Source organism: Erythrobacter longus, from assembly GCF_000715015.1.
Lineage (GTDB): Bacteria > Pseudomonadota > Alphaproteobacteria > Sphingomonadales > Sphingomonadaceae > Erythrobacter > Erythrobacter longus.
Map to the genome: position 1 here is coordinate 1 of NZ_JMIW01000002.1, position 56,928 is coordinate 56,928.

At 58.3% G+C, this 56,928-nt stretch carries 52 protein-coding genes, 4 tRNA genes and 1 other RNA gene (1 of these 57 only partly in view); 26 read left to right on the plus strand and 31 right to left on the minus strand.

The annotated features are described in order from the left end of the window. Positions 1-82: 82 nt before the first annotated feature. From EH31_RS05905 to EH31_RS05915, 3 genes are all read left to right on the plus strand, one after another. On the plus strand, positions 83-949 hold the full coding sequence (locus EH31_RS05905; RefSeq protein ID WP_199797003.1) for a M48 family metalloprotease: 867 nt from the start codon (positions 83-85) through the stop codon (positions 947-949). Positions 950-1,080: 131 nt separating this feature from the next. Further along, positions 1,081-1,314, plus strand: coding sequence for a hypothetical protein (locus EH31_RS17945; RefSeq protein WP_034959140.1), 234 nt, complete (start codon positions 1,081-1,083; stop codon positions 1,312-1,314). Then, positions 1,311-1,583, plus strand: a complete 273-nt coding sequence (locus EH31_RS05915) for an usg protein (RefSeq protein WP_034959142.1) — start codon at positions 1,311-1,313, stop codon at positions 1,581-1,583. The genes EH31_RS17945 and EH31_RS05915 overlap by 4 nt, the downstream gene beginning before the upstream one ends. A 115-nt stretch (positions 1,584-1,698) precedes the next feature. On the opposite strand, the gene EH31_RS05920 is transcribed toward EH31_RS05915, so the two are convergent. Together EH31_RS05920 and EH31_RS05925 are read right to left on the minus strand one after the other, a co-directional pair. Continuing rightward, on the minus strand, positions 1,699-1,926 hold the full coding sequence (locus EH31_RS05920) for a conjugal transfer protein TraD (protein WP_034959144.1): 228 nt from the start codon (positions 1,924-1,926) through the stop codon (positions 1,699-1,701). 22 nt (positions 1,927-1,948) lie between these two features. Beyond that, positions 1,949-2,254, minus strand: a complete 306-nt coding sequence (locus EH31_RS05925; protein WP_034959145.1) for a conjugal transfer protein TraD — start codon at positions 2,252-2,254, stop codon at positions 1,949-1,951. Positions 2,255-2,427: 173 nt separating this feature from the next. Here EH31_RS05925 and traA point away from each other — a divergent pair, with 173 nt between their 5' ends. Next, a complete protein-coding gene (traA, locus tag EH31_RS05930; RefSeq protein ID WP_034959147.1) occupies positions 2,428-5,313 on the plus strand; it encodes a Ti-type conjugative transfer relaxase TraA in 2,886 nt (961 codons plus the stop codon). 10 nt (positions 5,314-5,323) lie between these two features. Continuing rightward, positions 5,324-6,088, plus strand: coding sequence for a DUF6118 family protein (locus EH31_RS05935; RefSeq protein WP_241765848.1), 765 nt, complete (start codon positions 5,324-5,326; stop codon positions 6,086-6,088). A 145-nt stretch (positions 6,089-6,233) separates the two neighbouring features. Here EH31_RS05935 and EH31_RS05940 read toward each other — a convergent pair whose 3' ends face one another. The 3 genes from EH31_RS05940 to EH31_RS05950 all read right to left on the minus strand — a co-directional run bounded on the left by EH31_RS05940 (position 6,234) and on the right by EH31_RS05950 (position 10,331). Next, positions 6,234-8,711: a hypothetical protein gene (locus tag EH31_RS05940; protein WP_152553482.1), complete on the minus strand. Its 2,478-nt coding sequence runs from the start codon at positions 8,709-8,711 to the stop codon at positions 6,234-6,236. Positions 8,712-8,854: 143 nt separating this feature from the next. Continuing rightward, on the minus strand, positions 8,855-10,048 hold the full coding sequence (locus tag EH31_RS05945) for a tyrosine-type recombinase/integrase (protein ID WP_034959154.1): 1,194 nt from the start codon (positions 10,046-10,048) through the stop codon (positions 8,855-8,857). Positions 10,049-10,245: 197 nt separating this feature from the next. Next, positions 10,246-10,331 (minus strand) — tRNA-Tyr (locus EH31_RS05950). A 159-nt stretch (positions 10,332-10,490) separates the two neighbouring features. On the opposite strand from EH31_RS05950, the gene rlmB reads away from it, so the two are divergent. Together rlmB and EH31_RS05960 are read left to right on the plus strand one after the other, a co-directional pair. Continuing rightward, positions 10,491-11,288 (plus strand): 23S rRNA (guanosine(2251)-2'-O)-methyltransferase RlmB, encoded by a 798-nt coding sequence (gene rlmB / locus EH31_RS05955; RefSeq protein WP_034959155.1) that lies wholly within the window; start codon positions 10,491-10,493, stop codon positions 11,286-11,288. A gap of 27 nt (positions 11,289-11,315) precedes the next feature. Further along, complete coding sequence (locus tag EH31_RS05960; protein WP_034959158.1) at positions 11,316-12,194, plus strand: hypothetical protein; 879 nt, start codon at positions 11,316-11,318, stop codon at positions 12,192-12,194. 97 nt (positions 12,195-12,291) lie between these two features. On the opposite strand, the gene EH31_RS05965 is transcribed toward EH31_RS05960, so the two are convergent. The 9 genes from EH31_RS05965 to EH31_RS06000 form a co-directional block, all read right to left on the minus strand. Further along, the gene (locus tag EH31_RS05965) at positions 12,292-12,564 is read right to left on the minus strand and encodes an HU family DNA-binding protein (RefSeq protein ID WP_034959160.1); all 273 of its coding nucleotides are present in this window, start codon (positions 12,562-12,564) and stop codon (positions 12,292-12,294) included. Between the two features lie 244 nt (positions 12,565-12,808). Then, positions 12,809-15,205, minus strand: coding sequence for an endopeptidase La (gene lon, locus EH31_RS05970; RefSeq protein WP_034959162.1), 2,397 nt, complete (start codon positions 15,203-15,205; stop codon positions 12,809-12,811). A 106-nt stretch (positions 15,206-15,311) separates the two neighbouring features. Then, positions 15,312-15,665 carry a hypothetical protein gene (locus EH31_RS05975; RefSeq protein ID WP_206742013.1) on the minus strand — a complete coding sequence of 118 codons (354 nt, stop codon included), beginning with the start codon at positions 15,663-15,665 and terminating at the stop codon, positions 15,312-15,314. 126 nt (positions 15,666-15,791) lie between these two features. Beyond that, positions 15,792-16,133, minus strand: a complete 342-nt coding sequence (locus EH31_RS05980; RefSeq protein ID WP_034959166.1) for a YbaB/EbfC family nucleoid-associated protein — start codon at positions 16,131-16,133, stop codon at positions 15,792-15,794. A gap of 19 nt (positions 16,134-16,152) precedes the next feature. Beyond that, a complete protein-coding gene (locus tag EH31_RS05985) occupies positions 16,153-17,997 on the minus strand; it encodes a DNA polymerase III subunit gamma/tau (RefSeq protein ID WP_034959168.1) in 1,845 nt (614 codons plus the stop codon). A gap of 88 nt (positions 17,998-18,085) precedes the next feature. After that, positions 18,086-18,180: signal recognition particle sRNA small type (ffs, locus tag EH31_RS17195), an RNA gene on the minus strand. Positions 18,181-18,231: 51 nt separating this feature from the next. Continuing rightward, positions 18,232-18,510 (minus strand): ETC complex I subunit, encoded by a 279-nt coding sequence (locus EH31_RS05990; RefSeq protein WP_034959170.1) that lies wholly within the window; start codon positions 18,508-18,510, stop codon positions 18,232-18,234. Between the two features lie 38 nt (positions 18,511-18,548). Beyond that, the gene (gene hrpB / locus EH31_RS05995; RefSeq protein WP_277813503.1) at positions 18,549-21,029 is read right to left on the minus strand and encodes an ATP-dependent helicase HrpB; all 2,481 of its coding nucleotides are present in this window, start codon (positions 21,027-21,029) and stop codon (positions 18,549-18,551) included. Positions 21,030-21,048: 19 nt separating this feature from the next. After that, on the minus strand, positions 21,049-22,059 hold the full coding sequence (locus tag EH31_RS06000) for a polyprenyl synthetase family protein (protein WP_034959173.1): 1,011 nt from the start codon (positions 22,057-22,059) through the stop codon (positions 21,049-21,051). A gap of 66 nt (positions 22,060-22,125) precedes the next feature. Between EH31_RS06000 and EH31_RS06005 the strand changes: the two genes are divergently transcribed. After that, entirely contained in the window at positions 22,126-22,410 is a 285-nt protein-coding gene (locus tag EH31_RS06005; RefSeq protein WP_034959175.1) for a chorismate mutase, read from the plus strand. 178 nt (positions 22,411-22,588) lie between these two features. On the opposite strand, the gene EH31_RS06010 is transcribed toward EH31_RS06005, so the two are convergent. The 7 genes from EH31_RS06010 to EH31_RS06040 form a co-directional block, all read right to left on the minus strand. Further along, entirely contained in the window at positions 22,589-23,113 is a 525-nt protein-coding gene (locus tag EH31_RS06010) for a hypothetical protein (protein ID WP_034959178.1), read from the minus strand. Between the two features lie 157 nt (positions 23,114-23,270). Next, entirely contained in the window at positions 23,271-24,167 is an 897-nt protein-coding gene (locus EH31_RS06015; RefSeq protein WP_034959181.1) for a hypothetical protein, read from the minus strand. Then, a complete protein-coding gene (locus EH31_RS06020) occupies positions 24,164-24,784 on the minus strand; it encodes a sigma-70 family RNA polymerase sigma factor (RefSeq protein ID WP_051699014.1) in 621 nt (206 codons plus the stop codon). Before EH31_RS06020 ends, EH31_RS06015 begins: the two co-directional genes overlap by 4 nt. Positions 24,785-24,859: 75 nt before the next feature. Continuing rightward, complete coding sequence (locus tag EH31_RS06025) at positions 24,860-26,197, minus strand: sensor histidine kinase (RefSeq protein ID WP_081853280.1); 1,338 nt, start codon at positions 26,195-26,197, stop codon at positions 24,860-24,862. Positions 26,198-26,327: 130 nt separating this feature from the next. Continuing rightward, entirely contained in the window at positions 26,328-27,005 is a 678-nt protein-coding gene (locus EH31_RS06030) for a response regulator transcription factor (protein ID WP_034959185.1), read from the minus strand. Positions 27,006-27,144: 139 nt separating this feature from the next. Continuing rightward, on the minus strand, positions 27,145-27,492 hold the full coding sequence (locus EH31_RS06035) for a PepSY domain-containing protein (protein ID WP_051699015.1): 348 nt from the start codon (positions 27,490-27,492) through the stop codon (positions 27,145-27,147). 77 nt (positions 27,493-27,569) lie between these two features. Beyond that, the gene (locus tag EH31_RS06040; RefSeq protein ID WP_034959187.1) at positions 27,570-28,304 is read right to left on the minus strand and encodes an SIMPL domain-containing protein; all 735 of its coding nucleotides are present in this window, start codon (positions 28,302-28,304) and stop codon (positions 27,570-27,572) included. Positions 28,305-28,405: 101 nt separating this feature from the next. Between EH31_RS06040 and EH31_RS06045 the strand changes: the two genes are divergently transcribed. Next, complete coding sequence (locus EH31_RS06045; protein WP_034959189.1) at positions 28,406-30,235, plus strand: ABC-F family ATP-binding cassette domain-containing protein; 1,830 nt, start codon at positions 28,406-28,408, stop codon at positions 30,233-30,235. Between the two features lie 17 nt (positions 30,236-30,252). After that, the gene (locus EH31_RS06050; RefSeq protein WP_034959445.1) at positions 30,253-30,831 is read left to right on the plus strand and encodes a uracil-DNA glycosylase family protein; all 579 of its coding nucleotides are present in this window, start codon (positions 30,253-30,255) and stop codon (positions 30,829-30,831) included. An 89-nt stretch (positions 30,832-30,920) separates the two neighbouring features. Here the strand turns inward: EH31_RS06050 and EH31_RS06055 are convergent, their stop codons facing one another. After that, complete coding sequence (locus tag EH31_RS06055; protein WP_034959190.1) at positions 30,921-31,403, minus strand: DUF6456 domain-containing protein; 483 nt, start codon at positions 31,401-31,403, stop codon at positions 30,921-30,923. 109 nt (positions 31,404-31,512) lie between these two features. Between EH31_RS06055 and EH31_RS06060 the strand changes: the two genes are divergently transcribed. Further along, the gene (locus tag EH31_RS06060; protein ID WP_034959446.1) at positions 31,513-32,109 is read left to right on the plus strand and encodes a helix-turn-helix domain-containing protein; all 597 of its coding nucleotides are present in this window, start codon (positions 31,513-31,515) and stop codon (positions 32,107-32,109) included. A gap of 75 nt (positions 32,110-32,184) precedes the next feature. Further along, positions 32,185-33,381, plus strand: coding sequence for a glycosyltransferase (locus EH31_RS06065; protein WP_034959192.1), 1,197 nt, complete (start codon positions 32,185-32,187; stop codon positions 33,379-33,381). Positions 33,382-33,494: 113 nt separating this feature from the next. Here EH31_RS06065 and secF read toward each other — a convergent pair whose 3' ends face one another. The 3 genes from secF to yajC all read right to left on the minus strand — a co-directional run bounded on the left by secF (position 33,495) and on the right by yajC (position 36,503). After that, a complete protein-coding gene (secF, locus tag EH31_RS06070) occupies positions 33,495-34,472 on the minus strand; it encodes a protein translocase subunit SecF (protein ID WP_034959193.1) in 978 nt (325 codons plus the stop codon). A gap of 17 nt (positions 34,473-34,489) precedes the next feature. After that, positions 34,490-36,088 carry a protein translocase subunit SecD gene (gene secD / locus EH31_RS06075; protein ID WP_034959194.1) on the minus strand — a complete coding sequence of 533 codons (1,599 nt, stop codon included), beginning with the start codon at positions 36,086-36,088 and terminating at the stop codon, positions 34,490-34,492. Positions 36,089-36,173: 85 nt separating this feature from the next. Next, positions 36,174-36,503 carry a preprotein translocase subunit YajC gene (yajC, locus tag EH31_RS06080; protein ID WP_034959195.1) on the minus strand — a complete coding sequence of 110 codons (330 nt, stop codon included), beginning with the start codon at positions 36,501-36,503 and terminating at the stop codon, positions 36,174-36,176. A gap of 298 nt (positions 36,504-36,801) precedes the next feature. On the opposite strand from yajC, the gene EH31_RS06085 reads away from it, so the two are divergent. From EH31_RS06085 to EH31_RS06125, 9 genes are all read left to right on the plus strand, one after another. Further along, positions 36,802-36,878: transfer RNA gene (locus tag EH31_RS06085), tRNA-Pro, on the plus strand. Positions 36,879-36,982: 104 nt separating this feature from the next. Further along, positions 36,983-39,109 carry a TonB-dependent receptor plug domain-containing protein gene (locus tag EH31_RS06090; RefSeq protein ID WP_081853259.1) on the plus strand — a complete coding sequence of 709 codons (2,127 nt, stop codon included), beginning with the start codon at positions 36,983-36,985 and terminating at the stop codon, positions 39,107-39,109. A 36-nt stretch (positions 39,110-39,145) separates the two neighbouring features. Then, the gene (locus EH31_RS06095; protein ID WP_034959196.1) at positions 39,146-40,027 is read left to right on the plus strand and encodes an HpcH/HpaI aldolase/citrate lyase family protein; all 882 of its coding nucleotides are present in this window, start codon (positions 39,146-39,148) and stop codon (positions 40,025-40,027) included. Between the two features lie 80 nt (positions 40,028-40,107). Then, positions 40,108-40,521 (plus strand): holin family protein, encoded by a 414-nt coding sequence (locus EH31_RS06100; RefSeq protein WP_034959197.1) that lies wholly within the window; start codon positions 40,108-40,110, stop codon positions 40,519-40,521. A gap of 66 nt (positions 40,522-40,587) precedes the next feature. Next, on the plus strand, positions 40,588-40,980 hold the full coding sequence (locus EH31_RS06105; RefSeq protein ID WP_051699017.1) for a BLUF domain-containing protein: 393 nt from the start codon (positions 40,588-40,590) through the stop codon (positions 40,978-40,980). A gap of 48 nt (positions 40,981-41,028) precedes the next feature. Then, positions 41,029-41,469, plus strand: coding sequence for a type II 3-dehydroquinate dehydratase (gene aroQ / locus EH31_RS06110; protein ID WP_034959199.1), 441 nt, complete (start codon positions 41,029-41,031; stop codon positions 41,467-41,469). A gap of 107 nt (positions 41,470-41,576) precedes the next feature. Then, positions 41,577-42,059, plus strand: a complete 483-nt coding sequence (gene accB, locus EH31_RS06115) for an acetyl-CoA carboxylase biotin carboxyl carrier protein (RefSeq protein ID WP_034959200.1) — start codon at positions 41,577-41,579, stop codon at positions 42,057-42,059. Positions 42,060-42,075: 16 nt separating this feature from the next. Next, on the plus strand, positions 42,076-43,425 hold the full coding sequence (accC, locus tag EH31_RS06120; protein ID WP_034959201.1) for an acetyl-CoA carboxylase biotin carboxylase subunit: 1,350 nt from the start codon (positions 42,076-42,078) through the stop codon (positions 43,423-43,425). Between the two features lie 178 nt (positions 43,426-43,603). Then, positions 43,604-44,989, plus strand: coding sequence for an NAD(P)/FAD-dependent oxidoreductase (locus EH31_RS06125; RefSeq protein WP_081853260.1), 1,386 nt, complete (start codon positions 43,604-43,606; stop codon positions 44,987-44,989). Here the strand turns inward: EH31_RS06125 and EH31_RS06130 are convergent. From EH31_RS06130 to EH31_RS06140, 3 genes are read right to left on the minus strand one after another with little or no spacing between them, the layout of a single operon-like run. Then, positions 44,952-45,455 (minus strand): hypothetical protein, encoded by a 504-nt coding sequence (locus tag EH31_RS06130; RefSeq protein WP_152553484.1) that lies wholly within the window; start codon positions 45,453-45,455, stop codon positions 44,952-44,954. The genes EH31_RS06125 and EH31_RS06130 overlap by 38 nt on opposite strands. After that, entirely contained in the window at positions 45,448-45,897 is a 450-nt protein-coding gene (locus tag EH31_RS06135; protein WP_034959204.1) for a GFA family protein, read from the minus strand. The genes EH31_RS06130 and EH31_RS06135 overlap by 8 nt, the downstream gene beginning before the upstream one ends. Before the next feature lie 24 nt (positions 45,898-45,921). Further along, on the minus strand, positions 45,922-46,383 hold the full coding sequence (locus EH31_RS06140) for an Lrp/AsnC family transcriptional regulator (RefSeq protein ID WP_034959206.1): 462 nt from the start codon (positions 46,381-46,383) through the stop codon (positions 45,922-45,924). A gap of 393 nt (positions 46,384-46,776) precedes the next feature. On the opposite strand from EH31_RS06140, the gene EH31_RS06145 reads away from it, so the two are divergent. From EH31_RS06145 to EH31_RS06160, 4 genes are all read left to right on the plus strand, one after another. Then, positions 46,777-48,906 carry a histidine kinase dimerization/phospho-acceptor domain-containing protein gene (locus EH31_RS06145; protein ID WP_051699018.1) on the plus strand — a complete coding sequence of 710 codons (2,130 nt, stop codon included), beginning with the start codon at positions 46,777-46,779 and terminating at the stop codon, positions 48,904-48,906. A gap of 63 nt (positions 48,907-48,969) precedes the next feature. Next, complete coding sequence (locus EH31_RS06150; protein ID WP_338390473.1) at positions 48,970-50,043, plus strand: polysaccharide deacetylase family protein; 1,074 nt, start codon at positions 48,970-48,972, stop codon at positions 50,041-50,043. Between the two features lie 131 nt (positions 50,044-50,174). Continuing rightward, positions 50,175-50,250 (plus strand) — tRNA-Ile (locus EH31_RS06155). 78 nt (positions 50,251-50,328) lie between these two features. Beyond that, positions 50,329-50,405, plus strand: a tRNA-Pro gene (locus EH31_RS06160). Positions 50,406-50,453: 48 nt separating this feature from the next. On the opposite strand, the gene EH31_RS06165 is transcribed toward EH31_RS06160, so the two are convergent. Further along, positions 50,454-52,745 (minus strand): EAL domain-containing protein, encoded by a 2,292-nt coding sequence (locus tag EH31_RS06165; RefSeq protein WP_051699019.1) that lies wholly within the window; start codon positions 52,743-52,745, stop codon positions 50,454-50,456. Positions 52,746-52,808: 63 nt separating this feature from the next. Beyond that, a complete protein-coding gene (locus EH31_RS16815) occupies positions 52,809-54,395 on the minus strand; it encodes a FecR domain-containing protein (protein WP_161782132.1) in 1,587 nt (528 codons plus the stop codon). A 222-nt stretch (positions 54,396-54,617) separates the two neighbouring features. Here EH31_RS16815 and EH31_RS06180 point away from each other — a divergent pair, with 222 nt between their 5' ends. Continuing rightward, the gene (locus EH31_RS06180) at positions 54,618-56,237 is read left to right on the plus strand and encodes a ShlB/FhaC/HecB family hemolysin secretion/activation protein (RefSeq protein ID WP_034959207.1); all 1,620 of its coding nucleotides are present in this window, start codon (positions 54,618-54,620) and stop codon (positions 56,235-56,237) included. 11 nt (positions 56,238-56,248) lie between these two features. Here the strand turns inward: EH31_RS06180 and EH31_RS06185 are convergent, their stop codons facing one another. Beyond that, positions 56,249-56,928, minus strand: the 3' portion of a protein-coding gene (locus EH31_RS06185; RefSeq protein ID WP_034959209.1) for a chemotaxis protein CheB. 367 nt of this gene lie beyond the right edge of the window; only the last 680 of its 1,047 coding nucleotides appear in the window; its start codon lies off the right edge, out of view; its stop codon occupies positions 56,249-56,251.

Here is a 56,928-nt window from a genome sequence, read left to right on the forward strand (position 1 = left end):
CTTCGAGAGCTTCCTCAACCTCGCCGCAGCGCGCCTATGGCTGAAGGCTTTTGTCAACACGGCTTAGGTTGGAGGATTGACAGTGAACATTATGAGAACTTTCATTCTGCTCGCTGCCCTGACCGCGCTGTTCATGGGCACAGGCTACATGATCGGCGGGACCGGCGGCGCTCTCATTGCGCTCATGATCGCGGGCGCGATGAATTTCGTTACCTATTGGAAGGCCGACAGGATCGTGCTGTCCATGCACAAGGCGCGCGAGGTGAACGCGAGGACCTCGCCCGACTTCTACAGCATCGTAGCGATCCTCGCTCAACGCGCTGGTCTTCCCATGCCCAAAGTCTATGTGATCGACAGTCCACATCCCAACGCCTTCGCGACAGGCCGCAATCCTGAAAACGCTGCGGTTGCTGCAACGACGGGCTTGCTGGATATGCTCTCGCGCGATGAAGTCGCAGCGGTGATGGCGCACGAACTGGGCCATATCCGCAACCGCGACACGCTCATCATGACCATGGTGGCGACCATAGCGGGTGCGATTTCCATGCTGGCGAACTTCGGCATGATCTTTTCGAGCGACAATCGCAGCAATCCGCTTGCACTCGCAGGAGCCGTTCTGCTTGCACCGTTTGCCGCCATGATTGTTCAAATGGCGATCAGTCGGACGCGCGAATTCGGTGCTGACAGAGCGGGAGCCGAAATCTGCGGCGATCCCGACGCACTGGCCTCGGCGCTGCGCAAGATTTCCGACGCGGCTCGCCAGGTGCCCAATCCGGTGAGCGAGCGGAACCCTGCAGCAGCCCAGCTTTACATCGTTCCCACGCAAGTGGGTGAGCTGTTCTCGACCCATCCGGCGACCGAGCGTCGGATATCAGCATTGCGCGAGTTGAAGCGTGGCACGCTGAAGAAGCACGGCTTCCCAGCAACCCGGACGCCGTTGCCGGGCTAATGCACGGCCGAGCGCTACTCCGGGGCATGACCGCAAGGCTGCCTCGGAGTTCGCTCCGGTTCAGCGACCGCCCTTCAATTTTTTGAAGCGTAAAATGGCAAAACGCGACACAAAGCAAAGGAGGATCGATCATGTCGCAACCTGTCTCTCGGTACTTGCATCCTTTCGACGTTGCCCATCACCCCTCGCTTGAACCCGAGGTAAGACGGGCGATCCTTGCCTCCTGGGCATCCGACCGCAACGCGGTCGAGAGCCAGCCCGGAATGCGAAAGCCACCCGAATTGAGAAAGCCCGTGGGGATTGATGATATCTTAGATGCCATGAAGTCACTCGACGACGAAAACCGCCCTACGAGGTCACAATGACGGATCGGGCCTTTCTCGTTCAGCTTGATGGCTACGGGCTGACGACGGCAGAGATATGCTACTTCATGCCCGACCACCCCTTGATCGTGCAGACTTTCGCGTGGCAAGAATACGACGCAGCACCGGACTTTCCGGTGCTGTTCGACTTTCTCGACTACTGGAGACGCGAGATCGAGGCTGACATCCAGTCAGTGCGTATCGCCCACGACAAACTTATGCGGCCCGCCAACTGGCGCTCGGCGGATGGGGTCATCTCGTGGGAAGACTGATAGGTCCGCTTTCGGGGTTGCTCTTTCCTGGCCTGTACGTCCGACTTTGGGGCGCAAAGCTGACGCAAGCAATCGACTCCAATTTGCAGAGATTGGAGCCGCTCTCCTCTGCCGATCAGCCTGATTGCTCCGCCTCAAACGCCCGCTTTCCCTTGCGCCGAAAGAGCACCAGCGCCTGCGCCCCATCCGGCCCGCGCAACTTGGCTGCGACCGTGAGGAACGCGCCGTAGAGCGCGGCGCGATCATCATCGGTCAGTTCGACCAGATCGGCCTTCGCGACCAGGCCGCCCAGCTCGATCAGTTGCCGGGTTCGTTCGCGTCGTTTGACCTGCCATTCGCGCATGTCGGTTCGTGCCCTTGCCGCCTCAAGCCGATGCTGCGCCGCCGTCGAGCGCGAGAGTGCCTTCCTGCTGCTGGCGAGGTCCTTTCGCAGTGTCGCGTGACTTGCCCTGAAAGAAGGCCGCGCCGCGCTTGCGCCAGCCCTCCCCAGTTCCCTTGTCGGTGTTAGCCGCAGCGTCGAGCAAAGCGCCCGCCAAGACATCGACATCAAGCGCGTCGGCTCCGGTTGCCGTGACCAGCGCGCCGAGGTCGCGCACGCGACGTTCCTTCAACTGCTTTGCCTTCTCGGCAAGCGCCTTCAGTTCCGAATCAAAATCGCGGGGTTTGCGCATGGGACATCTCCATCGTTGGTGTGATGGAGCCATGATAATCGGGGAGCTTTCCCAATGCAGTAAGGTCGCCGGGAAAGTGTGATACCGCCTAGTCCCGATCAGGATTTTATCATGCGAGGGCGCGCTTATACGTCGTGCCGACGTTGCGTTTGCGGTGTAACTGGATTGCCGACATGGCAATCTTTCACTTCAGCGCAAAGGTCATCGGAAGGTCGAGCGGACGAAGTGCCGTTGCGGCGGCGGCCTATCGTGCGGGCGAGAGATTGCACGACGAGCGGATCGACAGAACCCATGATTTCACCAACAAGGCAGGTGTCCTTCAATCCGAAGTGATGCTGCCCAAAGGCGCGCCCAAAGCGTTCGCCGACCGCGCCACGCTGTGGAATGCAGTTGAGGCCGCCGAGAAGCGCAAGGATGCCCAGCTATCCCGCGAAGTAGAGTTCGCCCTGCCACGCGAGCTGTCGAAGAAAGACAACATCAAGCTTGCGCGCGAGTTCGTCAAAGCCGATTTCGTCGAGAAGGGCATGATTGCCGATCTCAATGTCCATTGGGATATTGGCGAAGACGGCAAAGCCAAACCGCACGCGCATGTCATGCTGACGATGCGGGAGGTCACCAAGGACGGTTTTGGTGCAAAGGTCCGCGACTGGAACAAGACCGCGCTGATCGAGCAATGGCGCGAGCGCTGGGCCGACCATGTCAACCGCGCGCTGGCTGAGCGCGACATCGATGCGCGGATCGATCACCGCAGCCTCGAAGCGCAAGGCATTGCTCTGGAGCCGCAGGACAAGATTGGCCCCGCCGCATCGCGCATCGGCGGTCGCGGGCTGGAAGCCGAACGGATCGAAGAGCATCGCGCCATCGCCCAGCGCAATGGCGCACGCATCATTGCCAATCCCGCGTTGGCGCTGGACGCGATCACGCACCAGCAAGCGACGTTTACCCCGCGCGATCTTGCGGCGTTCGTTCACCGGCACAGCGACGGGAAGGAGCAGTTCGACGCAGCCTACAATACCGTGCGCGCATCGCACGATCTGATCGCTCTGGGCAAGGACGGACGCGGGCAGGACCGCTTCACTTCGCGAGCAATGCTCGAGACCGAACAGCGCCTGCATCGCGCCGCCGACGCAATGGCGCAGCGCGCCAAGCATGGCGTCGAAGACGAGCAGCGAAATGCCGCCTTCGCCAGTGCTGCAAAGCGCGGCCTGGTCCTGTCCGGCGAACAGAAATCCGCCTTCGAGCATGTCACCAACAGCAAGGGTCTTGCCGTCGTCGTTGGCTATGCCGGGACCGGCAAAAGCGCCATGCTGGGCGTGGCGCGCGAGGCATGGGAAAGCGCGGGCTACAATGTGCGTGGCGCAGCCCTGTCAGGCATTGCCGCCGAAGGACTGGAGAACGGTTCCGGCATCGTATCTCGCACTATCGCCAGCCTTGAGCATCAATGGGGCAAAGGACGCGAACAGCTCACGTCCTGCGACGTGCTCGTGATCGATGAAGCGGGCATGGTCGGCACCCGCCAGACGGAGCGCGTGCTTTCCCATGCCGCGAAGGCTGATGCGAAAGTTGTCCTGGTCGGTGACCAGCAGCAGCTTCAGGCCATCGAGGCAGGCGCAGCGTTCCGGGCGATCCACGAGCGCCATGGCGGCGTCGAAATCAGCGAAGTTCGCCGCCAGCTTTCGGCATGGCAGCAAGATGCGACCACGCAGCTCGCCACGGGCCGAACCGGCGATGCGATCCGCACTTACGAAGAGCGCGGCATGGTCCATGCCGCCGACACACGCGAGGCTGCGCGCGCCGCCCTGATCGAGCGGTGGGAGCAGGAGCGGCGGGGAAGCTTTGGCGACAGTCAGATCATCCTCACCCACACCAATGACGAAGTCCGCGAGCTGAACAAGATGGCGCGCGAGAAGATGCGCGACGCTGGCGCGCTGGGTGCCGATACCACGATCAGATCGGCACGCGGCGAGCGGCAGTTTGCGTCAGGCGACCGGATTATCTTTCTGCGCAACGAACGCGAGCTTGCGGTGAAGAACGGCACCCTCGGCACGGTCGCAATAGCCAGTGCAATGAGCATGGCGGTGCGCACAGACGATGGCCGCGAAGTTGCCTTCGAGACCAAGGACTACGCCCATATCTATCACGGTTACGCCGCCACGATCCACAAGGCGCAGGGCATGACGGTGGACCGCACCCATGTGCTCGCCACTCCCGGTATGGACAGTCATTCCGCCTATGTCGCCCTGTCACGTCACCGCGACGGACTGGCGCTGCATTATGGGCGCGATGACTTTGCCGATCAGTCCAAGCTTGTCCGCACGCTGGGCCGTGAGCGGGGCAAGGATATGGCGGGCGACTACAAGCCCGAGCTAGCCTTCGCCGAATTGCGAGGGATCAGCTTCCGCGAGCGGGTCTTGGAGATGGTGCGACAGGTGCCGGAAAAGGCGAAGTCGATCTTCAGAAACTTCCGTCCGCAGGCCCGACAGCTTGAACCAATCCCGGCGCAGGCGAACACGCAGAACGAGCAACGCCGCGCGGTCGAACGCTACGCCCGTGCGCTTGGTGATATCGGCAAGATGCAGGCCCAGGGCTTGCCCGTGCTTCCGCACCAGAAGGACGCGCTGAAGAAGGCTGGAAAGGCGCTCGAAGCGATCCGGCACCATGCCGCCACCGATCTCGCCAAGGCGCTGGAGCGGCATCCTGAGCTGATTGCAGAGGCCGCAGACGGGCGCAGCCAGGAGGCCATGCGCGCCATGAGCCAAGAGGCCGCTGTGCGCACCGATCCGGCGCTGCGATCCGAGCGCTTTGTGAAAGACTGGCAAGTACTGAGCGCCGCGCGCAAGGAGCTTGAGCAGCAAGGCGACCGTGCCGGTGTTGCCAAGGTGTCGGCCAAGCTGACCGCGCTGGCGAAGGGGCTTGAGCGCGATCCGCAGGTTGAAGACCTGCTGCGCGGCAAGACCCGCGAACTGGGCATCGATCCGAAGCCCGAACGCAGCATCGCAAACGAACTCACCGCAAACATCGCCCGCGAGCGCAGGCTCGATCTCGGAATGGGCATTTAGGAGTTGAATGATGGAAGACGATCAAATCGAAGAAGTGCAGTTGGACCTTGAAGTGGAAGAACCACACGCCCTGGAGTCAGAACCGGAAATTGAAACGGTGGAAGAAGCCGATCCGGCAACGGAAGCGTTTGCCCGCCTCGAAGGCGAAATGGCAATGGTACGGCATACCGTCCAGAACATGGCCAGGGAACGAGCCGACATCGTAATCCCGGACTACACGGCTACACTCGGCCAGATGGCCGATCAGTTGGCAAAAGTCTCCAAGACGTTGAGCACGATCGGCAACAAGCCTGCCATCGAAATGACGCCGGAAGACATCGCAGTTCAGATCAAGCACGCCTCGCTCGACATGCTGCGCGATGCCAGCGACCTGTTCCGACACGGACGCAAAGACCTCGACATTGAAACCGGTCGGCTCGCTGCGATTGTCGGGCGTGTCCGAACGGAGGACGAGCAGAAGCGCCGAACCTGGCGCTTTGCAGGTATGGGGTTGGCTGCCGGTATCCTCCTATGGTCGATCCTTCCCGGTACCATTGCCCGCGCCATGCCCGAAAGCTGGCATTGGCCCGAAAGTATGGCTCGCAAGGCGGTTGGCGAGCCGACTATCGTGGATGCAGGGATTCGGTTGATCCGATCTCAGAATCCAGATGCATGGGAGGAGTTGATGGTGACGCACAGCACATTGAACGCGAACCGTGACGCGCTCGATCGGTGCCAGCAAAAGGCACAGGAGGCGGAACATTCAGTCAGTTGCACGATCCAAGCTGCTCCGTGAGCTACAACCGTTTCCAGCGAGAGATGCCCGGCATATTCCTAACAACTATGCTCCGACCCACATTCAGACGTTGGGAGCGGCAGACAAAGACATTGCCGGTGCACTTGATGCGAGAAGAGAAGCGAGGCGGCACGCGACGGACAAATCATTGACCCGCACGCTCAGGGGCTCTCCGCGCCTCTACTTCATCCATCAGCGCAACTGCCATAGCCTTTTCTGCTGCTTGCCCCTTGTTCAACTCGTCAGAAATTGCAGCGAGAACACCTGCAACACCTTCACTTGACGCCCAAGTGAAATGCGGCGCTTGCGCCTCAGTTTGATCAACAATAACTTTGCAAATGTCAGGAACAAGCTGAGGATTGCGATGTAAGACATCGCGTACCAAAGGAAGCCGATAGAGCGCAAAGATGTTCGGATCCATGTTGCCAGTGCAAATGTCCTGAATCGCCAGTCTGATCTGCAAAGTCACGAGATCAGCGGACAGCAATCGCTTATCGCTCAGTCCCATTTCCTCGAACGCTTGATAGGTCCACATATCGTGATCCATATCGCGCCTGGCATAGAAGCGCGTAATCGATGCGGGAAGCGGGTTTGTCATCTTTATCAGCGCGACGGTCACCGGGCCCATGGTTGGTTTCAGATCATCGGGGTGCCAGATGTTCTCGTGATCGCCCTCGGTGGCATCCAGAAATGCCGTCAGAAGATTGTCGAGCGCTCTGATACCGGCTTCACTTGGATCGGCGACGAGGATGTCACAGAACTCATCTTCAATAATGGGTTTGCCACGGTAGTAGAGCGCTGGAGCCCAACGATGATCGACAACGATTTCCGGCAGGTGCGCGCGCACTTCGCGTGACAATTCTTCCAGACCGGAAACGATGTCGTTCGTATCACGTCCGCTTACCTTGACGTAGCCGCGACGGATTTTGGCTGTCATGCGATCGACCTTCTTGCGCAGCCGTTCGTTTTCTTTGAGGTCCTTTTTGTTGACCCTCAACGCTTTGACTTGCTGAACGCTCTCGGCAGACTCCATTGGTGACAAATTGCTCGTGGGCCAATCAATCTCCCAATGGTCACCATGCACGCGCAGCTCAAAATCCGCGCTGGCACCTCGCTGGATATCAACTGTCGTGTCGTATCCGCTCCAGTATTTCCATTCACTCCCGTCAGGATGGGAGAGCTGATACACAGAGCCAAGATCGCCGCCCGTAGAGATGATCCGACCTCTGCCGCCGCGCGACAAGGTCAAGAACTTATCGTTTGTGAGCCACAAAAGGGTATCTGTGCCATGCTCACAGTGTTTGGACCATGAGCCCAGGACGCCTGCGAACAGTTCGCATTGTCGGGGCTCGCACTTTTCCCAAGGGAAGGAGGAGAATGGCTGCGGGTCCAGGCTCATCAGACGCTTCACCGTCGCTGCGAACAAGATTGGTTGAGCTACTCGATTGTAGGCAGGATTGTTGTACGCCGGGGCTTGTTCCAAAGGCTCGAAATGTTGGTCCTCAGCCTTTCGTGCAGAGCTAGACCGCCAATCATCCAACCGGTCAAGATATGCGGCATCAATGCCCTTGAAAATCAGATCAATTTCACGCTCACCTTGTGCGAGTTCCGCTTTATTGAAACGCTGCGTATCTGTCCGCAGCAGATTCTCACCCGTTATCACGCGATAGGGTATGGTGCGCTGAAGGGTTGGCTGGTCACCAATGTCCCAAATCTCAAGAGCCATGGCGTAATCGCCAGCGTTCTTGCGTCCGAACACTTTCTGAAACAGTCCGCTTGTTTCTGGAGCCTTGGGGGACAGCTTGACGGGTTCAAGTGCTGGTACAACCGCAGTCATTCCATCGGGACTGAACGAACGCACAGGTAGATTGGAGTATGCCATGCCCTGCAAGTGGGTCCGCAACACATCAAAGCGGGCCGTTTGCGCGTCCAGATCGAGAACGGCGAGGCCGTCGCTGACCTCTATCATTCTATGGATGCTCGGATTCTTCGGTTTTGGATCACTGACCCATGAAGGCCCCGTATATTTGAAGAACCCAAATGGCAGTACCACTTTACCATCCGCTCTGAATACTGCCCTAGCGGCGCGTGGAAATAGCATTCGACGCAGACCACTTGGTGTATCTGAGGCGTAGCGCAGGAACGGCGAATCATCGCGCGTTTCCTGCTTCAAAGAACCATCGGATGTCGGAATGGAATCCCACGGTATCCCTTCCGCTTTGAGTGCTTCGTTGTCCTTATTCAGCAAATCGAACTGGCCATCATCGCGCAGCTTGATGAGATTGTATCGCGCCGTGATGTGAAAGCTCTTGAGGTCAATCACCTGCACAAGGCCGGGATTGCAGTGATAGGCTATAGCGCGGCTATGGTCGACAGAGACTGCCAAACGATCATAGCGGCGCGACTGCTTGAGCCGTTTTTCAACCTGCAAAGTAGCCAAATCAACGAGTGCCACTTCGCCCTTATAGGACAGAGCGAGACAATGATGATCGCCGAGCAGGACAAAATCCCGGCACGACGCATCCGCAAAGATCGCCAGCAGCTGCTCGTCATTGCCCCCCTTGCGAACCGCTAGAGCAGAGCCCCCTGCATCCCCATTGATCGACCTCACCAAGTATTGCACGGCTACATTCTCCATAGATGCCAACGCATTATGCCGAATATACTTAATTATTGGTTGTGGTAATGATGGGAGCTGACTGCGCGCATTTAGACAATGCTTCAATTGGATTTGGGTTTGGCGACTTGTGTTCTGCGAGGGTGCCCTCAATCTTCCGAAATTGGCTTCCCTGAACAGTACCTACCCCAAGCGTCCATGAGTTTGATGCGCACGCCGGGGTTTTCCGGCGTGCCGAGATAGGTTGTACGACGATATGCAGCCTGCACGGCATCGGGCGTCTTATGCGCCAGCGCGGCTTCGACAACCGCATTGGGGAAGCCTTCGTTCGCCGCCCAATCGGTAAAGCTGGAGCGGAAACCGTGGACGTGGAACGGCTCCTGCATGTCGCGCATGACCTTGAGTAGCGTCATATTGGACATCGCCTTGCCGGTCATGCCGGGGAAGACCACTTCGGCTCCCTCAAGCCGCATTGCATCGGCCTTCACGAGCACCGCCAGAGCCGCCTCTGACAGCGGCACGATGTGCGCCCTGCTGCGCTTCATGTGCTCGGCTGGAATTGTCCAAAGGCGCTGGTCCAGATCGAATTCGTCCCATTTAGCAAGCCGCACTTCCTGCGAGCGAACGCCCGTCAAAATGAGAAGGTCGAGCGCGAGACGCGAATAGGATGGCTTGCGACGCAGCGCGGTCAGGAATGGTGGGACGGCCACGTATGGCATAGCCTTGCGGTTCGCCGGTTTCTTGATCTGTCGCGGCAGCCCTCGGCCCGCTTTCAGGCTGCTGTTGCCCGATGGAGCCTCCGTGGAGCGCCAGCCCCTTGCATGGGAGTAATCAAGCACCGCGCAAATCCGGTTGCGGACTTGCCGGGCCGTTTCCGGAATTTCCTGCCAGATCGGCGTGAGCACCCCGATGATGTCGGCAGCGGTGATCCCGCCGCTCGTCATATCGCCCAGTTTCGGGAACGCGTAGTTTTCCAGACTCGCGAGCCATTGGCGACCATAGACATCGCTTTTCCAGCCTGCCTCGTTCTCCGAATGATATTGGGTAGCGGCTTCGCGGAAGGTGACTTTAGCTGCTTCCTGGTCCTTGCGCTCGGTCAGCACATCGCGCTTCTCGACCTTTACCGCCTTGCGGAGTTCGGCGGCCTTCGCCCGCGCCTCGGCCAGCGTCACCAGCTTTGCGCTGCCCACTCCGATATCCCGTCGCTTGCCGTCCTGTTGGAGTCGCAAATTCCAGTAGGCACCCCCACGTTTGTCCACTTTCAGGAATAATCCGTCACCGTCCTGATAGGTGCCCGGATTCGCCAAGGCTGCCTTGACCGCTACCGCTGTGAGTTTGCCCATTGCTTTACCCCCACACTCTTCGGGACCGAGTTGCGAAACCAAAGTGTGGGGGTAAGCCACTTTACCCCCACACTACCCCCACACTTGGTTCCGGTTGCAGGCAAATTGCAGCGGTCAAATGCGGACAGTAAGGGCGATAATACCCTTGGTTTTCTGGGATTTCTAGGGCTTTTCAGGGATGACGCGAGAAAGGGCGGTGGTGGACAGGGCTGGATTCGAACCAGCGTACGCTTGCGCGGGCAGATTTACAGTCTGCTGCCTTTAACCACTCGGCCACCTGTCCACACATGGGCCTTGAATTGAACGCCGTTCCGGGCGTCTGCTCAATGAAGTGAGGCCTGAGGCCTCGCTGCCGAGAGGCGCCCCTTTGGCGAAGCTGTGCTTGCCTGTCAATGGGGGTACTGGCAAAGGCGCTTAGAACTTGCATGCAAAGTAGGAATTTATGGCAAAAGGTGATCGCAAACGGGCTTTACGGGGCCGTGCTGGCCGGATGAAGGGCGGACGCGGTTCTGGAAAGGGTACGGCTGGCTATGTGCGGCTGTGGGGCCGTCACCCGGTCGAGGCCGCTCTCAAGAACCCGGCGCGCGAACATCGCAAGCTGTGGGCAACAAGGGAAGGCATCGAAAGTCTTGATGGCGAACTTCCAGCAGACTTTCCGGTGGAATACGCAGACGTCAGTGATCTGGCACGGCTTGTCGCGAAGGATGCGCCTCACCAAGGGCTGGTGCTGGAATGCGAACCGCTTCCCGATGTGTTTATCGACGAGGTTGCAACAGGTGACCCTGCACGCCCCGTGGTGATCCTTGACCAGGTCACCGACCCCCACAACGTCGGCGCGATCCTGCGATCAGCCGCTGCATTCGGGGCAGCGTGTGTCGTGACACAAGACCGCCATGCCCCGCCCGAAGGAGGCGTGCTGGCCAAGTCCGCATCAGGCGCATTGGAGACCGTTCCATGGGTGCGCGTGGTCAATCTGGCCCGCGCTATGGAAGAATTGGCAGAGGCGGGCTATTGGCGCATCGGACTTGCAGGAGAAGCCGAAGCGACCCTTTCTGAAAGCCTTTCAACGGGGCCACTTGCAATCGTTCTTGGCGCAGAAGGCGAAGGCATGCGGCACAATATCGCAGGCCATTGCGACACTTTGGCGCGCCTGCCAATTTCGTCAGATATCGAAAGTCTTAACGTTTCGAATGCAGCAGCAATTGCATTATATGCAGTAGCAACCCGTTCGGCAGGCTGATCGGGAGTTTCCGAGGGGGAAGACCAAATGACAATCGCAACACCAAAGCGTAACTTTGCGGCCGCTCTTGTGGCAGGGCTTTGCCTGCTATTGACCGGCTGTTTTATCACACCGGGCAAGTTCACCTCTGAGCTTGTGCTGATGGAAGGGAATGATTTCACCTACACTTACGATGGCGAGATTTTCTTCCTGGGGCTTTCGAGCCTTGCGAAAATGGGTGCCGCAGGTGACGAGTTTGAACCCGACGAATGCTACGATGAAGAAACCTACGCCGACCGCGAATGCACAGAGGCTGAGCTGGCGGAGCAACGTCAAGTTTGGGAAATGAACGCTCCCATCCGCGCCGCCCAAGCGCAAGAGCAGGCCCAGCAAATGGGCACGATTATGGGCGGCATTGATCCCAGCGATCCGCAAGCGTCTGCTGAACTGGTCGAATTGCTGTCACGCCAAAAAGGTTGGGAGCGGGTCATCGACAAGGGCGACGGCGTGTTCGATGTGCGCTATTCGATTAGCGGCAATCTGAGCCATGATTTCATGTTCCCGGTGCTTGAAGGTTTTCCAACCACCAATCCTTTTGTTCAGATCATCCTTCGCAAGGACAATGTGGTGCGGGTGAATGCGCCCGGATTTGCCGCTCAAAACGATTCGAACCCAATGGGCGGGATGATGGCTGGTATGGCCGGGCTCGGCAGCATGGCGGCGCTCGCAAATGATGCACCAAACGGCGGCGAGATGCCCAACCTTCCAACTATGGAAGGCACCTTCACCATCATCACGAATGGTGAGATCAAGGCCAATAACACAGATGAAGGCGCGGTTTCCGACGCAAGCGGTCAGCGGCTTGTCTGGAACATCTCACCGCGCACCAAAGCGGCGCCTACCGCTCTAATCGATCTTTCGCGCTAACACGCAAAGACACCAAGGCACTAAAAAGGCCCCGCCAGCATTGCGCTGACGGGTCCTTTTTTGAAACTCGCCTAACCTATTTGCGCAAAGGCAGCGCTTAGTTGACGGCGTCTTTCAAGCCCTTGCCCGCTTTGAACTTGGGCTGATTAGACGCTTTGATTGGCATTGGTTCGCCTGTGCGCGGATTGCGTCCCATCGACGCTTTACGCTTTGCAACGGCAAAGGTGCCAAACCCGACCAGGCGCACTTCGTCGCCGCCAGCAAGAGCTTTCTGAATTGCGTCAAAAACACCTTCCACAGCGTTCGCCGCATCGCTTTTCGAAAGTCCGCTAGTTTCAGCAACCGCACCGATCAGATCATTTTTGTTCATATTTGCTACCCCTCAATCTTCTTAAGACTTGGTTCGAGTGAATCACCCCTGATAGCGGGGGAATTGAGCCGTTTTTTGGTGGGCTGTCAAAGGCAAATCAGGCAATTTTACAATGAGACAGCGCTAAAATCCCTCATTCACGACGAACTGAGCCCCACTTCAATAATACTGTGGGCCCAAGGACTTTGAAATCCTTGCGCTTTTTGCAAGTCCAGTCCTTTCAGGCTCGCTTTTCGCCTGATTATCAATGCGCGGTGGGAGTATCTGTCCCTGCTGATACTTGAGCGCCCGGCTGCGTCGCAAGATCATCAGCTTCGGTCCATTCAATAGGCGTTGGCCGTTCTATCAGCGCGTGTTCGAGCACTTGGTCAACATGGGCCACAGGCACAATCTCAAGCCCTTCTTTCACGTTGTCAGGCAGCTCGGCCAAGTCTTTCACATTCTCTTCAGGGATGAGCACCTTGGTGATGCCGCCGCGCAAAGCTGCAAGCAGCTTTTCCTTAAGCCCACCAATCGCCAGAACGCGGCCGCGAAGGGTAACTTCGCCGGTCATGGCCACATCCGGGTTCACTGCGATCCCAGTGAGGGTTGAGACAATCGAGGTCACCATGCCCACGCCAGCACTTGGCCCATCTTTGGGCACCGCGCCTTCGGGCAGGTGGATGTGGATGTTCTTGCGTTGGAAAAGCGATGGCTTGATCCCGTATTGCGGGCTGCGCGCTTTCACGAAGGAAAAGGCCGCCGCAACGCTTTCCTGCATCACATCGCCAAGCTTACCGGTGGTCTTGATCTCACCCTTGCCCGGCGTCGTAACACTCTCAATCGTGAGCAATTCGCCGCCGACACTGGTCCAGGCAAGGCCTGTGACAGCGCCAACCTGAGGCTCATCATCGCTCATGCCGTGCTTGAATTTGCGCACCCCGGCAAAGTCGCCAAGGTTTTCCGGCGTGATGACAACAGAGGCGGCCTCTTTCTCAAGGATTTTCCGCAAGGATTTGCGAGCAAGACGCGCGATTTCACGCTCAAGCGTGCGAACGCCGGCTTCACGCGTGTAATAGCGGATAAGATCGCGAAGCCCCTCTTCGGTAAGCTCAAACTCGCCTTTCTTGAGCCCGTGCGCCTTCACCTGCTTGTCGATCAGGTGGCGCTTTGCAATCTCGACTTTCTCGTCCTCGGTATAGCCTTCAAGCCGGATGATCTCCATCCGATCCAGCAGCGGTTGAGGCAGATCGAGGCTGTTTGCGGTGGTCACAAACATGATGTCCGACAGGTTGAGGTCAAGCTCAAGATAATGGTCCTGAAACTTGTCGTTCTGTTCTGGATCAAGCACCTCAAGCAGCGCCGATGCCGGATCGCCGCGGAAATCCTGACCCAGCTTGTCGATCTCATCGAGCAGGAACAGCGGATTGCTCGTGCCCGCCTTCTTCAGATTGTTGACGATCTTACCCGGCATGGAGCCAATGTAAGTGCGCCTGTGACCGCGAATTTCCGCCTCATCACGCACCCCGCCAAGCGATTGGCGCACGAATTCGCGGCCCGTGGCTTTAGCAATGGACTTGCCCAGCGAGGTTTTACCAACACCAGGAGGGCCAACAAGGCAAAGGATCGGACCTTTGAGCTTGTTGGTGCGCGCCTGCACGGCGAGATATTCGATGATCCGGTCCTTGACCTTCTCAAGACCATAGTGGTCGGCATCCAAAATCTCTTGCGCCTTACCGATGTCTTTTTTGACCCGGCTTTTCTTGCCCCAAGGGAGCCCTAAGAGAATATCGAGATAGTTGCGAACAACCGTCGCCTCAGCGCTCATCGGCTGCATGCCTTTGAGCTTTTTAAGCTCGGCCTTCGCCTTGGCCTTTGCTTCTTTTGAAAGCTTGGTTTTCTCAATCTTTTCAGTCAGCTCGGCGATCTCGTCGCCCTCACCATCGTCCGAACCGCCAAGCTCGGACTGGATCGCTTTCAATTGTTCATTGAGATAGTATTCGCGCTGCGTCTTTTCCATCTGGCGCTTTACGCGGCCACGGATTTTGCGCTCCACCTGAAGGACGGAAAGCTCGCCTTCCATAAAGGCCATGACCAGTTCCAGCCGCTTGAACGGGCTTCCCTCTGTCAGGAGCGATTGCTTGTCTGAAACCTTTGCACTGAGCGCGGCGGCGATGGTGTCAGCAAGCTGTCCCGCGTCATCAATATCGGACAGGTCGACATTGTTCTCTTCGCCCATCTTCTTGTTAAGCTTGGTATATTCGCCAAACTGTTCGGTCACTTGCCGCATTAGTGCGGTGACTTCAGTGCCCGCGACCGTCTCCGGTTCGAGCAGTTCCACCTCTGCGATCACATGGCCGGCGTCTTCGTGCAAATCGGCAAGCTTCGCGCGCTCTTTGCCTTCAACAAGGACGCGAACCGTGCCGTCGGGCAGTTTGAGCATCTGGAGCACTTCGGCAACAACGCCCACGTCATAAAGGTCAATGCGCTCTGGATCGTCGCAGGCCGGGTCAAGCTGTGCAAGAAGGAAGATATCCTTTGACGCCTCCATCGCAACTTCGAGCGCAGCAACGGATTTATCGCGGCCAACAAACAGAGGCACGACCATACCGGGAAACACGACAATGTCGCGAAGGGGGAGAAGAGGGAATTGTGTAGTCATATTATGCGATCCGTGACGACCATTAGGGCGCGCCGTTTCATGGAATATGGGTAGCAGGGTTAAAGCCTGCAATGGTGGATTGCACCAAGCTGTGGACTACAGAGCCCTAAAGGCAGGTACCCCATCGAGGGGGGCCGGGTATCGCCAGAACACTATCGGTGATTTCCATTATCGTCTCAGGGTTTTCTTGAGCGAGAGCGAGCAGAAACTTACCGGTATCGTTTTGCTCGTCAAATTTGCACAGCTCCTGTGTCGAAGCATCAGCTGAACCTTGTTGGGCACGAAACCGATCAAGCCCGTCTTGCTCCCACCCGTTTGCGAGCAATCGATCGGCAAGCGCACTGCGCGCGTCGGCATAAGCGCTCAGCGTTTCCTTGCTAGCCGCTTGCTCGCCCAGATCGCACCGCGACGCGACCTGATAAGCAATCTCTACGATGGCTGCCCAACAGATAACCCCCATATCTGATGGGGGCGGTACGCTTTCTTCGCTACTCCGCCCCTCTTGAGCGTTCACAAAAGCGGCGCTCGCCATCAACCCGGCAGCCAGAAGCAGGCTAGGAAAAGCTCTTTTGTTTGATCTCACAGATCAACCCATCCCCGGCAGATTAAACCCCGGTGGCAAGCCCATACCGCCTTGCATTTCTTTCATCTGCTCTTCTGACACGCGGTCCGCCTTGTCGCGCGCATCGTTGAATGCAGCGGTTACGAGGTCTTCGACAATGTTCTTTTCTTCGACCTTCATCAGGCTGTCATCGATGCTGACGCCCAGAATGCGGCCCTTGGCTGATGCGCGCACTTTGACAAGGCCGCCGCCTGCCTGACCCTCGACTTCGATCGAGTCGAGTTTGACCTGCATATCGCCCATCTGTTTTTGGATGGTCTCTGCTGCCTGTTGTGCAGCTTGCAACATTTCTTCCATGCTTTTCATGGGGATACTCGTCCTTTTGTTAGTTCCAGTTGCGCCCGCCACTTGCGCTGCGGGCTACTTTGTCATCGGGGTCAATCAATTCGCCTTCGGGGAAAGCTTCCAGAGTTGCTTGTACCAGCGGATGGGCCCGAATGCGATCCTGTGTTGCCTTGGCTTCGGCTTCCTCAGCCTCTCGCAGGCTGGGCTGTGCACCTTCTGCGTCGGGTCCGCTGGCCCGCTCAATCTGCCAGCGTTTGCCTGTCAGCTTGAAAAAGGCATCGCGAATATCGGGAATCGGATCATCGTTGTAATCGTCAGCCAGCTCGAAAATCAGCCGTTCGGGGGCAAGTTCAATCACGCGAATACGGTCGCGCATCATTTGCGCAACGCGCAGCTGGCCGCTGTTATCAATCTGGTCGACAATCTCGCCCCAATTGAGAGATGATGCGCGTGATGCGCGTGATGCGCTCGCGACAGGTGCAGCGCCCCCATCTGCTGCAGGAGCCGCGCTTTGAGTCGCGGGTGCCACGCCATTGGCGGCGATTTCTTCGATACGTTTGGCAAGCTTGCCCGGATCAGGAAGCTCGCTCGCGTGGAGCACCCGCAAAAGCGCCATTTGCAAAGCCACCAGAGGATCGGGCGCCTGGCGCACTTCGTCATGGCCTTTGAGCATCAATTGCCAGAGCCGGTGCAGTTCCCCTGCGCCAAGTTTCGATGCAAACTCTGCCAGAGCCGCGCGTTCGTCTTCGCTTGGTGCATCGGGCTCACCGCCGGAAACCTGCGCAACCGTAATGCGATGCACGAGGTCCATGAGCGTGCGCATCAGGGCGAGTGGTTCGACGCCGAGCGCATATTGCTCATCAATCCCGACGAGCAGCGCCTTTGCATCGCCCGACAGCAGATGCGACAGGATACGCCGCTGCGCGCCCTTGTCCGCAAGGCCCAGCATATCGCGAACGCGGCTTGCGTTCACCCCGCCGCCAGACCCCATGCTGGCGTCCATATCGGCATGAGCGATGGCCTGATCGAGGATTGAGAGCCCGTCGCGCACCGATCCTTCGGCCGCTGCAGCAATAATCGCCAAGGCTTCCGCCTCAGCTTCGACGCCTTCGAGCGAGCAGATCTTGCCAAAGTGCTGTGCCAAAAGGTCTGCCGGGATGCGGCGAAGGTCAAACCGCTGCGTCCGGCTGAGCACTGTAACGGGCAGCTTCTCAACTTCGGTGGTCGCAAACAGGAATTTGACGTGCGCAGGTGGTTCTTCAAGTGTCTTGAGCAAGGCGTTGAAAGCATTGCGCGAAAGCATGTGCACTTCGTCGATGATGTATATTTTGTAGCGCGCCGAAACCGCCGCATAGCGGACCTGTTCGATGATATCGCGCACATCATCAACGCCCGTATGCGAGGCCGCATCCATCTCGATCACGTCGATATGGCGGCCTTCGGCAATGGCGGTGCAATATTCGCATTTCCCACAAGGGTCGATGGTCGGACCGCCCTGCCCGTCCTCGCCCACGCAATTGAGCGCCTTGGCAATGAGGCGCGCGGTCGATGTCTTTCCGACTCCGCGCACCCCGGTCATGAGGAATGCATGCGCCAGCCGGTCCCGCTCAATCGCATTGCCAAGCGTGCGCACCATAGGCTCTTGCCCGATCAGCTCGGAGAATGTCTGAGGCCGGTATTTGCGCGCAAGCACGCGGTAGGGTTGGTTTGTTTCAGTGGGTGCTGGAGCAGTCACCGGATCGGGCGCTGGAGTCGGTGCAGGCGCAGGAGCGGCTTCCCCCATATCCCCACTGCCAAACATCGAATTTTGCCCCGCCGCCTCAAGCTCAGCAGCGCTCGGCCCCTTTTCCTCGGGACTATCGCCCTCTTGGGCATCCTTTTGCATTTCGGGCAGGTCTGGGTCTGAATCGGTCACGCAAACACGCTACGCGCTCCAACGCCGTTTGTCATCGCGCTGCGCAATCGAATTGTGTGAAAAAGGAGCCGAGCGACCCGTCGCAATCCACCTGGGCTGCTTCCTTCCGGACCTGACCCGGTGAGCGAACGCAAACGTCCACCCGACTCCCAAAGCGCATATGGCGTGAACCGGGCCGCGATTCAAGTCACTGTTTGGCGATACTTAGCGGAAATTGTCGGCGTAGGCTTGAAGCTTGAGCCTCTTGGGTGGGGTCGCATGGATGCGAACGACCAAGCCTTGCTTTTCCGCATATTCCTTCGCGGCCTCTTTGCTGGGGAACTTGAGCTTTACCTGTGCCTGCGTATCACCGCTTCCGGTCCACCCCATTAGCGGGTCAGCACGGCGCGCCTCGCTTTGTTCAAACTCTAGAATCCAGGTGTCGACCTTGGCTTTGCCAGATTGCATGGCGCTTTTGGGTTGCTGGTAAATAATCGCAGTCATTGTGGTATCCCTTTACGCAGCGAGCCCTTAATCCAATATCATCTGCGATTGAAGGCGTTTTTGGTCCGAAGGCCGGGGATTTCCCCCCATGGTTCTTCCGGCCAGCGGTGTTTTGGGTATCTCCCCTTCATATCCTTTGCGACATCCGCCCATGATCCGCGCCAAAAGCCGGGCAGATCGCGTGTGGATTGGATGGGCCTTCCTGCGGGACTAGTAAGCTTTAAAAGCAAGGGCGTGCGCCCGATCATCGGATGCGTATCAAGCCCGAACAAAGCCTGCACCCGCACCTCGACACTGGGTGCGTCATCGCCAGCGTAATCGACTGCGTGGCTTGTACCGGCGGGCGATGTGAATTTGAGCGGGGCCTGCGCGTCGAGTTTCTGGCGCTCGTTCCAATCGATCACTCCCAATGCTGCATCGGCAACGCGCGCTGGAGATACATCCAGATCGCGGCGACCTTCGAGAAGCGGCACCAGCCACAGCGCGCTCTGAGCTTTGAGATGCTCGACACCAAGCCCCTCCACCCCGGCAAATTCAGCGCGCGCAAGAAAGCCCTTGGGCAAAATTGCCCCCAGGTCATCCAGAGCCTTCTCCACAAGGATATCCACAAAGGCTTGGGGGTCCGGATCAGGATCAGGACCGCTTGAAAGGACGATTGCACCAAGGCGCTTTTCTCGGCGTGCCTCGGCGCGTTTTTTCTCAGAATTCCAGCGAGCTACCGTGCGTTCCTGAAGCTCATTGGCAAAGATCGCCTCCACCCGCGCCTGTGTCAATTCCGCAGCCGCCGTGATCCTTGCCCCCTTGGCTTGGCCCTGCGCATCACCGATAACAATCCAATCGGCCCGGGCAAGCGGAGAGGCCGCATCAAGCTGAAATCCGCGTCCGCCAGCGCTGAGCCAGTTCTCCCCCTTCGCATCGCGCCTGCGCGCCACAAAATCGGGCCGCGCAAGGGCCAGGCACTCGGCAGCGTCGCAGTCGAATTGAGCGCCCTCATTGGTGTGCTTGCTGGCAGATTTGCTTGCGGTTTTGGCCCAGCCCGACGCAATGCGGCCAGCGCTTTGGGCTCTCCTCGCCCTGTCTCCGCGCCAACGCGACAGGCGCTGCATCAGGTCCTCGTTGCGCCCGCCAAGCCCGCGTTCTTGCAAGAGCATGACCAGCCGGGCTGCTTCCTCACCGCAACCGGAACTCGCTCCGCTCAGCACACAGGCGGCATGATCCGGCGCCATCGGCATTGCTGCAATCGCTTCGCCCCATGGGGTAATGCGGCCTTCTGGATCCAGCGCGCCCAGCTTGTTCAATGCCGCCTTGGCAGCAGCCACGGAGGCAGCAGGCGGCGCATCAATCCATCGCAGTTCAGCCGGGTAACTCGACCCCCATTTCGCAAGCTTGAGCACCAATCCGGTGAGATCAGCGGTCTCAATTTCGGGGAGCGCAAATTCAGGACGGCCCAGATGTCCGCCCTCTTCCCACAATCGATAGGCGACACCCGGCCCCTGCCTTGCAGCGCGCCCTGCCCTTTGCGCCGAAGCTGCTTGGGAGGCGCGGCGGGTGACGAGATGTGTTGTGCCAGCCGCGCGGTCATATTCGGCCATGCGCGCAAGGCCACTATCCACGACCATGCTAACCCCGTCGAGGGTGAGCGAGGTTTCGGCGATGGCGGTTGCCAGCACGATGCGCCTGCGTCCCTTGGCATCGCGGGCGATTGCCTCGCGCTGCGCCGCCGGTTCAACCTGACCATGCAGAGGCAAAATGGGGGTGTCAGGCAATTTGGCTTCGAGCCGTTCACGCGTACGTTCAATTTCTCCTACGCCGGGAAGAAAGGCGAGGATATCGCCGCCCTGCACCCCAGCTCCTGCCCCAGCCCCAGCCCCAGCCCCAGCCCCATCGCGCCATGCCTGCATCACTCCGTTGGCAACCTGATCCTCAATTCGTGCATTGGGATCGCTCCCCAGCCATTTGATCTCCAACGGAAAACTGCGTCCTTCGCTCTCGATCACCGGAGCATGGTCGCCAAGCAACCCTGCAAAGCGTGTCCCATCAATCGTAGCCGACATGACGAGGACGCGCAGATCATCGCGCAGCACTTCGCGCGTCTCCAACGCAAGCGCGAGGCCAAGGTCGCTGTCCAAATGCCGCTCATGCGCTTCATCGAACAAAACCGCAGACACGCCAGCAAGCTCAGGGTCTTCGATCAGACGGTTCACAAGGATCGCCTCTGTCACGACAAGAATGCGGGTTTTGGCTGAGGTTTTGCTGTCGAGGCGGGTCATGTAACCCACCGTCTCACCCGGTTTCTCGCCCAACATCTGCGCCATGCGTTCGGCCGCAGCGCGCGCTGCGACCCGGCGCGGCGATGTCAGGATAATCTGTCCTGTGCACCAATCCTGCCCCAACAAGTCGGGTGCCACAGCCGTGGTCTTGCCCGCACCCGGCGGCGCGATCAGAACCGCTGCACTTTGGCGCGACAACGCTTCCCGCAAATCGGGCAGCATATCGTAAATGGGAAGATCAGGCGTCACGCCCGGCTAGTTAGCGCGATCAGTACCCGCGCGCGACCGCAAATTGCGCGGCTTCTGCCATTGCTGCACGCGCCTTGCTGTCGGGGAAGATGGAGATCGCATCAATCGCCCGCTGCGCAAAATGGCGGGCTTTTTCGCGCGTGTCTTCAAGAGCATTGTGCTTGTCAATCAGGCGGATAGCTTCGGCAAGGTCTGCGTCAGAGGAACGGTGCCCAAGGATTGCGTCTTTCCAGAATTTGCGCTCGTCCGTGTCGCCGCGAGCGTGGGCGAGAATGACGGGCAAGGTCATTTTGCCTTCGCGAAAATCGTCGCCCTGATCTTTGCCCATTTCAGCGGCATCCGAATCGTAATCAATCGCATCATCGATAAGCTGGAACGCCACGCCCAGATTGCGGCCATAATCTTCCAGAGCGCGCTCTTCTTCCTCGCTGCATTCTGCAACGACGGCGCTGATCTGGCTGGCTGCTGCGAACAGAGCAGCGGTCTTTGCACCGATGATGTGAAGGTAACGCTCTTCGCTCGTCTCAATCTGGCGCTGCGCGGTCAGCTGCGAGACTTCGCCCTCTGCGATCACGGCGCTGGCGTTGCTGAGGATTTTGAGAACCCTGAGCGATCCGTCTTCGGTCATCAACTCAAACGCGCGGCTGAACAGAAAATCGCCAACCAAAACCGTCGCCGGGTTGCCGAAAATGATATTGGCCGCAGCTTTACCGCGCCGCAGTTCGCTACCGTCGACAACATCGTCGTGGAGAAGGGTCGCGGTGTGAATAAACTCCACCGCTGCTGCCAGCTTGTGATGGCGTGTCCCCTGATAGCCGACCAGCTCAGCCCCTGCGAGCGTCAGCATCGGGCGCAAACGCTTTCCCCCGCCAGAAATCAGGTGCCCTGCGAGACGCGGGATGAGCGGGATTTCGCTGTGCATCCGCTCCAGAATCACGGTGTTCACCGAGTTCATGCCATTCGCGGTCAGCGACAGCATGGGCTCAAGCGTCGGGCTTTTGCGCGGCATAGGGATGACGTCTGCGGTCATGCCTTGCGCCTTAGGGGGAGCGCACATCGCTTGGCAAGCGCTGAATTGTTGCTACGTTTGCATCATATGACCGACGACCCACAACTCGCAAAGTTTCGCAAAAGTATCGACAATATCGATGCAGCTATCATCCATATGCTGGCGGAGCGCTTTCGTATCACGCAGGCTGTGGGGGAGTATAAGGCAAAAGTGACGCTTCCCCCTGCCGATCCTGCGCGTGAAGAACGCCAGATCGCGCGGCTGCGCAAGCTTTCCGAAGAGGCTGACCTTGACCCGGAGTTTAGCGAGAAATTCCTGCGCTTCATCATCGACGAAGTGATCCGGCACCATCAAAAAGCACGCGGGGAATAAAAAACGCTCAGGCGGTGTTCTCATACAAAAAGGGCGCGGAGAGGGTTGTTACTCCGCGCCCTTCTTCAAGGCAGCCCGCGGGTCGGTTAGACCGCCCTGTTCAGCGCCTTGGGGAACACTTCCAGCCAGCCACGAGGGCGTTTATGACCGGTGGATGCGCAGCGCCAAAATTGGTTTTCTACCTTGGCCGACGTTGACGCGCACCTGTTGGACGGCTGCGCGAAGTGCTGCGGGTGACTGTCCCCTCGCTACGTGTTCTGCTTGTCGAGCGCGAACCAACCGTTTTGCCGGCTGAATTGGTTACGGTCTGAGAGGCAGAACGGTTGCCGCGCCCATCACGGGTGCGCTCGCCGGAAACGTCATAGGTGTTGCCTCTGCGGCCCGTGGCGGTGCCTTCAAAGGTTGAGCCATTTTCGCCGCGTACACGCTCGCCGGAAAGAGACCGACTGTTGCCGCGCGGGCCGGTTTGGACAACGTCCACTGTCGCACCTGTATCTGTGCGCTGACGCACTGCACTGCTGGTGGCGGTGTTGCCATTGTTGAGGTTGGTTGCACTGCGTTCACGCGTCGCAGTGCCAGTCTCGGGATTGACCGTGGTTGTGGTGGCCGAACTAACGTTGGGGCCGTCAAAGGTCCGTGTACGGGTCTGCTCCTGAGCCACTGCGCCAGAAGCGGCAAGAGCAGCGATAGCAACAAATGTCATTGGGGTTTTCATATCGGGTAATCCTCATCTCTATGTGTCGGGTCCGTTTGTTTGCCAGCCATTGCATGGTCCACCATCCGTGCGGGGCTGATACTTCTAAAGACGAACCAGTCTCAGAAACCCTTCGCGGCGCTTCAAAAAAACTTGCGGGCTAAATTCATGGGTCCGGAAAGGGAGGGTCATCTTGTGCCTCTGCCTCGGCAGGGTCTGTCTGGGGTTGCGCCTCTTCGATGGGCTCCTGCGAAAGTGGAGCCACACCGCCCCCGCTGCGCCGTTCGCGAAACTGGCGAATTCTTTCCCGCCGCTCTTCAGGGGACATATCGCGGAAACGCCGGAGCCGGTCTGCGCCAGGGCCCTCGGGGATATCCCTGCGAATGATCTCGTCGCGCGACACTTGCCCCTCTTCCTCGAGAGTATTGCGCAAGGCATCGCGGCGTTCCTGCGTGCGCTCTTCTCGCCGCGTGTCTGCACGGTCGCGAAAACGCTCGATCCCTTCACGCAATCTCTGCTCTTGTTGAGGCGTCGGCGTGGGCAGTCCCTGCGCGCCGCGTCGTTCAATCACTCTGTCGATGCGCTGGTCCACCCTGTCGCGGCGATCCTCGCGGCGAATGTTGCGTTTGTCATCAACACGGCGGAAAACCTCTTCGAGCTCTTCGGAGGTATCAATTGGCCCTTCGATCCGGGTGGGACCCTCGCTTGACGGCGCAAGCGTTTCAACTGGACCTGAACCCGACGCAGAAGCTTGCGACTTTTCCTCAAACGTGATGGCCGACCAAACTTCATCAGCAGTGGGCACCTCGATACCCAGCTCATCCAGAACGCCAGTGGCGGCAGCGGCGGACGCAATGGCACCGGCAGTGACAATGCCGACAATGACCCGCCGGCTGCGCTGCCAACGGGGTTTTCGGGTAGGACGCAAGCGTGGGAGCGCTGACGCACGGCCCCGCGTTCCTGCAACAACCCGATCTGCAAAGTCTGAGGACAGCTCTGGCACCGCGAAGTCGTCGAGGGTTTGCTTCATCGTCTCATCCAAGGGGAATGGCTCTGTGCTCATCGTGCATCCCCTTGTTCGTGTGCCTCATAGGCATTTCGCAGGGCTGTTCTGGCCCGGTAAAGCAGCGACTCAAACGCTTTGATGTTCAAATCCATCGCCTCAGCCGCCTCAGAATTGGGCATTTCCTCGTAATATGTGAGAACAATCGCAGCGCGCTGGTTTTCAGGCAGCTGCGTTATCATTGCACGGGCAAGGCTAACCTGCTCGCTCTCGACAATCCTTGCATCGCTCAATGGCGCACCGTCTTCCTGCTCTGGCACTTCATTGCCCGCAATCCGTTTCGCAAGGCGTATCCGATCAAGCGCCAGATTGACCGTCACCCGCTTTAGCCAAGCCCCCAGATTGATCGAGCCTTGCGCATTCTGCGACAGTTTCGGAGCGTTATCCCACAATCTGAGCATGGCCTCTTGCACAATATCTTCAGCCTCCTGTGCCTCGCCAATCATGCGATAGGCGATGCGGTGTAGAATGGGTGAATGCTCTACGATCACCTCTCGAAACGCCGCTTCCTCGCGCTTCGCAATCTGCGCTACGAGCCCAGCATCACGCGCAGCACTTTGGGTGGCAGAGTGTCTGCCGGAAGGTTCGCAGTCTGGGCTGGTCTGTTCGCCAGTCATCACGTTTTCGTCATCTCTGCTCTCTATAACGGAGCACGACGAGAAACCCTTCGCGCGTCACTGACACAAAGGCGATTAAGCGCGTGGCAGGCTGAGCTCGACAAGCAATCCGCCCAGATCTTCGCTCTCGTCAAGCGTGACCGAACCGCCGTAAATTTCGGCGACATCGCGCACAATCGCAAGGCCAAGTCCTGTGCCAGGTTTGCCCGTATCCAGCCGCGCACCGCGATCAAAGATGCGGTCCCGCTCTTCTTGCGGAATGCCCATGCCGTCGTCCTCGACCCAGATTTGGCACTGTTCTGAATCAGGCTCCACATCGAGGGTGACAAAAACACTGCCACCGCCATATTTGGCCGCGTTTTCAATGAGGTTGCCAAGGATTTCGTCCAAATCCTGACGCTCTATCGCGACAAGCGCATCTTTCGTCCCGGCAATATCCAGTCGGCCATTGGGGTAAAGCCGCTCGACCGCGCGGCGCACGGCCTCTGCGCTTGCCCGTACATTGCTGCGCGCTTGGCCAACGGCGCGCCTTCCGACCGCCCTTGCCCGCGCCAAATGGTGATCGACATGGCGTTGCATTGTGCGGGTTTCGCGGAACACCGCTTCGTTGAGATTGGGATCGCGCGCGGTCGCTGCATTGGTGAGCACCGTTAGCGGCGTTTTTAACGCATGCGCCAAGTTGCCAGCATGCATACGCGCCTCTTCGGCCTGCCGCTCGGTGTGTTCGAGCAGTGCGTTCACCTCGTCCACCAGCGGCTCAACCTCGGCAGGAAGCGGCTCTGTGATGCGATTATCGCCGGTGGTGCGCAATTTCTGGATCGCTGCCCTCACCCGGCGAAGCGGTGACAGGCCATAGCGGATCTGAAGAAGCGCCATCACAAGCAGGCCCAGCCCCAGAACCGCAAAGCTCCAGGTAAGGATCAGGCGCACTTGCTGGATCTGATTATCAATCTGCTGCGTCGCGCTCGCCACGGCAAAAGTCCAACGCGTCTCGCTTCCCGGCAAGATCACAGTGCGTTCTGCAATCCGTAGCGGCTCGCCTTCAAATTGCGCGGAATCGTAAATGTGAACCTCGCTGTCGAACGCCGCTGCATCTGTGCCCGCGCCACGTTTGTCTGCTTGCAAGGAAAGCGTCCGGTCCCACAGACTGCGCGAAGGATACGGTTCATATCCTTCCCCGCTGATTTGCCAGTATAGACCGCTGCCCGGTTCCAGAAACCGTTGATCGCCGAGGGTGCGATAAAACCAGACCTCGCCAAAGCTGTCGATTTCAGCCGAGGCAATCATCGAGGTCAGCTGATATTCGAGCTGTTCATCGAAATTCGCCACGACTTGCCGGGTGAGCGTGCGCTCAAGCGCGATGCCGCCGCCCAGCAGCAAGATGATGATCCAGCCAGCCGCGATAAGCCCCATCCGCCGCGCCAGACTGGCACGTGGTTTGCGTGCGTCAGCGCCAACCGGCTCGTCCTGCACCTCGGCCTCAGGCGCAGATGCACCTTTGGAGACTTCGCGTGCAGACGCGTCTTTACCCTTGGGCTTGCCCTTAGGCTCGAGGTTGGTCTGCTGGGTCGTCGAGGCTGTAACCGAGGCCACGGATAGTTGTGATTACCTCTGCACCTAGTTTCTTGCGGATGCGGGTGACGAAGACTTCGATCGTATTGGAATCGCGGTCGAAATCCTGGTCGTATATATGTTCGATAAGCTCTGTTCGGCTCACCACCTTGCCCTTGTGGTGCATCAGGTAGGAGAGCAGCTTATACTCCTGCGCGGTCAATTTCACCGGTTCGCCATCAAGCGTCACCCGGCCAGAGCGTGTGTCCAGCCGGACTTGGCCAGCGGTAAGCTCTGATGAAGTGTTGCCCGACGCACGGCGGATAAGCGCGCGAAGGCGAGCGATGAGCTCTTCAGTCTGAAACGGTTTTGCCAGATAGTCATCAGCGCCCGCATCAAGGCCGGCAACCTTGTCAGACCAACTGTCGCGCGCCGTCAGCACCAGAACAGGGAAGGTTCGCCCTTCCTTGCGCCACATGCCAAGCACGGAAAGCCCGTCGATTTCAGGCAGGCCCAGATCAAGGATGCACGCATCGTAATCCTCGGTGCTGCCAAGGAAATGGCCGTCTTCGCCATCGGTTGAAAGATCAACCGCATAGCCGTTTTGCTCAAGCGTTGACTTAAGCTGTTGTCCAAGGGTTGGTTCGTCTTCGACGATCAGGATGCGCATATTCCACCATATTTACGAGTAATTACCCCAAAAGGACTGCGCGTTTGCTCGGCTCTCGTCAAGCGAGCACCACACCGCACAAGCGCATTCGTCCCCGAGGAATTGAAAAGACTATTCATAAACGGACAGATCGTGACCGTTACTTCGACCGGCTGATGATGCGGCCAGTGCGCGCATCGACATCGACATAGCTTACCCGGCCTTCGCGGATGAATTTAAGCCGATAGGCGCGTGCAGTGCTGTCATAAGAGGGGCCGAGATATTCGCTGCCGCCGCGCTGCATGCGCGGAACGATGCGGTTTTCAATCTCGCTCAAGGACAATTGGTTGCCGGCACGCATTTCGCGGCGGGCCGTGCCTTGATCCGACAGGCTTTGTTCCTGCGCAGTCACGCCAGCGGCAACAACCGAGGTTGCGCTGCCTGCGCCCAGCATCACCGTCAAAGCGGCACCGCCCATTGCGGCAAAAAGAAAGCGGCTTTTCGTCATCGTGAAATCATGCCTAGACTGCGCGCCTTGAACAAGTAGTGAATGCGGCACCGGATGTGTGTTCATAAAAGCCGCGCTTATTCACCGGCGCGCACCATCTCATATTTGATCGACAGGCTGACCCCGGTGCTGACCTGACCTGGCTGGACGGGGGCAGAAGCAACCATGTCCGCTTCGACCGGGGCAGAACGCATCGCCATTTGCGCGACCGGGCCTCGGCCTTGAATGCTCTCACTGACCGCAAGCACCGAAACCCCATCATATCCAAACATGGCGGCGTATTCCGACGCCCTTTCCTGCGCGCGTTCAATGGCGCGTTTGCGGGCAAGTGCCTTCGCTTCGGTATCGTCTTCTATGCTGAAGCTTGGCCCCGAAAGATCGGTTGCGCCTGCCACGACCAACGCATCAAGCGCGGCGCCCGTTTCCTGAACATCGCGCAGATTAACGCTGACCCGGTTGGACACTTGATAGCCGCGAAATATCTGACGCTGAGTTTCGCGGTCGTAATCATATTGCGCGTTGAGGTTGATGCCGGTGGTCTGAATATCCTTGTCCGGCACGCCCAGCGCCTTGATCCGGTCGATCACGCCTTGCATTTGCCGCGCATTCATTCGCATCGCTTCGACTGCGGTTTTTGCTTCGGAAGTTACCCCTGCCCCGATCGTCACAAGGTCGGGGTCTGCCGTCACACTTTCATAGACAGAAAGCTCGATCACCGGGCCATTGGCCGAAATCTCGACCTCTTGAGCGTTGGCTGCAACCGGGGCCACAAGCATTGCGGCAGCAGCGGCGCTAAGTGCGTAACGGATCATCAAAAATTCCTCCTCAATGCGGCTGCATCTACAGCTTTGTGCATGAGCGCGCACTGAACCGACTTGGCAGGTGTGATGCAAGCCCCTACTTGCGCAAACCCATGGCACAACCACCAATCCTCTCCTGGGAAGGTCTTTCCCTGCAACAAGGCGGCCGCTGGCTTTTTGGCGGACCACAGCCGGGAGAAGGCGCTGAGCCGATTGACCTGCACATCCTGCCCGGGGACCGATTGGCTCTGATCGGGCGCAATGGAGCGGGTAAGACGACGCTTTTGAAGCTGATCGAGGATCGCATCGAAGCGGACCGGGGACAGCGCCGGGTAAAGCCGGGCACGCGCATCGTGTTTCTTGAACAAGAGCCCGATTTTAGCGTGTTCGATACGCTGATGGATTTTGCGCTTGCCGATAACGGTTCGGGCGAACACGCGCCAGCCGCGCATGAGGTCGAAGCGATTGCCGGACAGCTTGGCATTGATATGTCCACCGATGCGGCAACGGCCAGCGGGGGTGAAAGACGCCGCGCAGCGATTGCCCGCGCTCTGGCGCAAGACCCTGACCTGCTCATGCTTGATGAGCCGACCAACCACCTGGATTTGAGCGCGATTGACTGGCTCGAAGACTGGCTCAAGCGTTACAAGGGCGCCTTCATCACGATAAGCCACGACCGGACGTTTCTGAAACGCCTGACTAGGGCAACCTTGTGGCTCGACCGGGGCACTTTGCGGCGCAAAGAGGTGGGCTTTGGCGGATATGAGGCTTGGGAAGAGCAGGTCTATGCCGAAGAAGCGCGCGCGGCGGAACGCATGGATGCAAAGCTCAAGATCGAAGCCCATTGGCTGGAACGCGGCGTAACCGCGCGCCGCAAACGCAACCAGGGCCGGCTTGAAAAGCTGCACCAGATGCGCGCTGCCCGCGCTGCGATGATCTCGGACAGCGGCTCTGCAAAACTGAAACTTGCCAATGATGAAGAGTTCAAATCCAAATCGGTTATCGTGGCCGAGGATATCTCCAAGACCTATGATGGCCGCGCGGTGATCAAGCCCTTTACCCTGCGTATCCAGAATGGTGATCGCATCGGAATTGTGGGGGCCAATGGAGCGGGCAAGACCACGCTTCTCAAACTGCTGACCAAAGAGATCGAGCCTGACACTGGCACGATTAGCCATGCGCGCACCCTTACTGGTGTGATGATCGACCAGCAACGCAAGCTTCTGGAACCGGGCGCGAGCGTGCGCGACATTCTAGCCGAGGGCGGCGACTGGATTGATGTGCGGGGCACGCGCAAACACGTTCAGGCATATCTCAAAGACTTTCTGTTTGATCCCAAGATTGTCGACACCAAGGTCGGAATTCTGTCGGGTGGAGAACGTTCGCGGCTCCTTTTGGCGCGTGAATTTGCCCGCACCGCCAATTTGCTTGTCCTTGATGAGCCGACGAACGACCTTGATCTTGAGACACTGGACCTCCTGCAAGAAGTGATCGCAGACTTTGACGGCACGGTTCTCATCGTAAGCCACGACCGTGATTTCCTCGACAAGACCGTCACTGTAACCCTTGGCCTTGATGGCACAGGGCGCGTCGATATCGTGCCGGGCGGCTATGAGGATTGGGAGGCCAAGCGCCGCAAGCCTGTAGTAGGCAAGACCAAGGCTTCGCGCGCTGAACCTGCCCAAAAACCTGCGGCGACCAAGCCCAAGTCGTCCGACAAACTCTCCTATAAAGACCAGCGCGACTACGAGCTGCTCCCTGCCCGCATCGAAGAGCTTGAGGCGGCAATTGCGAAGGGTGAGACGATCCTTGCCGACCCCGATCTCTTTACCAAAGACCCCAAACGTTTTGCCAATATCTCCAAAGGCCTGGAGAATGCTCGCCGGGAAAAGGACGCGGCGGAAGAGCGCTGGCTGGAGCTTGCAGAGCAGGTTGAAGGGTGAGTGATGGCGCTCACCATTTGAGCCTCCATAGCGAGATCAAGACCTGCACCACTTGCTCTGACCAACTGCCCTTGGGGCCCCGCCCCGTAGTCCAATTCTCGAACCAATCGCGCATCCTCATTATCGGTCAGGCCCCCGGCACCAAAGTCCACGCAAGCGGCGTTGCGTGGGACGATGACAGCGGCGACCGGCTGCGCGGCTGGCTTGGCCTCGACAAAGACACTTTCTACGACCCTGACAAAGTCGCGTTAATGCCCATGGGCTTTTGCTATCCCGGCAAAGCCAAGGGCGGCGATGCTCCGCCCCGCAAGGAATGCGCGCCCCAATGGCATGACCGCATCCTGACGGCTTTACCAAAGGAACGCCTGACGCTTTTGGTGGGCAGTTATGCCCAAGCGCAATATCTCCCCCATAGCCGCAAAGCCTCTTTGACAACCCGCGTTCAGGACGGCGAGCATATCAGCGAAGCGCTCGGCCCGGTGATCCCGCTGCCCCATCCATCGTGGCGCGTGCGTATGTGGATGGCGCGCAATCCGTGGTATGAAGAAGAGGTTCTTCCCAAGCTCAAGAGCCGCGTCGCTGCACAACTTTCCTAAGCACCCAACTTTCCTAAGACGTTGTTTCTGTGCTTTTTATCGCAAGTTTTGACACACTTGACACACTGTCCAGGGCCAAAAAACCCATCTCACCTGATGCGATAAAAATCGGCCACCCTTTCCAGCGCCAGTTGCAGCACCAATTTGCCGCTGCGCGCAGGCCAGCCAAGGTCCTTTTCCGCCTGTGGCAAGCCTTCGCCTGCACACACCACGCGCCACAAAACATCATCCAGACCCTTGCCAGCAGACGCAATCGCCCCGTCAAAGCGCATCTTTGCTGACACCTGCTTTTCGCTTGGGGAAAGGCCCGCCTCGGCGCTTCCCGGATTGCCGGTTTTCACCCGCACCGGGTCCCAGCGCATCGTGACATTGGGAGAGAGTTGCGCGCGCTCATAGTCATTGCGCAAGGCCTCGCCTGCATCGAACAGGCGATCCGACAAATGGCCGCGCGAATGCAGCCACGCAATCGGGGACTCGCCCAGATTGACCGTGACAGTGCGGCGGCTTCCCTTCGCCCCGCTCCCCCGCTTGGGCCCTTCAGAGGTCATCTCGATTTCCGCCAGTTTGCGCATAGTCCTGCTCCTAAACTCACCACATCGGTAAAATCAGGGCTTGCATCGCATTCGGTGATGTAGGAAAGTGGAAATCTCCAAATGGGTTATTTTGAAAAAGGCCATTTCGATGATCAATCGCATTCGTGAAATCAGGAAAGCGCGCGGAATGACGCTGGCGGATCTGGCGGCCGCCTGTCAGCCGGAAACAACCGCCCAAACCATCGGCCGTCTTGAAACGGGTATGCGCAACCTCTCCACCAAATGGATGGAACGCATCGGTGCGGCGCTGGGCGTTGATCCGCAGGTTCTGGTCGGCTCTGATAAAGCGCCGCGCGCACAAGTCATTGCGCAGCTTGGGCTTTCTGATCCCGAGGCGTTGAAAACGCCGCGCGATGCTGTCCTGCCAAGCGAGATGGCGGCACAGGAAGGTGATGAGCCAATGCTGGTGCTCGAAGTCACCTCCCCCGTGGGCGAATATCGCCCGGGCGATACGGTGTGGCTTAGGCAAATGGACGCGTGGAGCGCGAAGGATGCCGACTTCCTTTCCGCCATGAACCGCGATTGCCTGGTGCCGCGCCCGGGTGGCCGATTTGCTTTTGGACGGTTGATTGACCGGCGCGGTCCGCTTGTAGGCATTTTGCCAACGCAAGCGGGGCAAAAACAGCAGGTTATCGACAACCCCGACTGGATTGCGGTCGCCGTCATGCTGGTGCGCCCCCTTTAAACCGCCTGCTGCGAGGCTTAACTCGTTAACTCGCGCCCGCTATTCTTGACCCTCCCACAGGAGAACACCCTTTAAGTGAAGCATGTCCTTTCTCTCAGCACGCTTTATCCCAATGCGGTAAATCCGCGATTTGGGACTTTTGTGGCGCGCTCGCTTGAGGCATTTGCAAAACGCGGGGCAAAGAATGGCGATTGGCAGGTTAGCGTCGTCAATCCGATTGGGCTGCCGCCGGTGGCGCTGGGCCGATACCGGGCGTTATCCAGACTGCCAGAGTATGAAGAGGAGCGCGGCGTTGCGGTTCACCGCCCGCGCTTTACGCTGATCCCTGCGGTCGGCGCGCGGCGCAATGCTTCTGCTATCGCCAAGGCTGCTCTTCCCCTGATCCAGCGCATCCATGAAGAGAGCCCGATTGACATCATTGATGCGCAATTCTTCTTCCCCGACGGCCCGGCAGCGGCGTGGATAGCGCAGGAAATGGGCCTTCCATTATCGGTCAAGGCGCGCGGGTCCGATATCACCTATTGGGGCACTCTCGATTTTGCGAGGGAGCAGATGGTTGATGCTGCCAACCGTGCAAAGGGACTGCTTGCTGTGAGCGGATCGATCGCTGAAGAAATGGCAGCGATTGGTATGCCGCGCGACAAAATCCAACTGCACTACACCGGGCTTGACCGCGACCGGTTCCGCCCCCTCACCCACACACAATTGCGCGCGCAATTGCGCACAGAATTGGGCTTTGACCTGCCTGACAATGCGCCGCTTCTGGTGTGTGTTGGCGCTTTGATTGAGCGTAAGGGTCAAGACATTGCAATCGCCGCTTTGGCCACGATTGAGGGCGCGCGCCTTGTGTTGGTGGGCAAAGGCGATGACGAGGCGCATTTGCGCGTGCTTGCCCGCGATCTGGGCGTTGCGGATCGGGTGCATTTTGCAGGCTCGCTTGACCACGATATGCTGCCACTGGTGCTTTCTGCCGCCGATGCGATGGTGCTTCCCACAAGCAATGAAGGCCTTGCGAACGCGTGGGTTGAGGCGCTTGCCTGCGGGACGCCCGTTGTGACCTGCGATGTGGGCGGCGCGCGCGAGATCATCACCAATTCCACCGCAGGACGGCTGGTTGATCGCACTCCCGAAAGCGTTGCGGCGGGCGTTCAGGCGGTGCTGAACAATCCGCCCATGCGTCAGGCGGTCGCCGCGATGGCAGAGAAATTCAGCTGGCAAACCAACGCAATAGAGCTTGCCGCCTATTACGAAGGTTTAGTGGTCCAGCGCTAGGCGCGAGGCCGACACGCAGAGTCGCAAGCCCGACCGGGCGCCCGCAGGTGCCCCGCAGCATAGCGAAGGGAACAGCACCGAGGACGAGGCGCGGATGCGCCGTCGAAAGGAAACTAGAGCTCGCCCAGCACTTTCTTTTCCTGGAGGTCTGCCTCTGTCTCTTTGGGTATAAAGCTGTCCGATGTCACACCCGCCCAAAGGAGCAATGGCGAGGCCATGTAAACACTTGAATAGGTGCCTACAAACAGCCCGAATGTGATCGCTGCGACAAGGCCGAACAGGCTTTCCGGTCCGAACATAAGCAGCGGCACAAGCGCGATCAGAAGCGTGAGCGAGGTCATCACCGTACGCGCCAGCGTCTCGTTCACTGACAGATCCAAAAGCTCCGCCAAAGGCATCTTGCGATACTTCTTGAGGTTTTCGCGAATGCGGTCGTAGACGACGATTGTATCGTTCAAGGAATAACCGATGATGGCAAGGATCGCGGCGATAATCTGAAGGCTGAATTCCAGCTGGAGCAGCGAGAACATACCCAAGGTGAGCGATACGTCGTGAAACAGGGCAAAGAGCGCGCCGACACCAAACTGCCACTCAAACCGCACCCAGATATACAGCGCAACCATAACCATGGCGGCAAGCAATGCGAGGGTCGCATCACGGCTGAATTCGCCGGCCACCTTGCCTGAAACGGTCTGGTTTCCGTCGGTGCGAACGTCGGGATGGCCGTTTTGGATCGAGGCGACCACTTCGTTGCCAATGGCTGTGGCAGCACCGGGCGTTTCTTCTGCACCTTCTGGCAGAGGCACGCGGATGCTCACTTCATTGGGGGAGCCGAACTCCTGGACCACGGGCGTTCCATAACCCAGCGCTCCGACGGTTTCGCGAAGCTCGCCCACGGGGGCTGCATTGCCCTCTGCAAAGGTCAGGCGCACTTCCTGTCCGCCGGCAAAGTCGATGCCAAGGTTAAGGCCATTGACCGCGACAATGCCCCAGCTTGCGACCATCAAAACGAGGCTCACAACGAAGAACGGAATGCGCCAGCGCAGGAATTTGATGTTTGTGTCCTGGGGGACGAGTTTGAGAAGTTTCATGTGCTCTCGCCTCCTTCTTAAATGTTGATGTCTTTAGGACGGTTCGCAGCCAGATAGCTCGACACCCACATGCGGGTGAGGCTCAATGCGGTGAAAACCGATGTGACGAGGCCAATCACCAGAACAACCGCAAACCCGCGCACCGGGCCAGAGCCGAACCAGAACAATAGCGCGCCTGCGATAAAGTTGGTGACGTTCGCATCGTAAATCGCGCGTGATGCCTCTTTATAGCCGTTCTCGACCGCGGTGATGACCTTTCGGCCCCGCTTTCGCTCCTCCCGGATACGTTCATTGATCAGAACGTTTGCATCCACCGCCGCGCCCACGGTCAGGACAAAGCCTGCGATCCCCGGAAGCGTCAATGTGAAGTTGCCGATCGCCATCAAGCCAAGCAGAATCAGCACGTTCAAAATCAGCGCACCGGTCGCATAGATGCCAAAGCGGCCATAGGAAGCGATCATCAGTGCAACGACAGCCAGGCTGCCGACCAGCATTGCGATCATGCCAGAGCGAATCGATTGCTCACCCAGTTCCGCGGAAACTGTGCGTTCCTCGATCACGGTCAGAGGCACCGGCAGAGCGCCCGAGCGCAATTGGATCGCCAATTGGTTGGCGCTTTCAGGGGTAAAGCTTCCCGAAATCTGAGCGCTTCCGCCAAGGATCGGTTCGTTAAAGAACGGCGCGGAAATCACTTCGCCATCAAGGATAATGGCAAACCGCTCGCCGACATTCTCGGTCGAAAGCTGTGCAAATTTCTGCCCGCCAACCTGGTCGAATTGGATGTTGACGACGTTTTCGTTGTTCTCCGGGCTGACGCCTGCCTGCGCGCCGGTCAGACTGTCGCCGCGAATACCGCCAAGCCGTTTAACCGCCTCAAACCCGCCCGCAAACTGGCTATCGCTGGCATAGGGAAAAATCTGGCTGCCCGGATTGGCAACGCCCGCTTCGGTGTTGCTGGGCAGCGCCTGTTGGTCGACCAGTTTAAACTCAAGCTGCGCCGTCTTGCCAAGCAGGTCTTTCAATGCCTGCGGATCTTCCAGACCCGGCACCTGCACCACAATGCGGGTGTCGCCCTGACGCACAATCGTTGGTTCGCGCGTGCCAAGTTCGTCAATCCGGCGGCGCACAACTTCGGTCGCGCTGTCCATCGCATTGTTCACTGCAACGTTAAGCCCGCTATCGGTCGGCACCAGCACAAGGCGCTGCGTGTCGATGATTTCGAGTTCCCATTCCTGACGCAGCGAGCCATCGTTACCCATCATCAGCGGTTCAAGAACGCCGCGCGCCCGGTCGATGTCCGAAGCGCTGTCCAAAAGAAGCGAGAGCCGTCCATCGCTGCGCGAGGTATCGCCAAAGCGCACCTCCGGGGTTGCCCCGCGAAGCGCCGCTTCGACCGATTCTTCCATATTCTCAAGCCGCTCTGCCGCGACATCTGCCGGGTCAGCTTCGAGCAGAAGGTGCGAGCCCCCTGCCAAATCGAGGCCAAGGTTCACATGAGGCACTTCGTCACCGGTGTCGACACCGGCGGTTGCCAGCAACGAAGGCAATGCCGCCGCGACAAGCGCAAGGGTGACGGCCCAAAGCGAGATTTTCTTCCAGAGCGGGGTATCAAGCATGAGTGTGCTTTGATCCTATAAGAGATGTATTGGAAATGTACCGCGCCCGCTTGCCTGATCGCAAGTTACTGGGGCGCGGACCTTATTAGTCGTTCGCTGCCGGCTTTGAGCCGGGTTCAATCAAATCGGCGATGGTGTGCTTGACCGCTTTCACGCGCACATCTTTTGCAATTTCAATCTCTGCGTAAGTGTCGTCGGTCTTGATGACTTTGCCGACCAGACCGCCCTGGGTAACGACCTGATCGCCCTTTTTCAGGCCAGAGACTTTCGCTTGGTGCTCTTTCTGACGCTTCATCTGCGGGCGGATGATCAGGAACCAGAAGATCACAACCATGCCGACAATCGGCAACCAGTTGATCCAGGCTGGCGGCGCTTCGCCTGCACCTGCGGCGGCAGCGGTTAAAAGTTCAAGCATGTCTTTAAAAACCTATGTCTTTTCTTGATGAATGTGCGTGAGCGGTATCGAGATAGAGCTGTCCAAACCCGTTGGTTTGGTGGCCTTCAAAATCCCTTGATCCCGCTGTGCGAACACTTTGTTATCGAGCCTAAGTGGGCGCGCGTAGCAGCAATGCAAGCGTGCCGCAATCAGCCCTGTGGTAAAGAGGATAAAGCACGGCTCTTTTCTGCATATCAGTGAGCTCGCTTTCAATTTCACTCTTAACCCGCTTGCCAGCACCAAGGGAGCCGCTTATACGCCCGCCTCTCCACCGGTTCGGGAAGTAGCGCAGCCTGGTAGCGCATCACACTGGGGGTGTGGGGGTCGCAGGTTCGAATCCTGTCTTCCCGACCAGTGGAGCTTTCGCAAATACGTTTGTCGAAGCAGGGGGTCACTTCGTCCTTTGGCACTGTTCTAGCAGTTGGTTTTTTGATTTCAGGCGCGCGCAAGGAAATTACATGACCGCTACGCCCGCCAAGACCTCTCCTTTTGGAATGCTGTGCCTTTGCGGTGCAGCCTCCCTCGCACTGAACACCGCTCCCGCATGGGCACAGGACGTCCGCGTCCAGAACAGCGATGTCGATATTGCGCAAACAGGTGAAACCTCCACCGATGGGCGAACACGCCGCACTTTCACACCTGAGGATTTCGCCAACTTTGCCCCGCGCAGTGCCGCCGATATGGCGCGCCAGGTGCCCGGCTTTTCCATTCGCGAAGGGGATGGCGCACGCGGCCTTGGTGCAGCGGACACCAATGTTCTGATCAACGGACGCCGCATTTCTGGCAAATCCAACGGGCCGGTCGAAGCGCTTGGCCGTATCCCTGTGGAAGAAGTCGTCCGGCTGGAGCTGGTCGACGGGGCTAGCCTCGATATCGGCGGACTTACGGGACAGGTTTTGAACGTCATCACCGCCAGAAGCGGCGGCATCACCGGCACATATCGCTACGCCCCGCAAATCCGCACAAGGGGCACCCCGCCCCGCCTTCTGGAAGGACGCGTTTCATTTGCAGGCGGCGGGCAGAAGGATGAGTGGACGCTCTCGCTCCAAAACGATTCCAACAGGCGCGGCGATGATGGCTTCGAATTTGTGTTCGACGGCGCTGACAATTTGATCGACACCCGCGAAGAGAAAGCCAATTTCGCCTTCGATACAATCAGCGCGTCCGGCTCCTATTCGCGCGTTGCCGACAACGGAAACGTGCTGAACCTGACAGGCGAGGTCGCCGGATTTATCCGCCGCGACCGCGAAATTTCACAGCGGTCTGGTTCAATCGATCCGGTTGACCGTGTGCGGACATTGCGCAGCACAGAAGACGAATTCAATTTTGAAGTCGGCGCCGACTATGACTTTACGGTTCTGGGCGGCCGGTTGAAGCTGATCGGCTATCACCGGTTTGAAGACAGCCCGACAACCTCTTCGGTCATCACTGAATTTGCCGATGACAGCCCTGTGCAAGGCTCTTTATTCACTCGTGACGCGGACGAGGGAGAGACGATTGCGCGCGGCGAGTTTACCTTTGGCGCAGCAGGCGGTGATATGGTCATTGCGCTCGAAGGCGTGAAGAACTTCCTTGATATCGAGGCATCCCTGGAGGTCCGCGATGGCCAAGGCGTACTGCAACCTGAACTGCTGACCGGCGCGAACAGCCGCGTCGAAGAAGACCGCGCCGAGGCAACCGTTACATACAGCCGCCCGCTGACCTCAAATCTGCAATTGCAAACCAGCTTTGGCGCAGAATATTCGCGGATCAGCCAGGATGGGCCAGCCGGCCTCACACGGACATTTTACCGGCCCAAAGGCTTCATCGCATTCGATTGGAGAGCGAGCGAGAACTTCGATCTCTCCGGTCGGGTAGAGCGCCAGGTCGGGCAGCTCAATTTCTTCGATTTCATCGCCTCGGTCGATCTTGATTTCAACAATGCCAATGTGTCGAATGTGGAGCTTGTACCGCCCCAGCTTTGGCGCTTTGAGCTTGAGGGCAATATCGGGCTAGGCGCGCTTGGCAGCCTTGCCTTGCGGCCGTTCTATGAAGATGTGTCGGACATTGTCGATCTGATCCCGATTGATGGCGGAGGGCAGGCGCCGGGCAATATTCCCTCTGCAAGCCGTTATGGTATCGAGGGCGATGTGACGCTTTTGTCCGAGGGGCTCGGCTGGCAGGGTACACGGTTTGATGCAGGGTTCCGGCTTGCAAACAGTTCCGTGCGCGATCCTCTACTGGGTTTCAGCCGCAACCTGTCAGGGTTTGAAACCGAGCAGATCGACTTTGAACTGCGCCACGATTTTGCCTCGACCAATTGGGCATCAGGACTGACCGCGTTCTGGAACAATCAGGCCGAAGACGTGCGCCTCGACCAGATTTCCCTGCGCCGCGAAACCTTCGGCTTTGCGGGCTTTTACGTCGAGAACAAGGATGTCGAGGGGATGGTTGTGCGCCTTGCGATCAACAATATCCTCGATCGCACCAACAAGATTGACCGCACCGTTTTCCTCGACCGCGCCGCGGATATTGTCGATTTTCGCGAGGACCGCGACCGCACTTTCGGGCAGATATTTACGCTCGAGATTGAAGGAACGTTTTAAGCGGACTATCGCGGGCTCCACGATAAAGGACCTGAGATGAGCGACACCGCCACGATCAAAATGCGCAGCTGGCTGTTTGCCCCTGGCGACAGCGAGAAGAAGATGGCCAAAGCCATTGCGAGCGATGCGGATATCGCCCTGCTCGACCTTGAAGATTCGGTGGTGCCGGAGCGTAAAGCCGAGGCGCGCAAGATGGTGGCCGACGCGATTGCGAGCGCCCCTGACAAACGCCGCATCTGGGTCCGGGTGAACCCGCTTTCAGGCGACTGGACCAAGGGCGATCTCGAAGCGGTTATCGCCGCAGGACCGGGCGGCGTTTTCTTGCCCAAGGCAGAAGGCGGCCATGATGTTACGACGCTCGACACAATGATTACGCCGCTGGAACAGGCCGCAGGGATCGAAGCCGGCTCCACCAAAGTCGCAGCGCTCGTCACTGAAACAGCCGCCGCCATGTTCACCACCGGCACATACGATGGGGCCCCCCGTCTCGCGGCAATGAGCTGGGGCGCGGAGGATCTGTCCAGCGAGCTTGGCGCAAGCGAGCAACGCGGGGCCGATGGCGAATACACCCATGTCTTCGAAATGGCCCGCAGCCTGTGCCTGCTCGGCGCAATCAAGGCGGGCGTCACGCCAATCGAAACGGTACAGCCCGAATTTCGCGATCTTGAGGCTTTGGAAGCCCGTGCGCGGTCCGTTCGCGCTCAGGGGTTTCGCGGGATGCTCGCCATCCACCCCGCCCAAATTGCGCCGATCAACGCAGCTTTCACGCCCAGCGGGGAAGAGCTTGCCCATGCCAGAGCCATTGTTCAGGCCTTCGCTGACAATCCCACCGCAGGCGCGCTTCAGCTTGATGGCAATATGATTGACCGCCCGCACTTGGCCCTTGCCCAAAGATTGCTTGCCGAAGCGGGTGAGTAGGAAATATCCGGTTATAGAATTTTCCTACACGAACCAATTTGGTTATCCATCAAGCGACTCGCACAAAGGAGCGCTTTTGCATGGGACTTCTCCAATCACTGATCGGCCCGATCACCAAACTGCTCGACAAGATTATCCCTGACAAAGAGGCGCGCGCCAAGGCGCAGCTTGAGCTCATCAAGCTTGAGGGTAGCCAGGAGATGGAATTGATCGAGGCGCGCCTTCAGGCGATCGTTGCCGAGGCAAACTCCACAGACCCCTGGACAAGCCGCGCGCGCCCAAGCTTTCTTTATGTGATGTATGTCCTGATCCTGACAGCGCTCCCGATGGGCTTGCTCAGCGCGTTCAACCCGGACGCTGCAAAGGATATTGCAAGCGGCATGAACGCCTATCTCGCAGGGCTGCCAGAACCGCTCTATGCGCTGTTTGGGACCGGCTATTTAGGCTACACCGCCGCGCGCCAATGGGGTAAGGTTAAGGGCGTGGACAAATAGGCTCGGTAAAAACCCGGAGCCCGCCTGTTAACTTACGGACAAGCACTTGGCGCTAAACCGCTTCGTATGATCCAATTGGCCTACACAAGTTCAGCTGCTGAAAGCCTTGGTTCTGGCGACGTTTTCAAGATCATTGAAACGTCGGCCAGAAACAATGCCGGTGCACAGCTGTCAGGTTTTTTGATCTACGCAAATCAGCAATTTTTTCAGGTCATCGAAGGCCCGTCATCGGCCATTGACGACCTGATGCGGCGGCTGAAACTTGATCCGCGCCATCACTCGATCAAGATTGTCCACCGGGCCAATGTCTCCAGCCGGTCGTTTCCCAAATGGTCGATGAAACGCATTGCCTTGCCTGATGGCGATGTAAAACTCCGCGAGCTCATCCCTCAACTCGGCGGCGCCCCGACGCTGGTCAGGGAAGCTGCTCAAAGGTTTGTAAATCTCGCCTTTGCATAAAGCATTCGTGGCTTTGCGTGCGCCCGGCAAAAGGGTAAGCGTGCGCGCATGACAGACAAAGTTTACGTCCTCAACGGCCCAAACCTCAACCTGCTCGGCCTGCGCGAGCCCGAGATTTACGGGTCCACCACGCTCGATGAAATTGCGGGGACGCTAGAGGATAAGGCGCGCGAACACGGCCTTTCCATCGACATGCGCCAGACCAATCACGAAGGTATGCTGGTCGATTGGCTGCATGAGGCGCAGGCTGAAGGCGCACGCGCCGTGCTGCTTAATGCGGCGGCCTACACTCACACCTCCATCGCGCTGCTTGATGCGATCAAGGCAATCACAACGCCGGTTGTCGAGGTGCACCTGTCCAACCCCAAAACGCGCGAGGAATTTCGCCATCTTTCCTATGTCGGCATGGCAGCGGCCAAAACAGTCGAGGGGCACGGCGCAGCATCCTACACCATCGCCTTGGACGCCGTCGTTTCTGGAGAAGTGTGACAATCCCGTAAGAAACATACACAGATCAAAGCAATTGCCACTTGCCAGCCACAATTGGGGTGAATAGGCACCTGAGCATACATTTTGGGTCACCTCAGAGGGAATACATGGCTGATAAAAAGCCGAGTGCCGGTAATTCTGGCATGAACATCGACACCAGTCTGGTCCGCGAGCTTGCTGAGCTTTTGAACGAGACAGGTCTTACCGAAATCGAAGTTGAGGACGACGATCGCAAGATCCGCGTCGCGCGCGGCGGAATGGTAACAAATGTTGCAGCAGCTCCTGTGGCAGCGGCACCAGCAGCGCCCGCCGCGGCTCCTGTAGCAGCGCCTGCCGCGGCTCCTGCGGACGATCACGCGGACGCCTTCAAATCACCAATGGTGGGCACTGCCTACCTCGCAGCAGAGCCCGGTGCGCCTAACTTTATCAAGGTAGGCGACAGCGTGAGCGAGGGTGACACCCTTCTTATCGTTGAGGCGATGAAGGTGATGAACCCCATCACCTCTGATAAAGCGGGCACGATCAAAGCGATCCTCGTCGAAAACGCACAGCCGGTTGAATTTGATCAACCGCTCGTCGTGATTGGCTAAGCGGGTAACAGACGCCATGAGCATTAAACGCATCCTGATCGCCAACCGCGGCGAAATAGCGCTGCGCATCCATCGTGCGGCCCATGAAATGGGAATTGAAACGGTCGCGGTGCACTCCACCGCTGATGCCGACGCCATGCACGTGCGGCTGGCCGACCACGCGGTTTGCATCGGCCCGCCAGCAGCAAGCGAAAGCTATCTCAACCACGCCGCGATTATCTCGGCGGCCGAGGTTGCGGGATGCGATGCGATCCACCCGGGCTATGGCTTCCTTTCGGAAAATGCCAAGTTTGCCGAAATCGTCGAGGCGCATGACATCGCCTGGATCGGGCCAAAGCCAGAGCATATCGTCACAATGGGCGACAAGGTTCAGGCGAAGAAGACCGCTGGCGCATTGGGATTGCCGCTGGTGCCCGGTTCAGACGGCGCGGTTGCCGACCCTGAAGAAGCGAAGAAAATCGCGGCCGAAGTCGGCTATCCCGTCATCATCAAAGCCGCCTCTGGCGGCGGTGGTCGCGGCATGAAAGTGTGCGAGAGCGAAGACCAGCTCCAAACGCTTATGCAGCAAGCCGGAAGCGAGGCGAAAGCCGCCTTTGGCGATGCGACCGTCTATATCGAAAAATACCTCGGCAATCCGCGCCACATCGAATTTCAGGTGTTTGGCGATGGCAAGGGCAACGCCATCCATCTGGGTGAGCGCGACTGCTCGCTCCAACGCCGCCACCAAAAGGTTCTGGAGGAAGCCCCCTCCCCCGTCATCGACCGCGATACGCGGATGCACATGGGCGAGGTCTGCTCCAAGGCGATGCGCGATATGGGGTATCGCGGGGCGGGTACAATTGAGTTCCTGTGGGAAAACGGTGAGTTCTATTTCATCGAAATGAACACCCGCCTTCAGGTCGAACACCCTGTGACCGAAGCGATCACCGGTGTTGATCTGGTGCGCGAGCAAATCCGCATTGCGGCTGGAAAACCTCTCTCAGTGACTCAGGAAGACCTTGAATTTCGCGGTCATGCGATTGAGTGCCGGATCAATGCAGAGGACCCTTTCACCTTCGCACCGTCACCGGGCAAAGTGACCTCATACCACCCCGCTGGCGGGATGCATGTGCGCGTCGATTCCGGGCTTTACGCAGGATATTCGATCCCGCCCTATTACGACAGCATGATCGCCAAGCTGATCGTCTATGGGAGAGATCGCGAAGGCTGCATCATGCGCCTGCGCCGTGCTTTGGAAGAGATGGTGGTCGAAGGCGTCAAAACCAACATCCCGCTGCACCGCGAATTGCTTCAACAGAACGACGTTTTGCACGGCGATTATTCGATCAAATGGCTCGAAGAATGGCTGGAAGAACGAGAGGGGTGACCCCCTTTCCAATCACAAGAAGAAGAAAAGCCCGGTAGCGATGCTGCTGGGCTTTTTGCTTTTTGCGCGTCTTGCACCGGGCTGCTGGGCACAAAATCATATTTTGTGCGTTGCATCATTAAAACCACTGTACAAGGCAAACTCCTCTAGGGATCGGGGATGATTATGGACGCAACCAATGGAACACCAAGACATCGCGGCAAAAGAGCGCACTGCCCTGCCTGCTAAACCACCCTATCCGCGCATCAATAAAGGCGCGCGCAAGACCCAGATTGTGGTCGTGGGCGGCGGCGCCGGGGGGCTTGAACTTGTCCGGCGGCTGGGCGCGAAATACGGGCGACGCAATCACGACATTATCCTTGTCGATCAAAACCTTTCGCACATCTGGAAACCGCTTTTGCACGAGGTGGCCGCAGGCTCTCTCGACGCCAATCTTGATGAAGTCGGCTATCGCAGTCACTGCGCGCGCTGGGGCTATCGTTTCTTTCAGGGCAGCCTTGAAAGCATCGACCGGCAAGAGCGTACCATTCGCCTGGCGCCGGTTCTTGACGACCATGGCAAAGAGGTAATCGGCGCGCATACGATTCGCTATGATATGCTGGTGCTTGCCATGGGATCGGTGTCGAACGATTTTGGCGTACCAGGCGTAAAAGAGCACTGCCTGTACCTCGACAGCCGCGCGCAGGCCGACAAATTCCGGCGAAAACTCCTCAACCACTGCCTCCGGGTCAGCCGCGCCATGTTGACCGATCCGGCCGCCGATGAACGCGTCAAAGTCGCCATCGTGGGCGGCGGCGCAACCGGGGTTGAACTTGCCGCAGAGCTTTACAACGCGGCCTCCGGGCTCAAATACTATGGCCTTGAAGTGTTTGATGAAAGCCGCCTTGAAGTCACCTTGCTTGAGGCAGGTGAGCGCATTCTTCCTGCCCTGCCCGAACGTCTTTCCAATTCGGCCCGCGACGAGCTCTCGGCGCTTGGTGTCGAAGTGCGCGAGGGCGTGCAAGTCATCAAGGCCACACCCGGCGCGCTCGTCACCAAGGATGGCGAAGAGATCGAGGCGGACCTTATGGTTTGGGCAGCAGGCGTCAAAGGCGCGGATTTCATTGCAAATCTGGGGCTTGAGGTGACACCGCGCAATCAGATCGTGGTGAAGCCAACGCTTCAAACGGTTACCGATCAGGATATTTTCGCGCTTGGAGATTGCTGCGCTTTCGTACCCGAGGGTGGCGGACCACAAATCCCGCCCCGCGCGCAAGCTGCGCACCAGATGGCAGAGACCGTCTATCGCAACATTCGCCACCGTGAACGCGGCAGGAAACTGGAAACCTTTATCTATCAGGACAATGGATCGCTCGTCTCGCTAAGCCGCTTTTCAACCGTGGGCAGCCTGATGGGTAACCTTGTGGGCGGCGCGATGGCGATCGAGGGGCGCATTGCGCGGTTCATCTACACCTCGCTCTACCGGATGCATTTGATCGGTATTCACGGCTGGATGAAGGGGCTTGGCCTGATGATTATTGGCCGGGTTAATCGGATTGTGCGGCCAAAGCTGAAGCTGCACTAACCCTTATTGCCATCACCCGTTTGGCAAAACCTTGTCCATCGCAGTCGTCAACATTGCGAATGCGCACGGTTCTGCCCGCGATAAGTTTGAGATTGAGGTCCGACTTCACCACGCCTGCCGCATAAGATACGTCGATCACCTGCTCCAATGGCACCGGCTCTTGGCCAAGGCTTTCATGGAACACCAGCTGATCGTCCATCAAACGCACAGCAACCGGATCGCGCCATTGTCGCAAAGGCTTACGGCTTTCAAAAACCAGGTAAAAACCAAGCGCAAGGATCGCCCAGTTTACGCCGCCAAATTCAAAGACGGTCAAAAGCGCAAGCCAGCTGGCGCGGCGCTGTTCTGATAAGGAGAGCAGAAACGGCTCGTTCAAAGCGGCATATGTCAGCCCCAGCACGCAAAGCGCGCTTACGGCCAAGAGCACGAATGTCCAATTGCTGCGAAACCTGACCGTCTCAGTCAAAGCTAAACCCCGCCGCCTCCGCTTCCGCGATAATCTCAGGGCCGGTTTTCATGGGAGTTTTCTGCGCCAGATCGAACCAATCGGGTTTTTCATCGACGAAAATCTGCTGCTTGATGGGGACGCCCTTGGGAAGATCAAACATTCCGGCAAGGAATGTGCGGTTTCCGGTGGGCAGAAATTTGTACCAAAGGTGACTGCCGCATTTGGAGCAGAAGGCGCGCTCGGCCCAATTGCTCGATTGATAGGCGGTGATGTGCTCCTCGCCCTCAATGGTGAAATCGTCCGCCTCAATCCCGGCATACATCGATCCAGTCCACGCCTGACACATGGTGCAGTGGCACACGTCGACCTCGCTATGGGCATCGCGCATGGTGATCGATACCGCCCCGCACAGGCACTTGCCCGTCAAAGCTTGCGCTATGTGATTGGAAGGTTCGTTCATCGTCTTCCCCCGACCTTTAAGCGTTTAAAGCGGAACTCCGGGCTCATGCTTGGCGGTGCGAATGGTGAGCGAGGTTTTGACGCTTGCGACATTGGGAGCAGGTGTCAGCTTGCTGGTGAGAAACTCCTGAAAACTCTGCAAATCCTTGCTTACGATTTTCAGGATAAAGTCGATCTCGCCATTGAGCATATGACATTCACGCACTTCGGGAAGGTGCGCCATGTGCTCTTCAAACTCGCGCAAATCGGCCTCGGCCTGACTTTTCAGGCTCACCATCGCAAAAACGGTGATCGCAAAGCCCAGTTTTGATGGGTCCAGATCGGCATGATAGCCGCGGATCACCCCATCTTCTTCAAGGCTGCGCACACGGCGCAGACACGGAGGAGCGGTCAGGCCACCCCTTTGCGCCAGCTCAACATTGGTAACGCGGCCCTCAGCCTGAAGCTCACTCAAAAGCCGGCGGTCGATCTCGTCCAAGTTCGCCATGTTCCCTTTTTCTCCTCAAAGGGCGGCGCCTTGCACCTTTGCCCCCAGTTATGGTCCACCCGTTTTAATCTACCCACACATTCTTGCCCTTAATGATGCCGATTCGGTCGCTTGGGCTAATAGGGCTACAATTACCTGTAAGAATGTACCCGATTACTCGGTTGTGAACCTAATTATATTATGTGTGCCAGCAATTGTCCCGCTTTGCAACGCGCTCAAAGGCTGGACTGTCCTGCCATTCACCTGATGCTATGAACCACTGTGCGCAAACATGCGTCGCATCTAGGTTACTTGGCGTAAGGTGTTTACTGCCGGATCGGTGCGACCATGCGCGCATGTTGGGTTTTGACCAACGATCATTGGTCGACCTGTATTAGTGAGTTTGGATCCTGAATGTTCTTCGATGACCGCCTTGCAACAGTTCTGAGACAGCGCGCTCAGAGCGATGCAATGCGTCGCACCCAGTACCGGCAATTGCTCGATCTGCTGGGTGCGCAGGCGACAGGCGCGCGCGGTCCAGGACGCGATCCCAGCCTTGTCGCAGCGGCTTGGATGCGCATGAACAAGCTTGCAGAGACGCTTCCCTCCAAGGACAGAGCGCGGCTTATTGCCGAACCCGGCTGGCGTTTGCGCAATCCTGAATTGGTCGCCCATCTTGCCAATTTCGAGCCTGAGGTGGCGTCCGCTGCCTTGACCCGTGCGCAATTGCCCAGCGAAGACTGGAACGCGCTTATCCCGCGCCTGCCCGTCAGAGCGCGCGGTTTCATGCGGCTTCGGCGCGACCTGCCGCAGGATACAGAAGCAACCTTGGAGCGGCTGGGCATTCATGATCGCGGGCTCCCTACGCCTCAGCCTAAGCCTGCCGAAGTGGGCGCTGAAACCGGACCGGTTGCATTCGATGAAGAACCATTGGAATTGGGGCCGTTAGAACTGGGCGCAGATGACGAATTGCCGGGCGCAAATATTCCGCCAGAGGATATCCCGAATGAGCCATTTGTAAGCGCGCCTCTTGATCCATTGCCAGATGAAGAGGGCGATCCTGTGGAAGAGGCCAGCGCGCCGCTTCGCCCGATATTCTTCCCCAAGGACCGGAATAAGGGTGGCACGGCCAAGCCAGAGGAAACGGTCGAGGATAAAGAGTTTGAGCCCAAGCCCTTTACCATCGAAGAGCTGCGCGAGATTGCCGAAGAGCCTCTGAATATCAATGAGCCTGTGACAGAAGATCAGGTTGCCGAAGAGAAAAGTCTTGGGGAGGATTTCTCCCAATACGAGGCATCCACTCCCAATTCCCCCCTTCGAAAAGGTGGGCGCGGCGAAATCTCCGCTTTGGTTGAACGTATCGCCAATTTTCAGCGGGCGCGTGAAGAGACGCCTGCCCCCGGCGATGCGGACGAAACCGCGTCAGATGCAGACCTTTCCCCAACCGACCGGCTCATGCCGCGCCTTCCACTGGGCGAAGAAGAAACCGTGCGTTCGCGGATCGTGCGCGGGTTTGCTTTTGCAGCGGACGCTGCTGGCCGGATCGAATGGGCTGAAGACCACGCCGCCTCCATGGTCGTAGGCACTCGGCTGGTCGCCCCGGCGCGGCTTCAGACGAGCGTCACCCAAAACCCGCTCGCAATGGCTTTTAATCAACGTCAGCCGATGAAATCTGCGCCCTTTCATATCGAAGGCGCGCAGGCCATTACCGGTGATTGGATCGTCGATGCACAGCCCCGTTTTAGCCAGATCGGCGGTTTTGCAGGCTATGTCGGCAGGATGCGAAGGCCTATTGAGGCAGCACCGACAGGGCCAAGCCCTGCTCAACGCGAAGCCGACCGTATCCGCCAATTGCTGCACGAATTGCGCACTCCTGTGACTGCGGTTCAAGGGTATTCAGAAGTCATCCAGCAACAGCTTTTTGGCTCTGCCCCGCATGAATATCGCGCCCTTGCCGCTGCGATTGCGTCTGATGCGGCGCGCATTTTGTCCGGCTTTGAGGAATTGGACCGGCTGGCAAAGTTTGAAACAGGCGCGATGGAAGTCGACGAAGGCCAGACCGATATTGCCGCCCTTGCCAACCGCATCATCCGCCAGCTTGCGCAGGTTCTGGATGCGCGCATGGCAGGTATTGCGCTCGATTGGCATGACGATACGCCGCTTTTCGCGGCGATTGGCGCGGATAATGCGGAAAGCTTGATGTGGCGCTTGCTTGCAAGTGTTGGCGGTGCCTGCGCGGCGAGCGAGACTTTGGAGGCACGGCTCGAAGATAACGGGGACTTCATCCGCCTCACCTGCGAATTACCGATGCAATTGCTGGGCGAAGAAGATCTGTTTGCAGCGGATGTACGGCCTTCTGGCACTGCGATTAGTCCCGGCCTTTTTGGTGCAGGCTTTGCCCTGCGACTTGCCCGCGCCGAAACGCGCGCAGGAGGGGGCGATCTTGTCCGCAAGAGCGATTCGGTTATTCTCACATTGCCCAGGGTGAGCACCGCGCGCGCCAATGCTCCGGGCAACACAGGTCCAGACTTCGCCGCGCATTAAGGTCAGGGCCGATTATTGGCTCTGGTAAGGCATCGCTAAGCACTGCTGTGTTAAGGCGGTGTGATGAAATGGGCCGCAATCCATCACTCTGACACGCGAACGTTTGTCTCAAGCGAGCAAAAGGCGCGTCCGCTCTCGATGGCAAAGGCTCCTGCGCCCGGCACTGTTGCGGCGTTCGAGTGCAATTTTGGCCGCGATTTCGGTAGGCGCGTGCTGCTTACCGTGGATACAGAAGAAGAGTTTGACTGGAGCGGCCCGTTTACCCGCGACCGCCATGGGCTGAATCATGTCGCAGCGCTCCCCCGGTTTCAGGCCTTTTGCGAGAGTTTGGGGGCGCATCCGATTTATCTGGTCGATTGGCCCATCGCCAATGATCCTTCCGCGATAGAGATTATTGGCGACGCTGTTGCTCGCGGTATGGCGGATGTCGGGGCACAGCTTCACCCTTGGGTAAATCCGCCGTTTGATGAGCCTTTGTGCGCGCACAATTCATTTGCCGGAAACCTGCCGCGCGAATTGGAGCGCGCCAAATTTATGGCTTTGCGCGACCGAATCGAAGAAGCCTTTGGCACCGCCCCGCTCATTTACCGCGCAGGTCGCTATGGCCTTGGGCCGCACAGCGCTGATATCCTTAAAGAAGGCGGCATCAAGATCGACACCTCTGTGCGCCCTCTATTCGATTACAGCGCGCATGGTGGCCCCGATTTTTCCCATCATCCACTCCATCCCTATTGGGTGGACGAGGCACGCCAGCTGCTCGAAGTGCCGATGACGGTCGTTCATGCGGGCGCGCTTCGCCATATGGGGCAAGCTCTGCAACAGCTGGGCAAACGGATGCCGTTTCTTTTGGGGGCGATGTCGCAGCTTGGCCTGTTTGAGCGAATCGCCATGACCCCGGAAGGCGTAAGCGCCGATGAGGCCCTTCGCGGGCTCGAATTGACGTTTGAGGCGCAGATACCGCTGACGGTCCTGTCGTTCCACAGTCCCTCTCTCGTGCCCGGTTATACGCCTTACACACGCGATGCAGGCGACGTGGAGGCGCTGTATGACTGGTTTGCGCAAATATATGCTTGCCTTGGTAAAGCGGGCGTCAGATCAGCCACAGTCGGAGACGTATTCGGGGCGGCAGCGCGCTAATTTGGCACGGCTTTCCCCAGCTTTGAAAAATACCTGAAAACCCCGCTTGTGGTTTTCGAATACTCGCTGTAGAGGCACCGCCAGTTTACCGTTGGGTTTGACCGCTGAACGCTTTCGGGCGAACCCTTCAAGGGCCTGTAGCTCAGCGGTTAGAGCTGGCCGCTCATAACGGCTAGGTCGCGGGTTCGAATCCTGCCGGGCCCACCAAGTTTGAGCTTGCCTTTTAGGCGGTTCTTGCGGTTAAGCAGCCTTATCGAGTTTTGCTCGGTAAGACGGATGAAATGTCGGGGAGTGGCGCAGCCAGGTAGCGCACCTGTTTTGGGTACAGGGGGTCGGAGGTTCGAATCCTCTCTCCCCGACCATTTCATCAAATTGTGGGCGAAACAGCCCGTTCTCTCGTAAAACTTGGTTCAACCGTTTGCAGGCACTTTATCCGCCTTCTCCAGAAGCTCGATAAGCTCTGCGGGCGGCATTGGTTTTGCGATGAGATAGCCTTGCGCGTAATCGCAGCCATTCTCTCGCAGGAAGTCGAGGCAGGCCTGTTCTTCGATGCCTTCGCAAACCACTCGCAAACCCAGCGAATGGGCAAGGTCGATTGTTGAGCGAACCATAAGGCCATCGCTTCGATTCGTATGCGCGTTCTGAACAAAGGCGCGGTCGATTTTGAGCTCTTTGAGCGGCAGGCGCTGCAAATAGCTGAGGGTCGATTGGCCGGTCCCATAATCATCAATGGAGATCAACACGCCCAAAGCGCGGAAGCGTTCAAGATTGCGCGCCGCCGCTTCGGGATCGAGCATTGCGGCACTTTCGGTCACCTCAAAGATCAATCGATCACGCGGCACGCGCATCTCTTTCAAGACACGTTCGGCCGCTTCGACAAATCGGTCCGATGTGATGAGGTTTGCAGAGATGTTTACAGCGGCAGAGACCACCACATCCCCTTTGCACCATTCCAACATATCGGTGATGGTCCGCCTCAACACGAATAATGTCATGCGGTCGATGCGGTTCGTTTCTTCTGCCAGCGGGATAAACAGATCGGGCCGCATGAACCCGCGCGTTGGATGCTCCCACCGCAAAAGCGCCTCCACGCTTTCAATCCGGTTCGTCTCCAAACGCAGCTTGGGTTGGTAAACCACCCTTAGCTGCTCAGCATCAATCGCTTCGTCGAGCTCGCCCATCAGCGACACACGTTGTTCGATAATCGCAGCTTCCGCATCTTCGTGAGCGTGCCACAGTTTGCCCTCGTTTGCGGCATGGGAGGCCGCACGGCTGGCCGCGTCAAGGTCCACGCCAGACGCAATGCCAAAGGTCAAATAGACATCAACACGCCTGCCCCCCACATCCAGCGGCTTTTCCATTGCGAAAGCGATAATTTCGCACGCATCAATAAGATGCTGATAGTCGCCTTGGTGAACCCAGGCGATCATGCGGGTGTCGGTTCTGTAGGCCCGTGGCACCGGGTGAACAGACTGCATTCGGTCAACCAGACGGTCGATGAATTTGCCGAGCAATTCCTGGCCCAGAACTGCGCGAATGGAATCGAAATCCTTGATGAAAGCGGTGATCGTGAAATTGGCGCTTTCATGCACCGTGGTTTCAAAAGCCAAGGCATTTGGCATCCCCGTGGCGCCATCGACCATGGCCTCTTCTTTAAGCATCACACGCACAATCCACGCGGTTTGCATCAGGGCCGCCGCGATCAACACAAACACCGCCGGCATCACTTCCAATATGGTCCGTGCGCCGTGGTAAGCGAGCGCTTCGACCACGAACAGCACCACCACTGCCATGGCTGTCCGGGCAGCGACGAGCATATAGCTGTCTGCGCGCACGACATAGATCGAGAGCAGGATTGCCAGAATGACAAGCGGGACATAACCAAACTCTGTCATCGCGCCAGCGATCAGGGTTTCAGCGGCAAGCGCCTGGATGGTGACCCCCGGGATCACGCCATATGTGGGAACGCCGTACCGATCGCCCAGTTCAATCGCGGTGGCCCCCACGATCACATCGCGTCCAGAAACCCGTGACTTATCGAAATTGCCGTTTTCAATATCGATGAAACTGTCACGCGGGATTGTTTTTGGATTGATGCTGAAATCGATTGAGAAGTCTTGACCCACCGCGCCAGAAACGCCCGCAATTTGAGCCGATAAGGACGGGCGCGGCGTAGCTTCGGTGATTGTCCCAAACACCATCCGCCGAACGCGCGCATCGGCATCAGGGCGAACCGACACCGAGGCAAGGCTGGTGTGTTGACGAAGTTTTGGGATGGGGAGAGCTTCGACCATTTCATCGGCGGTTTCCGAGGCGCCTTGCGCAAATGTTGGCAAGACCACCGATGCCTCAGCCTTTGCGATGGCGTTTGCGAATGCGGTGTCGCCCTCTCCCGATCCTTGGGATGAAAAGTCGATATCAAAGACAATGGAGCGCGCGCCGGCCTCATCCAATTGAGATATAAGGCGCGCATAGTGGTCACGCGGCCATGGCCAATTGCCGGATTGGGCAAGGCTTTTGGCATCAACCTCGATCAGATGCAGATCACCAGAGGCGTTCTTGGGCACAATCTGCACGATAGCTGCGCGCTGTTCGTTTTCTGCCATGCGCAGCCAGCCCGTTTGCGCAAATGCGACGGCAACAATCAGCGCGACGATGATAATCGCCCAGCTTCTTGCAGCGCTCAGGATGGCCTTGTGCATCAGATTTACGCCCTTGTCAGTTTCGCGCGTCAGGCCCGTGTTATACCGACAGAAGCTTGAAGATTAGTTGCGGTCGCGGTCGCGGTCGCGGTCCCGCCCCCGGTCGCGAAAGCCATCAAGTGCATCCCTGCCGCGGTCGATCAAGCGCTCTAGAGGCCCGCGGTTATCTTCTTCAGCGGTATCATCCACACCGTCTTCTGGCGGAACGACGGGGTCCTCATTGTCGGCTGCATCATCATCCCGCCCAAAGCCGTTGCCATTGCCGCGGTCTTCCTCATTGCGTGGGCCGTTGCCGTTGTTGCCGTTGTTGCCGTTGTTACCGTTCCCGCTGCCGTTGCCGTTGCCGTTGTTGCCCCGATCATCGTCATCATCGTCATCATCGTCATCGGCATTTCCGTTCCCGTTCCCGTTGCCATTGCCGTTGCCGTTCCCGTTCCCGTTGCCGTTGTTGCCACGATCATCGTCGTCATCATCGTCGTCATCGGCATTTCCGTTCCCGTTCCCGTTGCCATTGCCGTTGCCGTTGCCGTTCCCGTTGCCGTTGTTGCCACGATCATCGTCGTCATCATCGTCGTCGTCGTCGCCGTCATCGTCGCCGTTAGCATTTCCGTTGCCATTATTGCCGCGATCATCGTCGTCGATATCGTCATCGGCGGCGTCGGCGTCGCCCGCTGGCTCGGGCTCAGGCTCTGGTGATGGCTCAGGCTCAGGCTCAGGCTCGGGCTCTGGCTCCGGTGATGGCTCGGGCTCAGGAACGGGCGCAAGCTCTGGCTCTGGCCCTGCTTCGGGTTGCGTTGCAACAGGCTCGACGCGAGGCGCGGCGCGCTGCTCAACCACGATATCTGTCACCAGGCTATCGACGGTAGACTCTACTTCGCCCGTGACCAGACCATCGGTAATGTCTTCAAGGTCAAAACTCTCGCTGCCAACACCGACATCAATGACAACCGGCTCGGCGGCATCATCCTGCGGAACCACAGCCGCTATTTCAATTACCGGTGCCGCGTTTGCTGTTCCTGGTGCCTTCGTTGGCCGACGCACAGCAGGCGTGGTGGTGACTGCGCCGCGTTCAGGAGAATCGATTTGCCTCGATACATCGCCCTCGACGCTCAAACGAAAACGGTCATCCGCGGCAATCATCGCCACTTCACCGGGCCGAATAAGATCAACCGCGCCGCCATCCAGAGTGGACGCCTCAACCGCGCCCTCAGTCACTTGCATGGCAGCGCCAGCATCAGACACGGTGATCGAGAAGGTGGTGCCCTTCACCACAGCGGCAAGATAGGGTGTATCCACGCCAAAGTGCGGGTCTGGTTGCTTGCCGATGTTGAAAATCGCGCTGCCGAAATCCTGAATGATCTGGATGACGCCGCGCTCGCGCTTTTCAGGCGCGATTGTGATGCGTGTGTTGGGCCGCACCGTCACAAATTCCTCGCCGCGCACAATGATCGCATTGCCGCCGCGATTGGTGACAATCTGATGCCCCGCCAGAAGAGTAGACCCGCGCTCAGCGGGACGGTCCCCTTCAGCTGTGCGAATGTAAACCGGCCCGCGCGTCTCGCTCACCGTCCACGGTCCGGACTGGGCAAATGCGCTCGTGCTGGACAGTAGAAGCGTTAAAGGCAAAGCAATACGCGGCGAAATGAACATTTTCTTCTCCTTGGCACTCTGCACATAGCCAACGAATACGAGCAACAAGTAAGCGAAGAGACTTAACAAATTGGCCAAGGTAACCATAAGACCAAGCGCTGTGATTATTTGACCATTTGTTAGGGGCTTAACTGTAAAGCCCTGACGGTGGTTTTGAGGAAGATTCATGACAGTCAAAGGCGTGCAGGCCTTTGTTTGCTAACGGCATTCGCGTGCTCTCCGTTGGCGGCACAGTCGAATCTGGAACCCAGCACCCCCAGCGAGATTGAAGCGGGTCAGATCGAATTTGAGCGCGATGCGGTTAACCGTGACGCTCAAAAAGCGCCGCAAAGCATCATCGATGTGCCCAAAGGCTTAAGCGAGCCGCAGCCTGGCGTTTTTTCGGATGAGAAGTACCAGATCAATTCGATCATCATTTCAGGGAACAAAGCCCTGCCCGATGCCGATTTTGTTGATCTGATCGAAGAATACACCTCGCGCCCACTTTCGGACAATGACCTTGCGACCCTGGCGACCAGAATTGCCGTTAGAGCGCGCTTTAACGGATACATTTTCGCCACCGCCAGCGTGCCCAGCCAAAACCTCAACCTTGGCGTATTGAGGGTCACTCTGGATGAAGGAAGCATCGACGAAATCCGCCTCGAAGGGGCAAAGGATGCAGCGATTGCTCGCGCGCTCCAGCCGCTTGTTTCAGGCGGGCCGGTCACGCAGGCAGCGCTTGAACGAAGGCTCTTGCTTGCCGATGACATTTCCGGCGTCCGCATCCTTGACACGCAGTTTGAAAAAGAAGGCGGGCGCGGCGTCCTCATCGTGAAAACCAGCCGGTCACAGACGTCTGCCTATGCAGAGGTGCGCAACAACGGATCGCAGCAGGTCGGTCCCATTCGGGCGCGCATCGACGTTGATCTCAACGGTATCTTGAGTTCTGGCGATGAGGTGGATCTCTCATTCGGGACCACACCGCTCCAACCTGGCGAGCTGCAATTTGCGCGCGGTTCTTACAAAATCGTGGTGGATGCAAGCGGGTTGGAACTGGGTGCACACCTTTCCTATTCCCGGACTGAACCCGGCGCATTCCTGTCTGATAGTGAGATCGAAGGCCGTTTCTTGCGCGCCGGTGTCAGCGCCCAATATCCGCTTAAACGCAGCCGCGACCTTAGCGTTTGGGTGATCGGCGAATTTGAAGTGACCGAACTGGAACAGGACCGCGAAGGCGCCCTTGCCCGGCGCGACCGGGTGCCGACGGTGCGCGCAGGGCTTTACTCGCGTGGCAAACTGGCAGGGGGCCGGTTCAGCGGCAGGCTTGTCGCCACCCGCGGGCTCGATATTCTATCGGCAACCGACCCGGGCGATCCCCTTGCCTCGCGCGCTGATGCGTCCGCCCGGTTTAGCAGTCTTTACGGCTGGATTTCCTGGCAACGCCCGCTTTCCCAATCCTTCAGCCTTGCCCTTGGTGCACGCGGTCAGCTTGCAAGCGACCCGGTGCTTGCCACCGAAGACATCGGCATTGGCGGCACCTCTTTCCTTCGGGGATACGACTTTAACGAAAGGGCAGGCGACAGCGGCATCATGGGATATGGCGAGCTGCGTTATGACTGGCGCGGCAAAGGCTTTTGGCTGCCACGCGCCCAAGCTTACGTTTTCGCAGATGGCGGGGTTGTCGATAATCTGGAAGGCGGTTTTGGGAGCGGCTCGCTTGCGTCTGCTGGCGGGGGTTTGCGGCTCAACCTGACGCGCGATCTCGACTTTGACATGGAGCTTGCGCTTCCCCTTACAGGCGAGCGGCGCGATGGCGAGAGCGCAGGCCCACTGGTCAACTTGCGAGTTGGTCAGGCTTTTTAGAGTTTCTGACCCTAGGCGGCTTTCGCTTCGCCAGATTTCGCAGTCCCGTTAAGGAGCCACGCGGCAAGATCGCCCACTGGCATATCGGCCGCTCCAACGCCTAGCGCGTGGACAGCGTTGATCCGGTCACGCGGCGCTCCATCTGCCGGGTCTTCAAGAAACACCTTAGCCCCTGTCTGCATCAGAATTTGCAGGCCTTTGGCACCATCTGCCCCGGCGCCCGACAAGAGCCCCGCATGAACCGCGATGCGTGCGCGTGCGATTGATCCGAACAAAAGGTCAGCGCAAGGGCGAAGACCTGCGACCGGGTCACGGGCCGCAAGGCGCAAACGAGGCGGCGAACCGGCTTCGACGATGACGTGGCTTGCCTTGTCAAAGGCGAGATACACCTTGCCCGGTTCAAGCAACGCGCCGTCTGTGGCCTCTGCGACAGCGCATTTCGCGCTTGATTGAAGTTCAGCCAGAACCGGATCAACGCTTACGCGATCGGCATCAACCACGATCGTTGTTGGCGGGCAGTTTACAGGATAAGCAGCAATGACCTGCTTAAGCGGCTCAATACCCGCCTCACCGCACGCCATTACGACGGGGCTGCCATCAGGTTCGTAATTTGAGACCTCATCATCAGAATCCGCGCCTGCATCAGCTGGCGAAAGCTCGCCCTTTGCAGCCTTGATGACAATGTCGCCCA

Bases quoted from the DNA above. Each gene is read 5' to 3' on its own strand.
- lon (WP_034959162.1), bottom strand. From the start codon at position 15,205: ATGACTACACAATTCCCTCTTCTCCCCCTTCGCGACATTGTCGTGTTT.
- EH31_RS06105 (WP_051699017.1), top strand. From the start codon at position 40,588: ATGATCCAATTGGCCTACACAAGTTCAGCTGCTGAAAGCCTTGGTTCT.
- EH31_RS06005 (WP_034959175.1), top strand. From the start codon at position 22,126: ATGACCGACGACCCACAACTCGCAAAGTTTCGCAAAAGTATCGACAAT.
- EH31_RS05960 (WP_034959158.1), top strand. From the start codon at position 11,316: ATGACAATCGCAACACCAAAGCGTAACTTTGCGGCCGCTCTTGTGGCA.
- EH31_RS06015 (WP_034959181.1), bottom strand. From the start codon at position 24,167: ATGAGCACAGAGCCATTCCCCTTGGATGAGACGATGAAGCAAACCCTC.
- accB (WP_034959200.1), top strand. From the start codon at position 41,577: ATGGCTGATAAAAAGCCGAGTGCCGGTAATTCTGGCATGAACATCGAC.
- EH31_RS06150 (WP_338390473.1), top strand. From the start codon at position 48,970: ATGAAATGGGCCGCAATCCATCACTCTGACACGCGAACGTTTGTCTCA.
- EH31_RS06100 (WP_034959197.1), top strand. From the start codon at position 40,108: ATGGGACTTCTCCAATCACTGATCGGCCCGATCACCAAACTGCTCGAC.
- EH31_RS05920 (WP_034959144.1), bottom strand. From the start codon at position 1,926: ATGCGCGAATGGCAGGTCAAACGACGCGAACGAACCCGGCAACTGATC.
- EH31_RS06025 (WP_081853280.1), bottom strand. From the start codon at position 26,197: ATGGGGCTTATCGCGGCTGGCTGGATCATCATCTTGCTGCTGGGCGGC.
- traA (WP_034959147.1), top strand. From the start codon at position 2,428: ATGGCAATCTTTCACTTCAGCGCAAAGGTCATCGGAAGGTCGAGCGGA.
- EH31_RS06035 (WP_051699015.1), bottom strand. From the start codon at position 27,492: ATGACGAAAAGCCGCTTTCTTTTTGCCGCAATGGGCGGTGCCGCTTTG.
- EH31_RS05935 (WP_241765848.1), top strand. From the start codon at position 5,324: ATGGAAGACGATCAAATCGAAGAAGTGCAGTTGGACCTTGAAGTGGAA.
- EH31_RS05975 (WP_206742013.1), bottom strand. From the start codon at position 15,665: ATGGGGGTTATCTGTTGGGCAGCCATCGTAGAGATTGCTTATCAGGTC.
- EH31_RS17945 (WP_034959140.1), top strand. From the start codon at position 1,081: ATGTCGCAACCTGTCTCTCGGTACTTGCATCCTTTCGACGTTGCCCAT.
- EH31_RS06125 (WP_081853260.1), top strand. From the start codon at position 43,604: ATGGAACACCAAGACATCGCGGCAAAAGAGCGCACTGCCCTGCCTGCT.
- EH31_RS05965 (WP_034959160.1), bottom strand. From the start codon at position 12,564: ATGAACAAAAATGATCTGATCGGTGCGGTTGCTGAAACTAGCGGACTT.
- EH31_RS06030 (WP_034959185.1), bottom strand. From the start codon at position 27,005: ATGCGCATCCTGATCGTCGAAGACGAACCAACCCTTGGACAACAGCTT.
- EH31_RS05915 (WP_034959142.1), top strand. From the start codon at position 1,311: ATGACGGATCGGGCCTTTCTCGTTCAGCTTGATGGCTACGGGCTGACG.
- EH31_RS06010 (WP_034959178.1), bottom strand. From the start codon at position 23,113: ATGACATTTGTTGCTATCGCTGCTCTTGCCGCTTCTGGCGCAGTGGCT.
- EH31_RS06045 (WP_034959189.1), top strand. From the start codon at position 28,406: ATGGCACAACCACCAATCCTCTCCTGGGAAGGTCTTTCCCTGCAACAA.
- EH31_RS05985 (WP_034959168.1), bottom strand. From the start codon at position 17,997: ATGCAAAAGGATGCCCAAGAGGGCGATAGTCCCGAGGAAAAGGGGCCG.
- EH31_RS16815 (WP_161782132.1), bottom strand. From the start codon at position 54,395: ATGTTCATTTCGCCGCGTATTGCTTTGCCTTTAACGCTTCTACTGTCC.
- EH31_RS06020 (WP_051699014.1), bottom strand. From the start codon at position 24,784: ATGACTGGCGAACAGACCAGCCCAGACTGCGAACCTTCCGGCAGACAC.
- EH31_RS06055 (WP_034959190.1), bottom strand. From the start codon at position 31,403: ATGCGCAAACTGGCGGAAATCGAGATGACCTCTGAAGGGCCCAAGCGG.
- EH31_RS06145 (WP_051699018.1), top strand. From the start codon at position 46,777: ATGTTCTTCGATGACCGCCTTGCAACAGTTCTGAGACAGCGCGCTCAG.
- EH31_RS05945 (WP_034959154.1), bottom strand. From the start codon at position 10,048: ATGGGCAAACTCACAGCGGTAGCGGTCAAGGCAGCCTTGGCGAATCCG.
- EH31_RS06060 (WP_034959446.1), top strand. From the start codon at position 31,513: ATGATCAATCGCATTCGTGAAATCAGGAAAGCGCGCGGAATGACGCTG.
- EH31_RS05990 (WP_034959170.1), bottom strand. From the start codon at position 18,510: ATGACTGCGATTATTTACCAGCAACCCAAAAGCGCCATGCAATCTGGC.
- secD (WP_034959194.1), bottom strand. From the start codon at position 36,088: ATGCTTGATACCCCGCTCTGGAAGAAAATCTCGCTTTGGGCCGTCACC.
- EH31_RS06165 (WP_051699019.1), bottom strand. From the start codon at position 52,745: ATGCACAAGGCCATCCTGAGCGCTGCAAGAAGCTGGGCGATTATCATC.
- EH31_RS06140 (WP_034959206.1), bottom strand. From the start codon at position 46,383: ATGGCGAACTTGGACGAGATCGACCGCCGGCTTTTGAGTGAGCTTCAG.
- EH31_RS06095 (WP_034959196.1), top strand. From the start codon at position 39,146: ATGAGCGACACCGCCACGATCAAAATGCGCAGCTGGCTGTTTGCCCCT.
- EH31_RS05980 (WP_034959166.1), bottom strand. From the start codon at position 16,133: ATGAAAAGCATGGAAGAAATGTTGCAAGCTGCACAACAGGCAGCAGAG.
- secF (WP_034959193.1), bottom strand. From the start codon at position 34,472: ATGAAACTTCTCAAACTCGTCCCCCAGGACACAAACATCAAATTCCTG.
- EH31_RS06135 (WP_034959204.1), bottom strand. From the start codon at position 45,897: ATGAACGAACCTTCCAATCACATAGCGCAAGCTTTGACGGGCAAGTGC.
- accC (WP_034959201.1), top strand. From the start codon at position 42,076: ATGAGCATTAAACGCATCCTGATCGCCAACCGCGGCGAAATAGCGCTG.
- rlmB (WP_034959155.1), top strand. From the start codon at position 10,491: ATGGCAAAAGGTGATCGCAAACGGGCTTTACGGGGCCGTGCTGGCCGG.
- aroQ (WP_034959199.1), top strand. From the start codon at position 41,029: ATGACAGACAAAGTTTACGTCCTCAACGGCCCAAACCTCAACCTGCTC.
- EH31_RS05925 (WP_034959145.1), bottom strand. From the start codon at position 2,254: ATGCGCAAACCCCGCGATTTTGATTCGGAACTGAAGGCGCTTGCCGAG.
- EH31_RS06000 (WP_034959173.1), bottom strand. From the start codon at position 22,059: ATGACCGCAGACGTCATCCCTATGCCGCGCAAAAGCCCGACGCTTGAG.
- EH31_RS06090 (WP_081853259.1), top strand. From the start codon at position 36,983: ATGACCGCTACGCCCGCCAAGACCTCTCCTTTTGGAATGCTGTGCCTT.
- EH31_RS06040 (WP_034959187.1), bottom strand. From the start codon at position 28,304: ATGATCCGTTACGCACTTAGCGCCGCTGCTGCCGCAATGCTTGTGGCC.
- yajC (WP_034959195.1), bottom strand. From the start codon at position 36,503: ATGCTTGAACTTTTAACCGCTGCCGCCGCAGGTGCAGGCGAAGCGCCG.